Genomic DNA, 56,671 nt, shown 5'->3' with positions numbered 1-56,671 from the left:
GCAGGCCGAGGGGGAATTCAGCCTCCAGCCGCGCAACGGCATAATAATTGCCACCGAGAGCCTCGTCGCCATCAGCCTCAGACGTCCGCGGACCGATCCCGCCGGGTTCGAAGCCGCGCATGACCCGGCTGCCCAGGAAGTAGCGGTCGGTGATGCGGCTCTGGCCGTCGTTGTAAGCCAGCGCCCCGCCCTCGATGGTGGCGCGCAGTGTGACCTCTTCGTTGAGCACAAGCGCCTGCGCCGTCGCCCGCGCCGAGGTCTTGACGAAGGTGTTGTCGCCAAAGCCGACCTGCTGGCCAAAGCGCAGCAGCACACCGGCCGTCGGGTTAAGCCCGGTGCGGCGGGTGTCGAAGCTGTAGGTATAGCCCACGCTGTTGGTGCCAACCGCGCCCTCGTCGCTGGTGATGAGCGTCGAGGTCGAGTCGATATTGAACAGGTCGGTGTAGTCGTACTCGTAATAGACCGTCAGGCGGCCGTTCTCACTGACCGGGAAGTTCAGCGAGGGACGCAGGCCAAAATTCCGGGTGTCATAGAGCGTCGAGCCCTCGTTGTCGCTCTGGCGGTAGTTCACCGCGAAACCGAACCGCAGGTCACGGCCCAGCAGGCGCGGCTCCGTGAAATCGAGGCTCAGGTTCTGGGCATCCTGCGACCACTGGATGTCGAAGGCGAGGGCCTGTCCCCGGCCCAGCAGGTTGCGCTGGTTGTAGGAGGCCAGCAGCGAGAAGCCATTGTCGGTCGAGTAGTTGCCCCCGAACGACAGCGACCCGGTGGGGCCCTCGTCCACGTCCACGTCCACAACGACCTGGTCGGGCGCCGACCCTTCCCGCGCGTTCACGTCCACGTTGGAAAAGAAGCCCATGGCGCGGATACGCTCGGCACTCTGGCGGATCTGGCGGGGGTTGAAGGGATCGCCCTCCACCACCTCGAACTGCGACCGGATCACCCGGTCCAGCGTGGTGCTGTTGCCCTCGATGTCGATCCGTTCCACGAAAATCCGTTCGCCTCGCACCAGGACGAAATTCACGTCCAGCGTAAGGTCCCGGTCATTGCGCGAAATGCGCGGGTCCGCCCGGACAAGGGTCAATCCCTCGCGGATGGCCAGGCGTTCCAGCCGTGCGATGTCACGCTCGATCAGCGTGGGCGAATAAACGGCACCGCTGCGAAGGCGCAGGGCCTGTTCGAACATCCGCGGATCGGCCTCGGCCACCTCCGAGGTCACCTGAACGTCGCCCATGCGGAACTTCTGGCCTTCCTGCACGTTGAAGGTGATCAAGTAGGCATCGCGGGCCCGGGTCAGCGCCACGTCGACGTTGAGCACCTCGAAATCGACGTAACCGCGCGACCGGTAGAAATCGGTCAGGACCTGACGGTCGAACTCGATTCGGTCGGCAATGAAGGTATCGTTCTGGATGATCGCGCGCAGCAGGCCCGCCTGCTTGGTTTCCAGGACCCGACGCAGGCGCCGGTCGGAGTAGGTGCGGTTGCCCACGAAGCTGATGCGTTCCACCTCGCTGACGCCGCCCTCGAATATCTCGAACACCAGATCGACACGGTTGTCGCTGCGTTCGATGATGCGGGGCGTGACGCTGGCGTTGATACGCCCCTGCTCTACATAGGCCTGGACGAGCCTCGCCGTGTCCGCCTCGGCCTGCGCGGGCGAATACACCCGGCGCGGCTGGCTGCGCACCCTCGGCCCCAGTTCGTCGTCGCTGAGCCGCGAATTACCCTCGAAACTGATGCGGTTGACGGTGGGATTCTCGTCGACGGAGATAACGAGGGTCCCGCCGCGCGGGGTGACCGAGACGGTCTCGAAAAGGCCGGTTTCGCGAATGCGCTGCGCTGCGGCGTTCACCGCGCCGGCCGAGACGGTCTCGCCCTGGTCAAAGCCGAGGTAACTGAGGATCGTGGCCGTCTCGATGCGCTGGTTACCCTGCACCTGCACGTTGGAAAAGCTGTAGCTCTGGGCCCGGGCCATGCCCGCTGGCAGCGCCAGGATCACCACGAGGAAAAGAAAGGCGAAAGCCCGGATCGGTCCTCGGCAAGACCCGAGGACACGGTTGGGCGCGGGCGCGGCAATACTGCTCATTCAACTAGCTCGTTCAGACATCCCAGATACCAACGGTCTATCCCCCGGCATCGGCCTTGTCAAAGCAACGATGTCAAAGCGACGGTGTGCCCTGCCCCGATAACGCCGCGAGGGCCGTGCCCGTGGGCACGACCCGGTTGTAAAGGTTGCAGTCGGTCTGTCGGACGGGCGTTGCCGGGCCGGGCCTCGCAGGACGCGCGCGGTCCAGGCTAAAGCGTGCTGCCCAGCCACGCCCCGAAGAGCAGCGCCGCAAAGAGCGTGCCGAGATAGAGCAACCGATCCCAGTTGAGATCGAGCAGCAGGAAAACCCCGCGATATCCGGCTGTGAGCGTCTGCATGGGTTACCTCCTTTCGGATCAGGTCCCCGGCAGGCTCTACGCCAAATGTGTCCGAATGAGGGCAGGCCGGTGGAATGTCAGGGGCACAGGAACAGGTCGTTGGCGATCGCGAAGAGCATCAGGGTGCCAATCAAGGACAACCCGATCGCCATGAGAATGCGCAACGCCCCGTCGCTGGGCGGCTTGCCGGTCACGGCTTCCCAGGCATGGAACACCAGGTGGCCGCCATCCAGCACCGGGATCGGGAACAGGTTCAGAAGCCCGATCGCGGTGGACATCACCGCGATGAAGGTAATGAAGGATTCCGCCCCCTGGCTGGCCATGGAACCGGCCGTCTCGGCGATGCCCACCGGGCCCGACAGGTTACAGGTGGAAATCGCCCCCGACAGGATGTGCCACAGCCCGTTCAGCGACTGCACGATGATGAACCAGACCTGCTGCGCGCCAAGTTTCATGGCTTCCCACAGGCCCACGGTCATGGTTTGCGGTTCGAAGAAGAGCCCGCCGTTGCCGATGCCCATCTTGGGCTCGTCGCGCATCGAGCCGTCCTCCTGCGGGATGGCGACCATGCGCGGGGTCAGGATCTCCTCGCGAACCGCGCCGTCGCGCCAGACCGACAGGGTGATCGGCTCGGCCCCGATGGCGTTCACCACATCGACCATGTCCATGAAGCTGTAGACCGGGGTCCCGTTCATCGACAGGATCAGGTCGCCGATGCGCAGCCCGGAATCGTCGGCAGCCGAACGCGGCGTGATCGACTGCACTCGCGAGGGGGCCGGGTGCGGGCCGCGCAGGGTCATGCGGGTGCCATCCCGCACGACCTCGTAGTCCAGCACCGGGGCCGAGGGCAGCGCGTCGAGCGCGGCGCCGAAGCCCTCGGGATAGTTGAGCGGCTCGCCTTCGATCCGCAAGATGGTGTCGCCGGTTTCCAGTTCCATGGCGCGGCTTTCAGGCCAGTCGGGCACGCTGGACACGGTCAGCGGGGTCATCGGCTGGCCCAGCGAGACCAGCAGCCCCGCGAAGATGACGAAGGACAGGATGAAGTTGAAGATCGGCCCCGCGGCCACCGTGACCGCGCGTGCCCAGAGTGGCGCACCCAGCATGGTGTTGCGGGCCATTTCGGTCTCGCCGTCGCCGCCCACGCTCGCGGCGTTGCCATCGCCCAGGAACTTGACGTAACCGCCCAGCGGCAGGGCGGCCAGTTGCCAACGGGTGCCGCGCCGGTCCGTGCGCGACCAGATCACCGGGCCGAAGCCGATGGAAAAGACCTCGGCCTCGATCCCCGACCAGCGGCCGACGATGTAGTGGCCGTATTCATGGATCGCGACGATGACCGAAAGGGCCAGCACGAAGGCCAGGATGGTCAGGACAGGGCCGCCGAAATTCGGAATGAAATTGATGAAGTCCACGTGTCAGGCTCTTTTCTGCTCGATCCAGTCGCGGGCGCTGCGGCGGGCCAGCGCGTCCGCCTGCTGTACGCTATCTAAGCTAATCGTGACATTTTGCAGCCCCTCGCGGGACAAAGTATCGTCAAGCACCGCCTCGACAACGCGCGCCATGTCGAGAAACCCGATCTCGCCCGCCATGAACCCGTCCAGTGCGGCTTCCTTGGCCGCGTTGAAAAGCGCTCCGGCCAGCCCGCCCTGCTTCATCACCCGGTGGGCCAGCGACAGCGCCGGATAACGCGCCGGATCGGCCGCGCGAAAATTCAGCTGGCCGATGCGGGCAAGGTCCAGCCGCTCGACCGGGACCGGGCCGCGCCGGGGCCAGTGCAGTGCATAGCCAATGGCATGGCGCATGTCCGGCGGGCCGACGTGGGCCATCAGCCCCCCGTCCGTGAAGCCAACCAGCGCATGAACCAGGCTTTCGGGATGGACAATGGCCTCGATACGATCAGGCGCGATGCCAAAGAATTCATGTGTTTCAATAAGCTCCATTGCCTTGTTGAACATCGATGCGCTGTCGATGGTGATCCGCTGGCCCATGTCCCAGTTCGGGTGGCTGGAGGCCTCGGCCACGGTGACATGGGCAAGATCCGTCAGCGGACGGTCCCGGAAGGCGCCGCCGCTGGCGGTGATGATGACCCGTTCGACCGTGGCGATGTCCTCGCCCACCAGCGCCTGGAAAATGGCGGAATGCTCGCTGTCCACGGGCAGGACAGTCGCGCCGTGGCGCGCCGCCTGCCCCAACAGCAGAGGCCCCGCCGTGACCAGCGATTCCTTGTTAGCGAGCGCCAGCGTGCCGCCCTGTTTCAGCGCCTCCAGCCCCGGCGGCAGGCCAGCGGCCCCGACGATGGCCGACATGATCCAGTCGGCGGGCCGTGCGGCGGCCTCGGAAATGGCCCCTGCCCCGGCGGCGGCCGCGACCCCTGTTCCGGCCAGCGCGGCCCGCAGGTCCGTCAGTCGCGCGGGATCTGCCGTTACCGCGATCTCGGCGCCGAATTCCAGCGCGTCGGCGGCCAGCAGGGCGATGTTCTGCCCGCCGGTCAGCGCCACGACCCGGTAGGCCCCGGGCGCGCGGCGCACAAGGTCGAGCGTCGATTGCCCGATCGACCCGGTCGCGCCCAGGATGCTGATCCGCCTCATGGCGCAGTCCCTGGCAGGCCCGTCAGCCCGGCCACCAGCAACAGCGCCAGGGCGGCCCCCAGAAGCGCATCGAACCGATCGAAGAGCCCGCCATGGCCGGGAATCAGGGCCGAGCTGTCCTTGACCCCCTGCCGCCGCTTGAAGGCGCTTTCGGCGATGTCGCCCATCTGCCCCGCCAGGCTGAGCAGTACCGACAACAGAACGATCCAAGGCCCCGCAGCGGTGAGCACCGCGAAAAATGCCCCGATTCCCCCGGCGGCGGCCCAGCCCGCCACGGTGCCCGCCCAGGTCTTCTTGGGGCTGACCGCGGGCCAGAATTTTGGTCCGCCAAGCGCCTTGCCCGCGAAATAGCCCGCGACGTCGGTGACCACCACGAGCCCCACCAGCCAGAGCAGCCATGTCACCCCGTAGTCCAGACGGACATGGGCCAGCCCCCATCCTGCCACCTGGATCGAAAGGGCAAAGACGGCAAATGTAAGCCTCTCGCGCGGCAGGACCAGAATCCCGACCAGCGGCGCCACGAGGAAAAGCGGCAGGAACTCGCGCGTTTCCGGCCCGCCGAAAACCTGCGCGGCCATCACCGAGGCAACCCCCGCGGCCAGCAGCATCCCGGAAACGGGTGATGAGCCGCGGATCATGATCCAGCATTCCCAGACCATCACGGCTGTGACGAAGATCACCAGCATCTGGAACCAGACCCCGCCCAGCAGGATAGCACCAATACCGACGACGCCCATGGCGAGCCCGGACCAGACCCGCGCGGAGAGGTCCCCCCATTTTCCGGGCATCTCGGGCGGCGGAACCTTCACCGGGTCAGGCCCTGACCGCCCCGAAGCGTCGGTCGCGCGTCTTGTAACCGGCCAAGACGCGCGTGAACTCGGCCGGGGTGAAATCGGGCCAGAGCGTGTCGATGAACTCGTATTCCGAATAGGCCGACTGCCAGAGCAGGAAGTTCGAGATGCGCGCCTCGCCGCTGGTTCGGATCACCAGGTCGGGATCTGGCAGGAAACAGGTGTCGAGGTAACGCGGCAGGGTCTCGTCGCCCACATCCTTGGGCGACAGCCGCCCGGCGGCCACGTCATGGGCCAGGCGGCGGGTGGCCCGGGCCACCTCGTCGCGGCCGCCGTAGTTGATTGCCACGGTCAGATGAACCCGGTCGTTGGTCGCGGTCAGCAACTCCAGCTCGTCCATCAGCGCGACGAGCTTGTCGTCCAGCCGGACCCGGTCGCCGATGAAGCGCACGCGCACGCCGTTGCGCAGCAGGTCCATCGCCTCGCGCTCGATGTAGCGGCGGAACAGCTTCATCAGCCCGGCGACTTCGGCCTGGGTGCGTTTCCAGTTCTCCGTGGAGAAGGCGAAGATCGTCAGATACTTGACGTTGTTGTCCGGGCAGGCCTCGACGATCTCGCGCACGCGCCGGGCACCCGCCTGGTGACCGAAGAGCCGCGGCCGGCCCCGCATCTGTGCCCAGCGGCCATTGCCGTCCATGATGATGGCCACGTGGCGCGGTCCGTTGGTTTCTATCTGCCTGCCCATCCGGGGCCTCCGTTCATTGCACTGGAAATGCACCGCGGGGCGGGCATCGCGGCCCGCGTTCACCCGGCATTCCGCCGGAGGGCGCTGTCAGCTGGCACCGCCCCTGCCATGGCGGGGCAAGCCCCATGGATATCATTGGGTCCGCCCCATGCGTCGGCAAGATGATCCGGCGGCCCATTTCCCCGGCATCCGGATCAAACCTGCATGATCTCCGACTGCTTGTGCTCCAGCGCCTCGTCCACCTGCTTGATGTATTTGTCCGTCATCTCCTGTACTTCCTGTTCCCAGAACTTCTGATCGTCCTCGGACAGGCCATCGGCCTTGGCCTTCTTGATCCGATCCATGCCGTCGCGTCGCACGTTGCGGATCGAGACGCGGGCATTCTCGGCATAGGTCCCCGCGACCTTGCCCAACTCGCGGCGGCGTTCCTCGTTCAGTTCGGGGATGGGCAGCATGATGATCGTGCCGTTCATCTGGGGATTGATGCCCAGCCCGCTTTCGCGGATGGCCTTGTCGACCTTGTTGACAAGCGACTTGTCCCAGACGTTGACGGTGACCATGCGCGCCTCGGGCACGTTCACGGTGCCCACCTGGTTGATCGGGGTCATCTGGCCATAGGCTTCGACCTGGACAGGCTCCAGCATCGAGGCGGAGGCCCGGCCCGTGCGCAGCGACGCGAACTCCGTGCGCAGGTTGGCGATCGCCCCTTCCATGCGGCGGGTGAGATCGTCGGTATCGAGGATGAAATCGTCTGACATGAAGCTGCTCTCGGTCTTGAATTTGCCCCCGCTATACAGGCATTGGCGGGGCTTTGTATAGTCAAAGGGGCGGCGAAATCCCGGCCGCGCCGGGCCGTTTCACGGCACCGCGCCTAGCCGCCGACCCTGGTGCACTTGCCTTCGCCCGCCAGGATTCCCCTGAAGCCGCCAGGTTCGTCGAGCGAGAAGACGATGATGGGCAGGTTGTTGTCGCGCGCAAGCGCGATGGCGCTGGCATCCATCACGCCCAGGTGCTTTTGCAGCACCTCGTCATAGGACACATGGGCATAGCGCACCGCGTCATCGTATTTCACCGGGTCCTTGTCGTAGACCCCGTCGACCTTGGTGCCCTTGAAGATCGCTTCGCAATTCATCTCGTTGGCACGCAGGGTCGCGGCGGTATCAGTGGTGAAATAGGGGTTTCCGGTCCCGGCCGCGAAGATGCAGACGCGTTTCTTCTCCAGGTGGCGCACGGCGCGACGGCGGATGTAGGGCTCGGCCACCTCGTCCATCCGGATGGCCGAGATCACCCGGGTGAAGACCCCCAGCCCCTCGAGCGCGGACTGCATGGCAAGGGCATTCATCACCGTGGCCAGCATCCCCATGTAGTCGGCGGTTGTGCGTTCCATGCCCTGGGCGCTGCCCTGCAATCCGCGAAAGACGTTGCCGCCCCCGATCACCATGCAGATCTCGACGCCCATGTCGTGGACCGACTGCACCTCGCGGGCAATGCGCTCGACCGTGGGCGGATGCAGGCCGTAGGCCTGATCGCCCATCAGGGCCTCTCCCGAGATCTTCAGAAGGACCCTCTTGAACGTCGTCTCCTGGGTGTCTGACATCGGGGTCCCCTGCAATTGCTTTTCGTCGGCGCCAAAATGTCGGAAAACCCCGACCTGTGCAATGGCAGGGCCGGCGGAAAGTGATGCTTGACCTCTCGACCATAGACCCGGCACGCCCGGTGCTGATCCATGGCCCGACGGCCAGCGGCAAGTCCGCGCTGGCGCTGCGCATCGCAAAGGCGCAGGGCGGGGTGATCGTCAATGCTGACGCGCTGCAGGTCTACCGGGGCTGGCCGCTGCTTTCGGCGCAACCGGGCGCGGCCGAGCGCGCCCGCGCGCGGCATGCGCTTTACGGTCACCTGCCCCATGACGCCACCTATTCGGCGGGTGACTGGTTGCGCGATGTCGCGCCCTTGCTCGATGGGCCGGACCGCCCGATCATCGTTGGCGGCACCGGGCTCTACTTTATGGCGCTGACCGAGGGGCTGGCCGAAATCCCCCCGACTCCGCCCGAGGTGCGGCAGGTCGGCGATGCGCTGCCGCTGGATGCCCTTGTTGCAGCGCTGGATGACGCGACCCGCGCCGGGCTGGACCTGCGCAACCGCGCCCGGGTCCAGCGCGCCTGGGAAGTGCAGCAGGCCACGGGCCAGTCGATCCGGGCCTGGCAGGCCGCGACCCCGCCGCCGCTGCTGTCCGTCGGGCAGGCGACGCCGCTGGTGCTCGCTCCGCAAACCGACTGGCTCAACGCGCGCATCGAGGCGCGGTTCGACCGGATGCTCGCCACCGGCGCGCTGGATGAGGCCCGCGCCATGCAAGCGCACTGGGACCCGGCACTGCAATCGGCGCGCACCATCGGCGCGGCCGAACTGATCGCGCACCTGCAAGGCGAGATCACGCTGCAGGAGGCGCAGGCGCGCGCCGTGATCGCCTCGCGTCGCTATGCAAAGCGCCAGCGCACTTGGGCCCGTTCGCGGCTGGGACACTGGCGCTGGGTGCCCCAGCCTGGGCCCGAGTAACCCACAGGTTGTCCACCTGGTTATCCACAGGTCTTCCAGTTTTTCTACAAATCTTTCGTTGATCGCTTCAGATTCACCGCCCATACTTGCCCAAATCGAACGATTTCGGGAAACAGCCATGTCGCTTGACGGCTCGAACCGGCTGGCGCTGACCGCCTTTGGCCACGCAAGCGCCCGCAGCAGGTGGCGCACAGAGGCCATGCGCAGCCATGACAGCGCCCGCCTGATCTTCGTTGCCAGGGGACAGGGGCGGATCACCGTTGCCGGGCTGACCAGCGGCTATGGACCCAACAACCTTATCTTCGTGCCCGCCCGGACCATGTACGGTTTCGAGGTGGGCGCCTCGGTTTTCGGTCAGATCGTCACGATCCCGCGGGCCATGATGACGGACTGGCCCGAAGAAAGCCGCCACCTGCGGCTGCGCGACGTCGCAGCCCAAAAGGCCCTGGCCACCCATCTGGACCACCTGGAACGAGAACTGCAGTCCGCCCTGCCCGGTGCGGAACGGGCCGCGCATCATCACCTGGGCCTGATATCGGTTTTCTTCGAACGCCAGCTGGCCGCCCAGGCCGATGACCTTGTCGACCGCCGCCACCAGAGCGCCGCCGCCCGCCTGGTTGCCGCCTATACCGACCTGGTCGAGCGCGACTTTCACGACCACAAGGGGGTTGCCGATTATGCCGCCGGTCTGGGCGTGACGCCAACCCACCTGACACGCTGCTGCAAGCAGACCTGCGGCAAGTCGGCACTCGACTTGCTGAATGACCGCATCCTCTACGAGGCCCGCGTGCTGCTGCGAGACAGCGACAGCCCCATTCGCGAAATCGCCAGGAGCCTGGGTTTCGGCTCGGCCGCCTATTTCACCCGCGCCTTCCAGGGCCGCACTGGCGAGACGCCTTCGGCCTTTCGCAAGGGCGGCGGCACGGGGGGCGGATCCGGCGCCGTAGCGGCCAACCCCGCGGCATCCGTCGGGCGCTTTGTGACTTGATGTCGCTTTCGGAACATGGGAACGTCGCAAATGGACATCGAAATGACGATTGCGGCAATTGACACACCCGAACGAAACCGTGCCGAATAAGGCCGGGAGGGACGAGGCCCGCCAATATAAAGCAATTACCCGGGCAGCGGCGCCAATGGCCGCGGCCCGGCACAAAAGAACATGAACGTGTCACAGGGAGACAAAGCATGACCAAAAAGACCCTTACCGGTGCACCGCTGCACCCGGCGGTGGCGACCTATGTCAAGGACGCCAAGGCCGGCAAGCTGTCGCGCCGCGAATTCATGGCGCGCACCACGGCACTCGGCGTCACCTCGGCCGCGGCCTACGGGCTGCTGGGCCTCGAACAACCGGCGCTGGCCGCCGGCCATGCCCAGCAGGGCGGCACGCTGCGCATGCAGATGGAGGTTCGCGCACTCAAGGATCCAAAGACCTTCGACTGGTCGCAGATCGCCTTTTTCGCCTCGGGCTGGCTGGAATACCTTGTCGAATACAACAATGACGGCTCGTTCCAGCCCATGCTTCTGGAAAGCTGGGAGATCAACGAGGACGCCACCGTCTACACGCTGAATGTCCGCCAGGGCGTCAAGTGGAACAACGGCGACGACTTCACCGCCGAGGACGTGGCGCGCAACATCGAAGGCTGGTGCGACCAGAACGTCGAGGGCAACTCCATGGCCGGGCGCTTCGCATCGCTGATCGACCCTGACACCGGCACCGCCCTCGATGGCGCCATCGAGGTCGTTGACAGCCACACTGTGCGCCTGAATTCGCCGGTTTCCGACATCACCCTGATCGCGGGCATGTCCGACTACCCCGCTGCCATCGTCCATTCGAGCCACAACCCCGACGACCTGTTGTCGAACCCCGTGGGCACCGGCTACATGCTGCCCGAGAGCCACGACGTCGGCATCAAGGGCGTGCTGGTGCGCAACGAAGACCACGAGTGGTGGGGATACGCGGCCGGCAAGGGCGGCTTTCTCGACCGGATCGAGTTCATCGACTACGGCACGGACCCCTCGGCCTGGGTGGCCGCGGCGGCCGCCGACGAGGTCGACATGTTCTATGAGACCGTCGGCGATTTCGTCGACGTGATGGACGGACTGGGCTGGGCCAAGTCCGAGGTCGCCTCGGGGGCCACCATCGTGATCCGCCCCAACCAGCAGGCCGAGGTCGACGGCACGACGCCCTACGCGGACAAGCGCGTGCGCCAGGCCATCGTAAAGGCCGTGGACAACGCCATCTGCCTCGAACTGGGCTATGCCAATCGCGGTCTCGAGGCGCGCAACCAGCACGTTGGCCCGATGCACCCGGAATTCGCCGACGTGCCCCGGCTCGAATACGACCCCGACGGCGCCAAGGCCCTGCTGGACGAGGCCGGGATGGCCGATTTCGAGATGGAGATCATCTCGATCGACGACGACTGGCGCCGCAACACCACCGATGCCGTCGCCGCGCAGCTGCGCGACGCGGGCTTCAACGTGAAGCGGACGATCATCCCCGGCTCGACCTTCTGGAACGACTGGACCAAGTATCCGTTCAGCTCGACCAACTGGAACCACCGCCCGCTGGGCACCCAGATCCTGGGCCTGGCCTACCGCTCGGGCGAGGCCTGGAACGAGTTCGGCTGGTCCAACGATGAGTTCGACAGCCTGCTGGCCGAGGCCAATGCGATCGCCGACGCGGACGCGCGCAGCGAGGTCATGGCCCGGCTGCAGGGGATCATTGCCGAGGAAGCGGTGACGATCCAGCCCTACTGGCGCTCGCTCTATCGCCACGCCAAGCCCGACGTCGTGGGGGCCGAGATGCACATCGGCTACCTGCCGCACATCTACAAGTGGGGCTTCGCGGCCTGAACACGATCCGAGGGGGCCGTCCGCGACAAGCAGGCGGCCCTTTCCAACTGAAAAGCAATAAACGCGGCACTACGCGCACCACATAGCAGACAGGGGCGACCATGGGACTATTCATCCTGCGCCGGTTGGGGGTCATGATCCTCACCGCGCTCTGCCTGACCTTCATCGTCTTCTGGCTGACCAATCTGCAGCCGAACCTTGAAAAGCTGGCCAAGACGCAGGGCAACGCCCGAATGTCAGACACGGCTGTGGAAACCTGGCTGGGCAATCGCGGCTACAGCCGCAACGTCTTTGTCAAATACGGTGAATGGCTCGGCGTCCTGCCCGGCTACGTGATCGAGGGCAGCGACGGCGACACCCGCGCGCGCTGCGCCGACGGCTCGACGGTGACGCCGGACACGGCGCGCTTCTGCGGCGTGCTCCAGGGGGACTGGGGATATTCCACGGTCTTCCGGGACGAGGTCGCCACGATCCTGGGCGAACGGGGCTGGCAGACCGCCAAGCTGATGTTCTTCGTGATGCTGGTGATGGTGCCCGGCGCGCTGATCATCGGCGTTCTGGCCGGGATGAAGGAAGGCTCGCGCACGGACAGGTCGCTGTCGACCGTCTCGATCCTGTCCACCGCGACACCGGAATACGTCTCTGGCGTCGTCTTCATCGCCGTCTTCGCCACCGCGACCTTCAACATGCAGTGGTTCAAGGGCACGGCGACCTCGGCCATGGACAACATCACCTTCGAGAACTTCACCCTGCCGGTGCTGACCGTGGCCCTTTACGGCATGGGCTACATCGCGCGCATGACGCGCGCCTCGATGACCGAGGTCATGACCGCCCAGTATATCCGGACTGCTCGCCTCAAGGGGGTCAGCTTCCGCAACATCGTGTTGCGCCACGCGCTGCGCAACGCGCTGATCGCGCCCTTCACGGTGATCATGCTACAGTTTCCCTGGCTGCTCAACGGCGTCGTCATCGTCGAGACCCTGTTCAACTACAAGGGCTTCGGCTGGACGCTGGTGCAGGCCGCCGGCAACAACGACATCGAGATGCTGCTGGGGGTCTCGGTGGTCTCGGTCTTCGTGGTTCTGGCGACGCAGCTGATATCCGACATCGGCTATGTCTTCCTGAACCCGCGCATCCGCATTTCCTGAGGGAGAGAGAGCATGGAAACCCTTACCTGGACCGGTTCCCTCGGGGCGACGCTGGGCCCTGTTTTGATCATCGCCGTGACCTTGCTGGGGCTCGCCCTGATCGGCAATTTCGTGGCCGCCTATGCCCGCTCGACCCAGGCGGTGACCGCCGCCGGCGGCGCCGTCGTGGTGCCCTGGCGCTGGAGCGACCGGACCTCCTTTTTCGAACTCGCGATCCCTGCGGTGGCTGTCGGTCTGGTGCTCTACGCGGTCGAGGCCTTCGGCTCGGACCCCACCCTCTCGGACTGGCTGACCGAGGCCGGGCTGCCCGGTTGGCTCAACACGACGATCACCGCGCTGGTCTTCCTGCTGCTGGGGGCCTTCTTCGCCTACCTTCTCCAGCGGGCGCCGGCCGCGCTTTATGAATGGCTGATCCGCTGGTCCTTCCTGGTGATCGTCGGCGTGATCCTTGCCTTTGCCGTCTTCAGCCAGTTCACCGCCTATGGCGGCGCCGGGATCTTCGGCGAGATGTCCAGGCAGTTCCTGCCGGTCTGGCTCGCGCTGGCGCTGACCTTCGGGCTCTCGTCCATCTTCAAGCGGCGGCTGGGGCTCTATGGCAAACTCTTCGACAGCGTGATCGGCATGATCGGTTTCGGACTGGTGATGTTCTGGGTCTTTACCGCCATCTTCGTGGGGGGCTTCGACCTGATCGGCACCCATGATCCGCTGGCCCAGGTCTCGGGGCTCAAGAACGCGCCGCCGGGCGTACCGATGCCCGAGGGTGAAACCGCCTTCCCGCATTACCTTCTGGGCGGCGACAACCTGGCCCGCGACATTTTCAGCCGGATGGTGGAAGGGTCGGTCGTGGTGATGATGATCGCCCCGCTGGCCACGCTCTTTGCCTTCATGGTGGGGATCACGCTGGGTCTGCCGGCGGGCTACTACGGCGGCAGGCTGGACACTGTCCTGTCCTTCCTGGCGAACCTGATCCTGGCCTTCCCGGTGATCCTGCTGTTCTACCTGCTGGTCACGCCCGAAATCATCGCCACCGGCCTGCCCAACTACATGGCAATGGTACTGTTCATCTTCCCGCTGCTGTTCTGCGGCGTGCTGATCCACGCGCGCTACCGCAACCAACCCGGCAAGGACTACACGATCCTGGCCATCGTCCTTGCGCCTCTGGTGCTTCTGTACCTTTCGGTCATCAACCAGGATGGCAGCCCGGTGAACTTCTGGCCGCTGGACTTCTTCGACATTCCCGGCGGCATCCTGGTGGTCTTCGTCTCGGTCGTCTTCGTCAACAGCCCCACGGTGTTCCGTATCGTGCGGGGCCTCGCGCTGGACATCAAGACGCGTGACTACGTCGCCGCGGCGCAGACCCGTGGCGAACGACCCTGGTATATCATGCTGTGGGAAATCCTTCCCAACGCGCGCGGGCCGCTTATCGTCGATTTCTGCCTGCGTATCGGCTACACCACGATCCTGCTGGGCACGCTGGGCTTCTTCGGGCTGGGCCTTCCGCCGGAAAGCCCCGACTGGGGCTCGACCATCAACGAGGGGCGCAAGCTGCTGCTGATCTACGCCCACCCTGCCCTGCCGCCCGCGCTGGCGCTGCTGAGCCTCGTGCTGGGCCTGAACCTGCTGGCCGACGGCCTGCGTGAAGAGAGCCTGAGGGATTGAGGAGAGCACCATGAAGAAATGGGATTACGACGGACCGATCCTGGAGATCGACAAGCTTTCCATCAGCTTCTTCACGCGGCTGAGGGAGATCCCGGCGGTGATGGATTTCTCCGCGATGGTGATGCCGGGCGAGGCCCTGGGCCTCGTTGGCGAATCCGGTTGCGGCAAATCCACCGTCGCCCTCGGCGTCATGCAGGATCTTGGCGTGAACGGCCGCATCGTGGGCGGGTCAATCAAGTTCAAGGGGCGCGACCTGGGCGAGATGACCCCGGACGAGCTGCGCGGCATTCGCGGCAGCCAGATCGCCATGATCTACCAGGAGCCCATGGCCAGCCTAAACCCCGCCATGCGCGTCGGTCGGCAGCTGATGGAGGTGCCCATGATCCACGAGGGCATTTCCGAAATCGAGGCCTACGAGCGTGCGCTGGAAGTGGTCTCGGACGTGAAACTTCCCGACCCCGAACGCATCCTGCAGGCCTATCCGCATCAATTGTCCGGCGGGCAGCAACAGCGCATCGTCATCGCCATGGCGCTGATGTCCAAGCCCTCGCTGCTGATCCTGGACGAACCCACGACCGCATTGGACGTGACTGTCGAGGCCGCCGTGGTCGAACTGGTCAAGGACCTTGGCAAGAAATACGGCACCTCGATGCTGTTCATTTCCCACAACCTCGGGCTGGTGCTGGAAACCTGCGATCGGATTTGCGTGATGTATTCCGGCGAAGCGGTCGAGCGCGGCAGCATCGAGGACGTCTTCGACAAGATGCGCCATCCCTACACGCAGGCGCTGTTCCGCTCGATCCCGCTGCCGGGGGCCGACAAGAACGCCCGCCCGCTGGTGGCGATCCCGGGCAACTTCCCCCTGCCCCACGAACGCCCACCGGGCTGCAATTTCGGCCCGCGCTGCGACTATTTCGAGGCCGGACGCTGCGACGCCGGGCACATCTTCATGACCGAGGTCCCCGGCGACGACCGGCACGAAAGCCGCTGCCTGCGGTTCCAGGACATTGACTGGGACGCGCCGCTGGTGGCCTCTCAATCCGTCGCGAAGACCGAACCCGGCAATGTTGTCCTCAAGATGGACAACCTCAAGAAATACTACGAGGTCGCGGCCAATGCCCTGTTCGGCGGTGGCGAGAAGCGCGTGGTCAAGGCCAACGAAACCCTGTCCTTCGAGGCCCGCGAAAGCGAGACCCTGGCGATCGTGGGCGAATCCGGCTGCGGCAAATCCACATTCGCAAAGGTGCTGATGGGGCTGGAAACCGCGACCGAGGGCGAGATTCTGCTCGACAACAAGTCCATCGGATCGACCCCCATCCAGAACCGCGACACCAAGACCGTGGCCGATGTGCAGATGGTCTTCCAGAATCCCTTCGACACGCTCAATCCCTCGATGACCGTCGGCCGCCAGATCATTCGCGCGCTGGAGATCTTCAAGATTGGCAAGAACGACGATGAGCGGCGTGAAAAGATGCTCTCGCTGCTCGACCTCGTGAAGCTGCCGCGTGCCTTTGCCGACCGGATGCCGCGCCAGCTTTCGGGCGGGCAGAAACAGCGGGTCGGCATCGCCCGGGCCTTTGCCGGGGGCGCCAGGATCGTGGTGGCCGACGAACCCGTCTCGGCGCTGGACGTCTCGGTGCAGGCCGCCGTGACCGACCTGTTGATGGAAATCCAGCGCGAGGAAAAGACCACGCTGCTGTTCATCAGCCACGACCTGTCCATCGTGCGCTACCTCAGCGATCGGGTCATGGTCATGTACCTCGGTCACGTGGTGGAGCTGGGCACGACCGAGCAGGTCTTCTCACCACCCTATCACCCCTATACCGAGGCCCTTCTGTCGGCGGTGCCCATCGCCGACACCCGCGTGGAAAAACAGCACATCGTGCTTGAGGGCGATATCCCCTCGGCCATGGATCCGCCCTCGGGGTGCCCCTTCCAGACGCGCTGCCGCTGGAAGGACAGGGCCGGCAAATCCCTGTGCGAAAGCGAGGTGCCGCCCGTGCGAATCCTGTCAGATGGCCACCAGGTGAAATGTCACCTCAGCGATGCCGATCTGGCCTCGATGGAGCCGGTCATCAAGATCGCGGCGGAATGAGACGCCACCCGTTTGTTTCAGGCGCAAAAGATCGGGGGCGGCGCTATTCGGCGGCGACCTTTTTCTTTTGCGCCAGCATGGGCTTGAGGTAACGGCCCGTGTGGCTTCCGACCACCTCGGCCACCCGTTCCGGCGTGCCGGTCGCCACCACCTGCCCGCCGCCGTCGCCCCCCTCGGGGCCGATGTCGATGATGTGATCGGCGGTCTTGATGACGTCGAGGTTGTGCTCGATCACCACAACCGTATTGCCCTGCTCGACCAGTTCGTGCAGCACCTCCAGCAGCTTCTTGACGTCGGCGAAATGCAGGCCGGTGGTCGGCTCATCCAGGATGTAGAGCGTCCGGCCCGTGGATCGTTTGCTCAGTTCCTTGGACAGTTTGACACGCTGGGCCTCGCCGCCCGATAGCGTCGTGGCCTGCTGGCCCACCTTGATGTAACCCAGCCCGACGCGCATCAGTGCGTCCATCTTTTCACGGATCGACGGCACGGCCTTGAAAAACGCCTGCGCCTCTTCAACCGTCATATCAAGAACATCTGCTATGCTCTTGCCTTTGAAGCGAATTTCAAGGGTTTCCCGGTTGTAGCGCGCACCCTTGCAGGTCTCGCATTCGACGTAGACATCCGGCAGGAAGTGCATCTCGATCTTGATGACGCCGTCGCCCTGGCACGCCTCGCAGCGCCCGCCCTTGACGTTGAAGCTGAAGCGCCCCGGCTTGTAGCCGCGCGCCTTGGCCTCGGGCAGGCCGGCGAACCAGTCGCGAATCGGGGTGAAGGCCCCGGTGTAAGTGGCTGGATTCGAACGCGGAGTTCGCCCGATGGGCCGTTGGTCGATGTCGATGACCTTGTCCAGGTGTTCCAGACCCTTGATCGTCTCGCAGGGCGCGGGGGTCTGGCGCGCGCCGTTCAGCCGCATCGAAGCGGTCTTGAACAGGGTTTCGATGGTCAGGGTCGACTTGCCGCCGCCGGACACGCCCGTCACGCAGACGAACTTGCCCAGCGGAAAGTCCACGTCGATGGCCTGCAGGTTGTTGCCGGTGGCCTTCTTGACCGTCACCTTCTTCTTGTTGCCTTTGCGCCGGTCGGCGGGGATGGCGATTTCGCGCCGACCGGCCAGGTAGTCGCCGGTGACGCTCTCGGGCGTGTCCATGACCTGTTGCGGCGTACCCTGGGCGATGATCTCGCCCCCGTGCACCCCGGCGCCCGGGCCGATATCGAGCACGAAGTCCGCCTCGCGGATCGCCTCCTCGTCGTGTTCCACGACGATCACCGTGTTGCCCTGGTCGCGCAGGTTCTTGAGCGTGGTCAGCAACCGGTCATTGTCGCGCTGGTGCAACCCGATCGAGGGTTCATCCAGCACGTAGAGCACCCCGGTCAGGCCGGACCCGATCTGGCTGGCCAGGCGAATCCGCTGGCTTTCCCCGCCTGACAACGTGCCGGCATTGCGGCTGAGCGTCAGGTAATCGAGGCCCACATTGTTCAGGAATCCCAGCCGCTCGCGGATTTCCTTGAGAATCGCGCGGGCGATCTCGTTTTTCTGCCGCGTCAGGCTTTCGGGGACGCTGTCTATCCAGTCCAGCGCCTCCTTGATGGACATCTCGACCACCTGGCCCACGTGCAACCCGGCGATCTTGACCGCCAGGGCTTCGTCGCGCAGCCGGTAGCCGCCGCAGGTGCCGCAGGGGCGATTGTTCTGGTAGCGCTCGAATTCCTCGCGGATCCACGCGCTGTCCGTCTCGCGGTAGCGACGCTCCATGTTGGGGATCACCCCTTCGAAGCTGCGCGTGACCTCGTAGACACGGCCGCCCTCGTCGTACCGGAACTTTATCTCCTCGTCGCCCGACCCGTAGAGAAAAACCTGCTGCACCTTTTCGGGCAGGTCCTTCCAGCGCGTGCCCCGATCGAATTCGTAATGGCGGGCGATGGCCTCGATGGTCTGCAGGAAATAGGGCGACTTGCCCTTGCGCCAGGGCGCGATGGCCCCGTTGCCAAGGGTGAGCGTCGCGTCGGGCACCATCAGCGCGGGATCGAAGAACAGCTCGACCCCGAGCCCGTCGCAGGACGGGCAGGCCCCGAAGGGCGCATTGAAGGAAAACAGGCGCGGTTCGATCTCGGGGATGGTGAAGCCGCTGACCGGGCAGGCGAAATTCTCGGAAAAGGTGATCCGCTCGGGGTCGCCGTCGCGCGGGGCGGTCTCCAGCACCGCGATTCCGTCGGCAAGATCCAGCGCGGTGCGGAAACTGTCGGCCAGCCGCGTCTCAAGCCCCTCGCGCACCACGATGCGATCCACCACCACGTCGATGTCATGGCGAAACTTCTTGTCCAGCGTGGGCGGTTCGTCCAGTTCGTGGAAGTCCCCGTCCACCTTGACGCGCTGAAAGCCCTGCTTGCGCAGTTCGAGGAATTCCTTGCGATACTCGCCCTTGCGGTCGCGGATGATCGGGGCCAGCAAGTAGCCGCGCGTGCCCTCTTCCATCGCCATGACGCGATCGACCATGTCCTGCACCTGCTGGGCCTCGATGGGCTGGCCGGTGGCCGGGGAATAGGGCGTGCCGACGCGGGCGAACAGGAGCCGCATGTAATCGTAGATTTCCGTCACCGTGCCGACGGTCGAGCGGGGATTCTTGCTGGTGGTCTTCTGTTCGATGGAAATCGCCGGGGACAGGCCGTTGATATGGTCCATGTCCGGCTTTTCCATCATGTCGAGGAACTGCCGCGCATAGGCGCTCAGGCTTTCGACATAGCGGCGCTGCCCCTCGGCATAAACCGTGTCGAAGGCCAGCGAGGACTTTCCGGACCCCGACAGGCCGGTGATGACGACCAGTTCGTCGCGCGGAATATCGACATCGATATTCTTCAGATTGTGTTCGCGCGCGCCGCGCACCTCGATGTATTTCAACTCGGCCATGCTCGCCCCCGGTCATCCCCTCAACAGATAGTGGAGCGTCGGAGAGTCTCCAACCAAAAAATGAGAACGTTTTGCGAACACGCGCCAATGCGTCGCCGCACCCCTTTACATTACGCTTTTATAATATATCTGCTTGTCACAACAGCGATCAGGAGATACCCCGATGATGAACATGTTCCAATCCGGCCCGAGTGTGGGCCGCATCGCCCCCGCAGAGGCCATCGCCCAGGTGGCCGACGGCACCCTGACCCTTGTCGATATCCGCGATCCGGCCGAACGCAGCATGACCGGCGTGGCCAGGGGCGCCGTGGCGATCCCGCTGTCGACCTTCCAGATGAAGGCCGATCCGCGCAGCCCCGAGCATCACGCCGACCTGAAGGCGGACAAGCCGGTGGCGCTTTATTGTGCCTCTGGCGCACGTAGCCAGATGGCCGCGCAGGCCATGCTCCGGATGGGGTATTCCGAGGTCTACAACCTTGGCGGGCTGCACGACTGGACCCGTGCGGGGGGCGCGCTGGACTGACCGCCGGTCGGGTCTATCGCGCCCAGACAGGACTTGGCCGAAACGCCCCGCGCGTGCTTAACTCCGCCTGAATGGATTTTCAGGCGGAGTTTTATCATGATGCGCGTCCTTGCCCTTTGTATTGCGAGCCTGTTGCCGGTGGCGGCCCTCGCCCAGGACCGGCCAAACACGATCCTCGTCCTGGACGGGTCCGGGTCGATGTGGGGACAGATTGACGGGGTTAACAAGATCGTCATCGCGCGCGAGGTCGTGGGCACGATCCTCGATGACTTCCCGCAAGAGGAAAACCTTGGCCTGACGGTCTATGGCCACCGCACCCGCGGCGACTGTTCGGATATCGAGACCATCGTCGCCCCCGGTCCGGGCACGGCCGGGGCGATCCGCGAGGCGGTGAACAGGATCAACCCGCGCGGCAAGACGCCGATGACCGACGCCGTGATCGCCGCCGCCGAGGCCCTGCGCTATACCGAGGAAGAAGCGACGGTGATCCTTGTCTCCGACGGGATCGAGACCTGCAACCCTGACCCCTGCGCCGCGGCACGCGCCCTCGCGCAGGCCGGGATCGGCTTTACCGCCCATGTTGTCGGCTTTGACGTGACCGACCCGGAGGCGCTGTCGCAGATGCAATGCCTGGCCGAGGAAACCGGCGGCAGCTTCACCACGGCCGCCAACGCCGAGGAACTGACCAGTGCACTAAAAACCGTGGCCGTGGCTCCCGAACCGGAGCCGGAGCCTTTGGTCGTCCCGGTGACGTTCTCCGCCCTTCTGGACGATGACAGCCTGATCGAAGAGCCGGTGATCTGGGACGTGACCGGCGAGTCCGGCCCAGAGGCCGAGGGCGAGGTGGCCAACCCGCTTGACCTGGACCTGCGCGAAGGCGCCTACACCGCCACGGCCTACTGGACCGCGCAGGAAATCGAGCAGAGCACGCAGTTCGTCGTCGTTGGCGAAGGCCGCGAGGTCACGCTTGCCTTCGAGGCTCCGGCCCCCTCGGCCCGCGTCATTGCCCCGGCCAGCGCAGCGCAAGGCGACACCATCGAGATCGGCTGGGACGGCCCCAACGAGGATCGCGATTACATCACCGTCTCGGAGCCCGGCGCCGACGGCTACGTCAACTATACCTACACCCGCGAGGGCAACCCGTTGATGCTGCAGCTGCCCTCCGAGCCGGGCAACTACGAGGTGCGCTACGTCCGACGCGACGGGCGCGAGGTGCTCGCACGCGCCGACATCGCCGTGACCCCGGTGGCGGCTTCGGTCAGCGGCCCCGCCGAGGCCGGGATCGCCGCGGAGGTGCCGATCGAATGGTCGGGGCCGGACTATGACAGCGATTATGTGACCGTCTCGGAGCCGGGCGCCGACGGCTACATCAACTACGTCTATACCCGCGAGGGCACCCCCGCGACGCTCAAGATGCCCTCGCGGCCGGGGGATTACGAAATCCGCTACATCATGCGCCAGGACCGGCGGGTCATGGCAACCGCGCCGATCACCGTAACCGATGAGGTCGCCACCCTGGACGCGCCCGACCAGGCCGAGCGCGGCGCCGAGATTGCCGTGGACTGGCAGGGGCCCGACCGCGACAGGGATTACCTGACCGTCTCGGTGCCGGGCGAGGACGGCTACGTAAACTTCGTCTATACTCGCGACGGTGCGCCGGCGACGCTCACCATGCCCTCCGAGCCGGGCGACTACGAAATCCGTTACGTCCTTCGGCAGGACCGCGAAGTCCTCGCCAGCCGCCCCATCACGGTCACGGATGTGGAGGTGGTGCTGGACGGGCCCGAAAACGCGGTTGCGGGCGACACGATCCCTGTGGACTGGGTCGGGCCGGACTACGAGGGCGATTACCTGACGGTCTCGCGGCCGGACGACGACGGATACGAGAATTTCGTCTATACCGAGGGCGGCAATCCGGCGATGCTGCAGATGCCGGTCGCCCCGGGCGACTATGAACTGCGCTACGTCCTGCGGCAGGACCGGCAGGTCCTGGCCAGCCAGCCCATCAGCGTGACCCCGCTCAAGGCCACGCTGGATGCCCAGGAAAGCGCCTCGATGGGGGCCACGATTCCCGTCACCTGGGAAGGGCCGGACTACGAGGGCGATTACCTGACGGTCTCGCGGCCGGACGATGATGGATACGAGAATTTCGTCTATACCGAGGGCGGCAATCCCGGCCAGCTGACCATGCCGGTGGAGCCGGGCGACTACGAGATCCGATATGTCGTGCGCCAGGACCGGACCGTGGCCGCGCGCCGGCCCATCACGGTCAATTCGATCGACGTGCTGCTGACCCATGACGCGACCGCCGAGGCCGGTGGCACGCTGACCGTAGGCTGGGTTGGGCCGGATTACTCGAACGACTATATCTCGATCTCGCGGGTGGGAGACGACGGCTACGAAACCTACAGCTACAGCCGCAGCGGCAATCCGGTCGAAATCACGGTGCCCGAGGCGCCCGGCGACTACGAGGTACGCTATATCCTGAGGCAGGATCGTACCATCGCGGCCCGCTCGGCCCTGACGGTGGAATAGGCAGCACAAAAAAGGGCGGCCCCTCGAGGCCGCCCCGCCGGAGCCGTCCTGCGCGACGCGCCGCCGGCCCCGAAGGGTCGCGGACTACTCTGCCGCCTTGGTCGTGTCGCCGTTGCCGCCCGACCCATCAGAGTCGTCACGGTCCTTGCCGTCCGACCCCGTGGACCCGTTGCCACCCTGCGGCGGCTTGGGCTTGCGCGGCTTGCGCTTTGGTTTGGGCTTGGGCTCGGGTTTGGATTCCGGCGTCTCGACAAGGCCGCTGTCCTCGCCTTGCGGCTCGGGTTGCTGCTCGGCCTCTCCCGCCGCCGCGGCCTCTTGCGCCCTGAGCCGATCTGCCCGCTCGCGGTCGCGCTCGGCCTGGCGTTCGCGGTTCTGGCGCTCTTGTTCTTCGCGCTTGGAGTCGACTTCGCGTTGGGCCTCGGCCAGCAGACGCAGGTAGTGTTCTGCGTGCTGCGCGAAGTTCTCGGCATTCACGCGGTCACCCGAGAGCACCGCGTCACGGTGCAGCTGCTGATACTTGTCGATGATCTGCTGCGGCGTGCCACGCACCTTGCCCTCGGGCCCCGAGCTATCGAACACCCGGTTGATGACATTGCCGCCCGAAGGCCTGTTGTTGCGGTTTTTCCGCGACCTGGATCGTGAGGATTTCATGAATGTAAGGTTCCGGCCTGTTTTTTTCTCGCGGCCCGACCCCGCCTCGTGCGGGGGTCTTTATTGCAAATACTGGCCTGCGATGTCTTGGCGATCATCGAAGAGCGGGTCTGGCCCACGTCCATTCGATAAACCTGACTAAGCATTGAGAGAGGCACTCCGCAAGGGGATTCGGAAAAAAAGACCGTTCCGGAGGCCCGATCAGGGGCCTGTAGGTGCCAGTGTGCCGATGACGACACGGTCACGTCCGTCAAGATCAGGGGCGATCCGCACCCGTTCCAAGCCTGCCGCCTGCATCAGAGCGCGCACCGCAGGCCCCTGGGTCGGGCCGATTTCCAGCATCAGCCGTCCGCCGGGGGCCAGGCGGGCGGGCGCCCCGGCAACGATCGCGCGGTAGGCCGTCAGCCCGTCGGCACCGTCAGTCAGGGCCATTCGGGGCTCGAAAGCCAATTCGCGTTGCAGCCCTGCCATTTCGTCCGCCGCGATGTAGGGCGGGTTCGACACGATCAGGTCGAACGGCCCATCGACCGCGTTCCACCAGTCCGAGAGGACCAGCGCCACCCTTTCGGCCACCCCCAGCCGTTCGGCATTGCGCGCGGCCACCGCCAGCGCCGCCTGCGACAGGTCGGTGCCCGTGCCCCGCGCCGCCGGGCGCGCGGCCAGCAGGCTCAGCAGGATGCAGCCGGTGCCTGTCCCCAGGTCGAGCACCCGCTCGAAGCCGTCCTCCAGCGCCGCGGCCACCAGGGTTTCGGTCTCGGGCCGGGGGTCCAGCACATCCGCCGTCACCTCGAAGCGGTGCTCCCAGAAATCGCGGTAGCCCAGGATATGGGACATCGGCTCGCCCCGGCAGCGCCGCGCCACCATGTCGGCCAGACTCTGCCCTGCCGCTTCCCGGGCCAGCTTGCGCGCCTCGCGCCGGGAATCGGGGATGCCGACCTCGGCAAGCCGGACCGCGGCCTCGGCCTCGGTCACGCACCCATCTCGGCGAGTTGCCTGGCCTGGGCATCCTGGACCAGGGCGTCGATGATCTCGTCGAGATCGCCACCCATCACCTTGTCCAGCGCATATAGCGTCAGGTTGATGCGATGGTCGGTCATGCGCCCCTGGGGAAAGTTGTAGGTGCGGATGCGTTCGGACCGGTCGCCGCTGCCGACCTGCGTGGCGCGGGCCTGTGCGCGGTCGTCGTCCACCTTTTGCCGTTCCATGTCGAACAAACGGGTCTTGAGCACCTTCATCGCGATCTCGCGGTTGCGGTGCTGGGACTTCTCGGAACTCGTGACGACGATCCCGGTGGGTAAATGCGTGATCCGCACTGCCGAGTCGGTGGTGTTCACGTGCTGTCCACCAGACCCGGAGCTGCGCATCGTGTCGATCCGCAGGTCATTGGGGTCGATGCGGATGTCCACGTCCTCGGCCTCGGGGAGAACGGCAACCGTGGCCGCCGAGGTATGGATTCGCCCGCCGCTTTCGGTTTCCGGCACGCGTTGCACGCGGTGCACGCCGGATTCGAACTTCAACCGGGCAAAGACGCTGTCACCGCTGATCCGGGCCGTGACGTCCTTGATGCCGCCCAGTTCCGTCTGGGCCTCTTCGAGAACCTCGAATTTCCAGCCGCGCGCTTCGGCGTAGCGCTGGTACATGCGCAGCAGGTCGCCCGCGAACAGCGCCGCCTCCTCGCCACCTGTTCCGGGGCGTATCTCCACGATGGCCGGCCGACTGTCGGCTGCATCGCGCGGCAGCAGGGCAAGTTTGACCGCCTGTTCCATCTGCGGAAGCCTCTCGCGCAACTCCCCGAGTTCCGCCTCTGCCATTTCCTTCATTTCGGGGTCGCTCAGCATGGTCTCGGCGCCGGCGATCTCGTCCACAAGGGCCTGGTAGGCGCGCAGAGTCTCGACCACCGGGCGCAATTCGGCGTATTCGCGGCTGACGGCCACGAAATCGTCGCCGGACAACCCCTCGGCCATGCGGGCCTCAAGGTATTCGAAACGGTCGATGATCTGGTGCAGCCGGTCCCGGGGTATCATGGCGCAGGCTCTTGCCTATTCGGCGGGGCTTTGCAAGACCCCGGCGGGCAGCGCGTCCATCCAGCCACGCACCCGCGCACCGTTCACGCCCATGTCCGATTGACCAAAACGCAGCCGTGCATGGATCGTCAGGGTCGTGGCCCCGCCCGCCTGGGGGTCGTTCCGCGTCAGGTAGACCGTGGTGTAGTCGGGAAATCCCCAGAACGCCGATCGGGTGACATAGGTCACGAATCCATCCTCCGCGGACCCCGCCAGAACGCGCGTGCGCGGCGTGTCCTGCGCAACCGCATCAAGCGTGGTCATGACGGTTTGCGGGTCGCCCTCGACGACGCGCCGAGCGGTAAAGCCCCCCTGCGTCGGACTGTCTCCGGGCGGGCCCGGCGTGACAAAGCGGTGCCAGCGGTCGGCGTCGCTCGGGGCGAGACGGACGTACCCGGCCATCGCCACGAGGGCAACGCCGAGGACGACAACAAAGACGGCAATCCAGCGCATGTCCGCAACATAGGGCACCTGCCCCCGGTTTGACAGGCCCCCTGCCCCGATCCGGCCTTGGCGTCCGGACTGACAGTGTTAGGCTTGCTCCAGACGCCGGGAGACCGCCATGAGCAAAGATCTGATCCGCGACACAAGGCCCGGGGTCCAGATGGACCGGCTTCTGGAAATCATGCGCCGCCTGCGCGACCCGGAAACTGGCTGCCCCTGGGACGTGGAACAGACCTTCGAGACCATCGCCCCCTATACCATCGAAGAAGCCCACGAGGTCGCCGACGCCATTGCGCGCGAGGACATGGCCGACCTGAAGGGCGAGTTGGGCGACCTGCTGTTCCAAGCGGTCTTTCACGCGCAGATGGCCGAAGAGGCCGGGCATTTCAGCTTTGCCGAGGTCGCGGGTGCCATGTCCGACAAGATGGTCGCGCGGCACCCGCATGTCTTCGGGGCCGACAACCGCGAGAAATCCGCCGAACAGCAGACCCGCGACTGGGAGGCGGTAAAGGCCGCCGAACGCGCCCACCGCGGCGAAACCCGCACGCTGGACGGGGTCGCCATGGGCCTGCCAGCCCTGCTGCGCGCCCTGAAACTGCAAAAACGCGCGGCACGGGTCGGCTTCGACTGGCCCGACGTGAGCCTGGTGATCGACAAGATCGCCGAGGAATCGCGCGAACTCGCCGAAGCGCGCGAGACGCTGGGCACCGACGAAATCGAGGAGGAAATGGGAGATCTGCTTTTCGTGATGGCCAACCTTGCACGACATCTGCAGGTCGATCCCGAGGCCGCGCTGCGCCGCGCCAATGCCAAGTTCCAGCGCCGCTTCGAGGCCATCGAGGATGCCCTGGCCCGCACCGGCAAGACGCCGGGCGACAGCACGCTGGAGGAGATGGACGCGCTCTGGGACGCGGCCAAGATGATGGAAAAAGGCTGATCAGAGGCAAACTGCGGCAGCGTGGCACATAGCGCCACGCGACGCGGTGCTTATCTGGACGGCATGAGCATTCTGACCCCCATTCCCCCCGCCCAGCCCTGGTATGCCAGGACCTTCTACAACCTGCCTGTGATAGGCTGGCTGGCCCGCGACCTCGCTTTCGGTGACAGCGACAACATCTGGTATTTCCTGGTGATCCTGCTGACCGTTCTGGTGCTGTCTGTGGCCACGTGGGGGCTGCCCGCGCTGGTCATGATCGCCCTGACCTATGTGCCGGTCCACATGGCCCTGATGGTGATCCTCGCCCGGCCTTGAGCGATTGCGCCCCTACCCGACATCTTTGCGCTCCGGCGACTTCGGTCCGCGGCGCGGCCATCGCGTTTTGTCCGTCCGTCCGCTGCGCGACAGGTCACTGTCCTGGACTGCACTGACGGACGGGCGCGCTTCTTCGTTGCGTTCGACGTGATCACAGGCACCGCGATCGGGCTGGCCGGCGCCCTGCGCATGGCCCCTTGGCTCAGGTCGCGCCCTCGGTCTCGATCTTCAGTTCCTCGCCGCAATGCTTGCAATGGATCGCGTCGGTGTCGTGCTTTGTCAGCCCGCAGGTCGGACACTTGTGCTTGACCTTGGCGGGCGAAAAGATCGCGCGCACAAGCTGCAGGAACAGACCCACGCCCACCACCATGATTCCCACCGACAGCAGGCGCCCCATGGGGGTCGTCATGGTGATGTCGCCGAACCCGGTGGTCGTCAGGGTCGCCACCGTGAAATAAAGCGCGTCGACGTAGCTGCCGATTCCCGGTTCCTCGGCGCCGCGCAACACGAAGACCAGCGCGGTCATGGCGAAGATGAAGACCAGCAGGTTGAGCGCCGCGACGAACGTGTCCTCGTGGCGCCGGAAGAGCAGCGAATCACGCCGCAGATCACGCATCAGGTGGTAGGAATGCACCAGCCGCAGCACCCGAAGCACGCGCAGCACCACCAGCCCCTGCCCGATGAACGGTGCCATGACCAGGGCGGCCAGGACGATGACATCGACGATCACGTAAAACCGCCGCACGAAACGCAGTTTTCGCTCCGCGATCCAGAACCGCAGCCCCAGGTCCAGCGCGATCAATCCGCCGATAACGGCATCCGCGATCAGCAACTGCCGCGTGATCGGCATGGCCGCCGTGCCCAGGAAGAAGACGATGGTCACGAAGTCGAAGACCAGCAACCCGTAGCGGAACCGCGAAGCGCGCCTGCTGCGCCCCTCGTAAAGCAGCCTGACCCTGTCGCGAAGCGGACGATCCTCAGCCATGCGTGCCCTTTCGATTTGCCGCGATCCCGGGCAGGCTAGCCCGGCCGCGCCGCTCAGTCAGCACCTTCCGCCTTGTCGGCCAGGTGCAGCCATTCCTCCTCGGCCGCGGACAGCCTGCCCTGCCGGTCCTCCAGCGCCTCGGTGGCCTTGCGGAACTTGACCGGATCGCGGGTGAACAACTCGGGATCGGACAGCAGTTCTTCCAGCTTGGTGATCTCGGCTTCCAACCGGTCGATCACCCCGGGCAGCTCCTCCAGCCGATGCTTCTGGGTAAAGGAGAGGCCAGATTGTGCCTTGGGCGCGGGGGCTGACTTGTCCGCCTTGGGTTTCGCTTTCTCGGCGGCCTCCGGCGCCACGGCCTCGCCCCGCTGACCACGGTAATCCGTCCAGCCCCCGGCATAGAGCGTCGCGCGCCCGTCCCCCTCCATCGCCACGGTAGTCGTCGCCACGCGGTCAATGAAATCCCGGTCGTGGCTGACCAACAACACGGTGCCCGCGTAATCGCCCAGGAGGTCCTGCAACAGGTCCAGCGTCTCGATGTCCAGATCGTTGGTCGGCTCGTCCAGCACCAGCAGGTTCGATTCGCGCGCCATCAGCTTGGCCAGCAGCAGCCGCGCCTTTTCCCCGCCCGATAGCGAACGCACCGGCGCGCGGGCCTGGCGTTCGTCGAAAAGGAACTCCTTGAGGTAGCCAACCACATGCTTGGGCTGGCCGCGCACCATGACCTGGTCGGCCTGGCCGCTGACCCGCATCCCGGCATCGCCGGTCAGGCTCTCCCAGAGCGTCATGTCCGGGTCAAGCTGCGCGCGGGCCTGATCGAAGACCGCGACCGCGAGGTTCGTGCCATGCTTGACCCATCCGTCATCTGGGTCAACTTCACCCACCAAAATCTTGATAAGCGTCGTTTTTCCAACCCCGTTAGGGCCAACGAAGGCGACCCGGTCGCCGCGCTGTACCGTCAGGTCCAACCCCGTCACGATGGGCTTGCCGTCGTAGGATTTGACCAGCCCTTCGGCCTCGATCACCTTCTTGCCGCTCTTGGGTCCCTCGTCCAACGCCATGGCGGCCGTGCCCTGGCGACGGATCATCGCCGCGCGCTCGGCCCGCAGGTCCTGAAGCGCCCGCACCCGCCCCTGGTTGCGCTTGCGACGTGCGGAAATCCCCTCGACGGCCCAGCGGGCCTCGGCCTTGATGCGCCGGTCCATCTTGTGGCGCTGCTGGTCCTCTTCTTCCCAGACCTTGTCGCGCCATTCCTCGAAACGGGCAAAGCCGCGCTCCTGCCGGCGCACCTGGCCCCGGTCGATCCAGAGCGTCGCGCGCGTCAGGGCCGACAGAAAGGCCCGGTCGTGGGAAATCAGGACAAATCCGGCTCTTGTCTGCGAAAGTTCGTGTTCCAGCCAGCGGATCGCCTGGATGTCCATGTGGTTGGTCGGCTCGTCCAGCAGCATCAAGTCGGGCGCCTCGGCCATGAGCCGTGCCAGCGCCGCGCGACGCCGTTCCCCGCCCGAGGCAAGGTCCGGGTCCTGGTCCAACTGCACCTTGAGCCCCTCGGCCACGGCTTCGACGCGCCAGGCCTCGCCCGGGTCCAGCGCGGCCGAGGCGAAATCGCCCAGCGTCGCGAAGCCTTCCATCGTCGGGTCCTGTTCCATGTAGCCCACCGAAAGGCCCGGCGGCACCACGCGCGTGCCTTTATCAGGTTCAACAAGGCCGGCCATCACCTTGAGAAGGGTTGATTTTCCCGATCCGTTTCGCCCAACCAAGGCGACCCGGTCCCCGGGCTGCACGACCAATGACAAGTCATCAAAGACCGGGTCACCGCCGAAGGTGAGCGAAATGTCGGAGAGTTGCAGAAGCGGAGCACGAGCCATGGCTGCCTGCTACGCCGAGGCGTTGCCGCCTGCAAGGGCCTGCGCATCTGCGCCGATGCCATCCGGCCATCCGACGCACCGCTCACCCGAGCTTCCGGCCATGAGGCGGAGCGCGCGTGCTCGGGCGGGCGGGATCGCGGCGATCTCAAGCCCTGTGAAGACATGCAGCGTGCCCAGATCCGCGTCGATCACCGCGTGATCGCTGACCCGTCCGCCCATCCCGAGATAACTGCGCAGCAGGGATGGCAGCGCCCCCGCTGCCCCCGGCCCCGGTGCGCCCCTGCCCATCAGCGGCACGGTGCGCGCCGCGCACAGGCCCGGTCGCCAAGTTTCCGGCGCAAGGTGCCGATCGGCCAGCAGGGCAAAGCCCTCGGCATAGGGGGCCGGATCGGTGCCCGGAAAAGACGAGCAACCAAAGAGCATCGACGCCCCGGCACGGTCCACAAGGGCCGTGAGCGCCGCCCAGGCCAGCCGCAGCACGTCCGGGTCGGCGATACCGGGCCGGATACAGAAACGCCCCAACTCGATCAGCGGGCCGGAACGCGCGGCCAGCGGTGCAAGGTCGTAGAACCTGGCGGCATAGCTTTCCGAGACCCCCGCGCCTGTCTCGAAGCGGCGCAACCGAAAGCTGCAGGCGACCGCGCCGTCCCGGTCGCGGACCAGCACGTGACGACAAAGGGAATCGACCGGGTCCGGCGCGCCGCCCGTCCCGGCCCGTTCACCCGGCCCGAAGCAGGTCCGGCGCAGGGCAAGCGCCGCGTCGAGATCCGCGCCGGTCTCGGCAATCCGCGCCGTGTAGCGCCCACGTTCCAGGAGGGGGGGCTGGCTCACCTTCGGGTCCCTGTTCTGCCGGGTCAGCCCATCGCGCGCCGATGCGATCCCGGGCGTCAGCCCCCCGGCGCTTCGAGCAGGCTGCCCGCGTCGAAATTTCCGATCGCACCCAGAAGCTGGCCAAGGAAGCTGGTGTCCTGGATGCCGTCGTCGGTGACACGGCGCGACAGGCGCACCACGCGGCCCTCCTCCAGGCCGAAGCGTTCGATGTTGCGCACCACGCCGCGAGAGTCGAAGCTGACGGCCAGAACCTCGCGCTCGACCTCGGAGGGTTCGGTGAAAGCGAAATGCCGGAACCGGCTCTGGACATAGTAGAAGTTACCGTCGCCCAAGGCGCTGCCCGTGGTGGGCGGACCGGCGATATCTTCGACCGACGCGCGGGTGTCTTCGCCGGGGGTGACCTGCGACAGGATCTCTTGCGGGGGGATGTAACCGTGGGTGCGGTAGATGGCCGTGCATCCGACCGCGGCGCCAAGGGCCACCACGAGGAGCGTCGTCCTGATCCGTTTTCCGGTGCTGCTCATGCTGGCTCCCCTTCAGGTTTCGGCCCGCCCGTCCGGCGGTCACGGTCTTGCGTCCCGCGGCCTTGGCTTTTAACGCAGTTACACTACACCGTCTGCCCTGTTCAAGGCTTAGCCCGCCATGCCCGATCCCGCCACCCTGCCCGAACAGATCATCCGACTGTCCGAACTTCCCGCGCGCAAGCCGCACCGCTTCGCACTGGACATCGACCCGGCGGCCTGCGCGGCCGTGGCCGCGGCCCTGGGGATTCGGGGGGTGCGCAAGCTGCGCTTCGCGGGCGCGCTCTACCCCAAGGGCGGCCGCGACTGGCTGTTGCAGGCCGAGCTGGGCGCAACCGTCATGCAGGACTGCGTGGTCACGCTCGATCCCGTGACCACCCGGATCGACGAAGAGCTTACCCGAGCCTACCTCGCCGATCTCGACCCGCCCGAGGGAACCGAGGTGGAAATTCCGGAAGACGAAAGCGCCGAGCCGCTGCCAGCCGCGCTGGATCTCGGGCAGGTCATGATCGAGGCGCTGGCCCTGGCCTTGCCGCCCTATCCCCGCGCGGCGGGGGCCGAAACCGGTGAAGCCGTCTTCACCGAGCCCGGCAAGGCTCCGCTGCGCGACGCGGACTTGCGGCCCTTCGCCGGACTGGCGGGGCTGCGCGATGCGCTCGATGCGGGCCGCGACAGCGATCCCGACGACCCCCCCGGCGACGCTGACTGAGCCCTGCCCCGCGGTGCGGCGCCAGAAAGGGCTTGCCAAAGCTGGCGATCGAAGTATTTTCGCGGCCTCTTCGGGATCGTGGCTCGACAGGCTGGGGCGTTTGCACTAGACCCCGCTCGAGTCTCCGTATCGGAACAGAATTCACGCCGGCCCCGCGTCACGCGGGCCCAAGCCAAGCAAAGGTCGAGACATGGCTGTCCATCAGAACAAGGTGTCCAAGTCGCGCCGGAACAATCGCCGTTCCCATCATGCGCTGGACGGGGCCAACCCCAACGAATGTCCCTCGTGCGGTGAACTCAAGCGCCCGCATCACGTCTGCCCCGCCTGTGGCCACTACGCCGACCGCGAAGTGATCGCCCAGGCCGACGAGATCGATCTGGACGACGACGCGGCCTGAGCCGCGGTCCGGATCGGTTGACATGACCACGGCAGAACCGTCGAAATTGACCGGCGCTGCGGGCAACCCGTCCGGGGACATCGTTCTATCCATCGACGCCATGGGGGGGGACAAGGGTCCCGCGCCGATCGTCGCGGGCCTTGCGAGGTTCCTCAAGAAGCGCGCCGATGCGCGAATCATCTTGCACGGCGACGAGGCGCAGTTGCGCGACCTGGTGCGCAAGCGCCGGATCGAGGATCGCGTGACTCTCCGCCACGCCCCCGACGTGGTGGCGATGTCCGACAAGCCAAGCCATGTCATGCGACAGGGCCGCAGCAGTTCCATGTGGTCGGCGATCGAGGCGGTGCGCGCGGGCGAAGCGCAGGTCTGCGTCAGCTGCGGCAACACCGGCGCGCTCATGGCGATCTCGATGGTGCGGCTTCGCAAGGTCGACGGGGTCAACCGTCCGGCGATCGCCTGCCTCTGGCCCTCGCGCAACGAAAGCGGCTTCAACATCATGCTGGACGCCGGCGCCGACATTCGCGCCGACCAGGACGACCTGCTGATGTATGCCCTCATGGGGGCGTCCTACGCGCGCAATTCGATGGGGCTGACGCGACCGCGGGTCGGGCTGCTCAACGTGGGCGTCGAGGAACACAAGGGCCGGGCCGAGCTCAAGGTCGCCCAGGACCTGATCGCAAAGGCCGCCGAGCGCGGGGAATACGACTATGTCGGCTTCGTCGAGGGCGGCGACCTGCCCTCGGACCGGGTGGACGTGATCGTGACCGACGGCTTTACCGGAAATGTCGCGCTCAAGACCGGCGAAGGCACCGCCAACATGATCTCGCAGCGCCTGCGCGAGGCTTTCCGAAAGACACCGCTGTCGCGCATTGCCGCGCTGCTGGCGGCAACCTCGCTGCGCCGTCTGAGCAAGCGCATCGATCCGCGCCGGGTCAACGGCGGGGTTTTTCTGGGCCTCAACGGCACCGTCATCAAGAGCCACGGGTCGGCCGACTCGACCGGCGTTCAGGCGGCGGTGGACATGGCCTATCAATTGGCCGCCTCGGGTTTCTCGCACCGGCTGGCCGCGCGGGTTGCATCCGCCGCGGCCCTTGCGCAGGATGGTGCGGAAGTTGGCGCACCCCATGCGGTGGATTTGTCCCCCGCATCACCCGGCGCGCCGAGGGCAAAGGACCGATACAGCACATGACACGCCGGGCTGTCGTACGGGGCATCGGGCACTATCTGCCCGAGCGCGTCGTCGCTAATGCGGAATTCGAAAAAACACTGGACACCACGGATGCGTGGATCCGCAGCCGCTCGGGCATCGAGCGGCGCCATTTCGCCGCCCCGGGCGAGAATACCTCGGACCTGGCCACCCGCGCCGCGCTGGCCGCGCTGGCCAACGCGGGAATGGAGGGCGCCGAGATCGACGCGGTCATCCTGGCCACCTCGACCGCCGACCTGACGTTCCCCTCGGCCGCGACCATGGTGCAAGAGGCAATCGGCAACACGAGCGGCTTTGCCTTCGACGTGCAAGCGGTCTGTGCCGGCTTCGTCTATGCGCTGGCAAATGCCAACGCGCTGATCACCTCGGGCCAGGCCGACAGGGTGCTGGTCATCGGGGCCGAAACCTTCAGCCGGATCATGGACTGGACCGATCGCGGCACCTGCGTGCTGTTCGGCGACGGCGCGGGCGCGCTGGTGCTGGAAGGCGTCGAGGGCACGGGCACCCCCGCCGACAGCGGCATCCTGGCCACGGACCTGAATTCCGACGGGCGCTTCCGCGATCTTCTCTATGTCGACGGCGGCGTCTCCACGGGCAGCGCGGGTGTCCTGCGCATGCAGGGCAAGGAGGTTTTCCGCCACGCGGTCGAGAAACTGGCAACCACGGCCGAAACGGCGCTGGCGCGCGCGGGGCTGACACATGACGACGTGGATTGGGTGGTGCCGCACCAGGCCAACATCCGCATCATCGAGGCCACGGCCAAGAAACTGGCCCTGCCCATGGAGCGCGTGGTGGTGACAGTGCAGGATCACGGCAACACTTCCGCGGCCTCGATCCCGCTGGCGCTTTCTGTCGGCGTGCAGCGCGGCCAGATCAAGCCCGGCGACCTGATCGTCACCGAGGCCATCGGCGGCGGCCTGGCCTGGGGCGCGGTGGTGCTGCGCTGGTAGCGCGAAGCCCCTCTCAATTGCATCGACCAAGTACCTGTTATTGACTCTCTTTTTGCCCTGGGCCTAAAGTATTTCAAAACAGGGGGACGGTATGTCAGAGAAGACGCTTACCAGGATGGATCTTGCCGAGGCCGTCCACGAGGAAGTCGGCCTGTCGCGCAACGAAAGCGCCGAGTTGGTGGAAACCGTTCTGCAGCACATGTCCGATGCCCTGGTAGAGGGCGAGAACGTCAAGATATCGTCCTTCGGCACCTTCTCGATCCGGGACAAGGCCGCGCGCATGGGGCGAAATCCCAAGACCGGAGAAGAGGTGCCGATCTCGCCCCGCCGGGTGCTGAGCTTCCGGCCCAGCCACCTGATGAAGGACCGCGTCGCCCATGGCAACAAGCGCTAGGAACGCAAGGGGATGACCAAGTCCCGCGACGCGTTCCGCACCATTTCGGAGGTGGCCGACTGGCTGGATACCCCGGCCCACGTCCTGCGGTTCTGGGAAAGCAAGTTCACCCAGGTGAAGCCCGTAAAGCGCGCCGGCGGGCGCCGCTACTATCGCCCGCAGGACATGGAATTGCTGGGTGGAATCAAGGCCTTGTTGCATGATGACGGGATGACCATAAAGGGGGTCCAGAAGCTGCTGCGCGAAAAGGGCATCAAGCATGTCGCGGCCATGGGCCGGTCGCTGGACAGGGAAGAAATACCGGACGCCACGGGCGCGCTCGAAGCGGGGCCTGCAAACGCGCCCGACCCGGCGCCAGCCGCGCCCGAACGGCGTCCGGCCCGCGCCACACCGGCGCCCGAGGCCACGCCGCCGCATGTCCACCCTGCCTCTGCCGCCGCCCCGCCCGGAGCGGACAACGTGGTGCCGCTTGCCCCCGGCCCGGACGTTGAAGAGGCCGGCCACGACCGACCCGGGCAGGCCCCTGCCCCGGACTCGCCGGATCGGGACACGCCCGAGACCGGCACGCCCGCCGCCGCCCTGTTGGCCGCGATTCCCGACGATCCGGCCGATTCCGACTCGCGCGCGCGGCCCCGCGTCATGAACGTGCTGCGGCGCATCCCGGACCCCGAGCGCCAGTTGCAGGCCCGCGCCGGCGAGATCGCCCCCCTGCTGGACCGGATGCAGGCCCTGCGCGATCGCATCTCTCAGCGTTGATCGGGGCAATGGGCCTGCAAATCGCCAATTCGCCCTTGCGGTACGGGTCGGATTTAGTATGTAACACGCCTAGTCGGGCTATGGCGCAGCCTGGTAGCGCGTCCGTCTGGGGGACGGAAGGTCGCAGGTTCGAGTCCTGCTAGCCCGACCAACAAAACCGCCCGTCGGCGCACACGCGCGGCGGGCGCTTTTGCATCCGGCACAGGTCTGTCAGGGGGAAGATCAGCATGATAGCGGGGATGGATGCCGGCGTCCTGGCCGACCACCAGATCAAGGCGATGATCGCTGACGCGCGCATCGGCGCCGCCTCGCCCATCCTCAACGACCAGGTGCAGCCGGCCTCGCTCGACCTGCGACTGGGCGACGTGGCCTACAGGGTGCGGGCCTCTTTCCTGCCAGGCAGGGACCGAACGGTGATGCAGCGCCTGGAGGACCTGACCATGCACCGCATCACCCTCACGGGCGGTGCGGTCCTGGAAAAGGGCTGTGTCTATGTCATCCCGCTGATGGAGCACCTCAGGCTGCCCGAGGGCATGACAGCCGCTGCGAGCGCCAAGAGTTCCACCGGCCGGCTGGACCTGATGACCCGCGTCATCACCGACGACGGCGTGGAGTTCGACCGCGTCCCCGAAGGCTACGACGGCCCCCTCTATGCCGAGATCTGCCCGCAGAGCTTCTCGGTGCTGGCCCAGCCGGGCCAGTCGCTCAACCAGGTCATATTCCGGCAGGGCCACACCTTTCTCAGCGATGCCGAACTGGCCGCTGTTCACGCCGAAACCCCCGTGGTCACCGGCGACCCGGTGATTTCCGAGGGGCTCGGGTTCTCGGTGGACCTGCGCCCTGAAAGCGGCGACCTCGTGGGCTATCGCGCCAAGCATCACAGCGGGTTGGTGGACCTGGCACGGGTGAACCACCACGCGCCCGAGGACTACTGGGAAGAGGTGCGCACCTCGCAGGGCCGCATCATCCTGGACCCCGGCGCCTTCTATATCCTGGTCAGCCGCGAAGCGATCAGCATCCCCCCCGGGTACGCTGCCGAGATGGCCCCCTACCTGGCCATGGTGGGCGAGTTCCGGGTTCATTACGCGGGCTTTTTCGACCCCGGCTTCGGCTGGGACGGCGCGGGCGGCGCGGGGTCACGCGGCGTGCTGGAGGTCCGCTGCCACGAGGCGCCCTTCGTGCTGGAACACGGCCAGATCGTCGGGCGGCTGGTCTACGAGCGCATGTCGGCCCGGCCCGCCGCGCTCTACGGCCGGGCGATCAAGTCGAACTACCAGGGCCAGGGGCTGAAACTGTCCAAGCACTTCCGCAGCTGACGGTTTCCGCTCGGCTAAAGGCTCGATCGGTGGCGTTTGTCAGAAGGGCGGATTGCGGAAATCTGCCGCGGTGGCAATCCGATCTCCCAACAACGATTAAGGCCGACATTCAGGGCGGACAAAAGTCGAGTTTCCTTACCCGCTGCCGCACGACCCCTCCGAGCCCTTCGCGGTCAGTCCCGCAAAGGCGCCTGTATCCGGCTTCGTTTGATTACGGACGGCAGGATACCAAGCCAAAGGCCCGGCGGGTCGCCCTCATTCTCGCGAAGCGCTGGCGGAGCGGCTGCGCGATGGTTCGCTCTGAGAATGGCAGGCCAACTGCTGAGGAACTGAAGAGCCTTTCGAAAAGTCTTCAAAGCTTCAGAGTTTTTTGAGGCTGCCGCGACTAACGCGACAGCCCCTTGAGCCGAGCACTGCAGCATTCTGTTCAATGTGCTGGACGATGTCTTGTAGTCACTCGGCCAGCGCGACGTCGCGGGGGCCCGTGAAGTCGAGCAGGCCGATGCAGGGGACGTCGCTGTCGCAGCGGTCGGCATGTACGACGCCGCCTTCGACCAGGGAATAGTCGCCTGGCACGGTCGCAACCTCGGTACCGTCAGCCTCGATATGCACCCATGTTCCCGCGATGCTGAGCCCCCAGTAATCGTGGGTATGAGTGTGCATCGGCAGCGCGACGCCCGGGTCCATCTTGAACAGCCAGGCCGCGCCGGTGGCGTCGTCGCCCCAGGCCAGCGCCAGTTGCACGCCGGGGATGGGCGCATCGACCCACTCCACGTTCGCCAGGGCGACATGGTGTTCGCCGTGGGCGTGGTTCTCGGCAAATGCGGCCGTTGTCAGCAAGGCCGCCGTGGCGGCAGCGATCAGTGTCTTGAACATTGGATAGGTCCTTTCGGGTTTGGAAGTCTTTGAGGGTTAGGGATCAGGCGTCGGCACCGCCGAGCACGCCGTCGAGCTGCATCTCCTTGAGGAGCGCGTCCTGCCGGGGCTGGGTGAAGGCGTTCACCTCGTCGACGCCCCAGGTGATGCCGACGACGGTGCGTGTGGGGCGTTTGCCGGGTGCTGCGTCGGCGAGCCCGAGATAGGCGTCGACGACAAGCTGCGGGTCGGGGGCCTGATCGCTGGCCAGCATGTCGGCGAAGCCCGACACCATGGCCGTGGGGACGTTCTTGAGCTCCCCGTAAGCGTCCAGAACCTCGGACCGCGCCGGAGGTTTGCCCGCCGCCAGCAGGTTCGACGGAAACGGCCCCGGCTCGACCAGCGCGATGTCGACGCCGAACGGCGCTACCTCGTAGCGCAGGCTTTGGCTGTAGGCCTCAAGCGCATGCTTGGTCGCGCAATAGGTTCCGAAGAAGGGCACCGACACCCGCCCTGCGATCGAACTCGTGTTGACGATCAGGCCGCTGCCTGCGGCGCGCATCGACGGCAGCACCGCCTGCATCGCGCGGATGGCGCCGAAATAGTTGGTGTCCATCTGTTCCGCGGCCTGCGCGACGCTGTAGGCCTCGGTCATGCCGATATACATGATGCCGGCATTGTTGATCAGGATGTCGACGGGGCCCTCGGCGAGGATGCGAGCAAAGCCATCAGTCACCGAGGCGTCGCTGGTGACGTCCATCCCGGCGATGGCGATGCGGGGGGAGTATGCCTCCAGTTCCGCCTTCTTCACCGCGTTCCGTCCGTCGGCATCGCGCATCGTGCCCCAGACGCGATCACCCCGGTCGGCGAAGGCACGCACCGCCGCCGCGCCAAAGCCGCTGCTGGCCCCGGTGATGACGACCGTTCTTCCGGTGTCTGTCATGGATCGTTCTCCTGCTTGCCTGTGGCGTTACCAACTGGTACGAATATCAACGACTATCTGTCAAGAAATAAATACCGATCGGTATCAAATGAATGACGACGATCCGAAACCCGCGCGCGGCCGCCCGCGGACTATGAACGCCGACAAGGTGCTCGACGTTGCCATGACCGCCTATTGGCAGAGCGACCCCGCCGATGTGTCGGTCAATGCGATCTGTCAGCTGGCGGGAATCTCGAAGCCCTCGCTCTATCGCGAGTTCGGCAGCGAGGACGGGCTGTCACGCGCGGCGCTGGATCGATATGCCGAACAGGTGCTGTCGGAGATGTTCGTGCTCCTGCACAGCGGGACGGGGTTACGCGAGACGCTTGCCGCACTGATCGACTTCGCCAGCGACGATCCGCGAATGGAGACCGGCTGCCTGTTCTACAAGATGCGCGCGGGCAAGCACCGGCTCGGGCCGGAAACGCGCGCGCGGGTTGAGGAGATCGACGCGGCCGCGCAGGGGGCCTATGCGGCGTTCCTGCAAGCGGCCCGCGATGCCGGGGAGTGGCCCGCCGGGCTGTCGGTCGAGGCCGGGGCAAACTACCTGGGCGAGCAGATCGCGCTGGCCATCACCCAGCGCGCCTCTGGCGAAGACCCGGCCCGCATCCGCGAAATGCTGACGCTGGCGCTGTCGGCGTTAACGCGATCATGACCGCGTCGCCGCGTGCCCTCATGCCGGATTACCTGCGCCTTTTCGCGCTGTTCGGCATCGTCGTGGTCAACGTCCAGTACATCGCGTTCTCGGCGCTCGGCAGCTTCGCCGACCCGGGCGGCGAGACGGCACCGGACGCCATCACCCTTTGGCTGGTCAACGGGCTGGCGCTCCTGAAGACGTACGGGCTGTTCTCCTTCATGTTCGGCGTGGGGCTGGGGTTCCTGATGCGCTCGGCGGCGCGGCGCGGGCTGCCCTTCGGGCTCCTCTACCGCAACCGGATGATAGGCCTTCTGATCCTCGGCGGCGCCCATGGCTGCCTGTTCTTCCCGGGCGACATACTGACGATTTACGCGGTTACCGGATCGATCCTCTACCTGTTCCGGGACTGGCCGGTGCGGCGCCTGGTGCGGGTCGGCGCGGCGTTGCTGGTTGCACAAGCCCTGATCGCGCCGCCGCTCCTGCTCGCCGCGCCGGAGACGCCGCCGGACATCGTCGCGATGGAGCGCGCGATCCTGACCGAGGGCGGCTTCCTCGAAGCCGTCCTGTTCCGCAGCATCGGCTTCGCCTTCATCATGCCGTCTTTCCTGATCATCCAGGGGATATCGGCGCTCGGCTGGTTTTGCCTCGGGCTCGCGGCGGTGAAATGCGGCATGATCGACGACGCGCTGCACCCGCTCTGGCGTCGCGCGCGGCACTGGTGCCTTGGACCGGGGGTCTTGCTGGGTCTGGCTGGGGCCGCGATCTGGCAATGGGGGCCGCCGGTCCCCGGTGGCGTTCTGACCGTCGTCGCGGCACCGGTCGCGACGCTCGGGTATCTCGGGCTGATCGCGGCAGTCTCACGCCCGCCGGGGCCGATCATGGCGCAGGCGTTGGCCGCCGGCGGGTCGAGCCTGAGCATATATCTCGGCCAGTCGATCATTCTGTCGACGATCTTCTCGGGCTACGGGTTGGGGTTGTGGAGCGCGGTGGACCGGCTCACCGCCGTGTTCATCGCCCTCGCGGTGACGGTCGGTTTGATTGGAAGCCTGCTGATGTGGCGGGCCTATTTCGCGGTTGGCCCTTTCGAGTGGCTTCTGCGACGGATCACGTATGCTCGTCCCGGAACCTGACACCTGACGTTCGGCCGGCGAAGTCACCATGGCGCGAGTGAAAAAGTGGCTTCATATCAATTTCTCGAGGTGGAAAACGGTCGATCTCCGTACAGACCCCTCCGGCGAACGCCCGCATTCGCCCGATAAGCCGACGCAGCGCTCTATTCGCCAGACGGCTGTTCGGTCCGCTCCGCCGACCTCGGGCTGGACGACGATGCTGCACGTTGCCACGAAGGGCCGGTTCGGGGAAGCTGCGGCGCAGCCATGGCAAGCCTCGTGAATGTCCGGAGAGGGCCGGTCGCGACCGTATCAGCCAGTTCCACCAATCGTCGCGGTGGCGAGAGGTTGAATGTCAGGACGCCACCAACGGGGTGCTGGCCGCGACGGCCCATGCAAGGATGACACCCATAACGAGCCCCGTTGACCATGGATCGCTGCGGGCTCTGACCCAGCGCGACGCGAGCCCGTAGACAAGCCAGAACAGAACCATCACAGGAAGCACGGTGAACGCGATCCCGAGCCTGGGGGAGATCAACATCGCGCAGAGCAGGATCGCCGGCGGCAGGAGCCTTTGGACCATTGCCGCAATCCGGCAGGATCGCGCGACCTGCAACGCATCCGCCAAACAGAACGGGATGGTCCCGAACATCAGGCCGCCCATGAGCCAAAGGCGCGGGCCGGTGGGGACGAACGCCGCCCCGTAGCGGTCCAGGGCGGGCGCAAAGACACACAGGCCCCAGATCAGAAGAAGCAGGCCCGCCAGTGAGCGGATGCTTTGCGGGCGAACTCCGGACCGCCACCAAAGCGCAATCTGGATCACCCCCCAGGTTCCGAAGAATGCGGTCAAGGCGCCGAACGCGACGAGCCCCCCTGCGCCCGGCGGGATGATCGTCACGGCCAGAAGGGCTGGTGCAATGGGCGCTGCGAGGATCACCCATGCCCGACGGCCCTGCCGCGCCGGACCAGGCACGGTTGGTCCCAGCACCGTGCTGAGCGGCCACATCAGCGCGACGAGCGCCGCCAGTAGCGCCATAAGCCACGGACCAATGTGGGGCAGCGACCCGTGAGACGCATGTCCGGTCGCCCCGGCCATCCAGTCGCGCAACTCGGTCAAGGTGAACGGGCTGTAGAGCACACCGACATGGCCGACCCACCGGGCGGACACGGCGCGACGCGCGACAGGGCCGAGCGCGACCGTCTCTCCCTCGGTCGCGTCCGGATCGAGCTGGCGAAGGCGGTCGAGTGCGACCTTGCGCAGCCGGTCTTCCCGCGCACCTGACACGATCAGCAAACGTTCGGGCGCCTCGGGGGTGACGGCATCGGAATACATTGAAATCGCCACGACTGCAGCGGTACCTTCAAGCCGCTCCGCCGCGCGGATCACGACGTCGGTTGCCATCGAATGTCCGACCAGAGACACCGCACCCGTCACGCCCGGCAATCCAGCCGCCGCACGCGACACGGCGATGGTCTGGGTCACCAGTTGTTCCGTCGTGCCCTCCAGTGAGGTGACATTGGCCGACATCGGCTCCGAATTGCGACCGTGGCCGTAAAAATCGAATGCGGCAACGACGAAACCTGATCGCGCCAAGGCGATCGAGATCGGTTGCATCATCTGCCGCGATCCGGCGTAGCCGTGCGCCACGACCACGAGCGGGCCGCCATCGGCGTTATCTGATCGCCAGATCGTCACAGGGGTCTCTGCGAGGGTCAGCGTCTCGGACGCGACGCCCGTGCGCTGCCGTTCGAGCATCGTGACGGAAAGCACGGCAACAAGAATTGCTGCCGTCGCGAAGATCATATGCACCATTCGATTCATCTGCATTGGTGCGATGATAGCGCGACAGCGGAGGATAGTCGCGAAGCCAACTTCAAGTGCTCGAACAATGGTGCGTGCCTAAGCCGATGGCCGCGTCGGGGTAGCCGCGCCGCAGCGGTGGGGATCTCGTCGAAAGTTCCGAATGGGCCGAAAGGCCCTTTCCGTCACCTGGTGAGCTGGTCTGTGGTCCTGCCACTGGCCCGTCGTTGCCTACTCAAAGGGACCGGAAAACTGCAGATCATATTCCTCTGCGCGTGGTCGCGTTGGGTTTCCGGGCGCAACGGACAGGTGGCAATCCGCTACGTCTCAATTCATCGCGTGTGGTCTGAGTGCGTTGGCGCCCTGGCAACGACCTAAACCCGGCTAGCGGCAGTCATAGGCGATCCTGAACCCGGTATGGCTCGCCGCGGTATCCGGGGCGCGTCCTGATCTTGCGGCGATGCGGTAGCGCCAGCAATAGCTGGAATGACATAGGAATGACCCGCCTTTCATAACCCTGTCGCCGTCCCGTTTCGCTTGGGCATTGCGGGTCTTGGCCTTCGATTTGAGCGAGTTGATCCGGTAGCGATCTGCGGTCCACTCCCAGACATTCCCTGAAAAATTGAACAGGCCCGCCGGGTTCGGGACGAAGGCATCGACCGGGGCGGTGCCGTAATACCCGTCGGCGCATGTGTTCGTGTCGGGAAATCGGCCCTGCCAGATGTTGCAAAGAATCGTGTCGTCGCCAGGCTCTTCTTCGCCCCATGGATAACGCCGATCCTCCAACCCGTTGCGCGCGGCGTGCTCCCATTCGATCTCGCTCGGCAGACGGCCGCCCGCCCATGCCGCAAAGGCCAACGCGTCGTTCCAGGAGATCTGGGTGACGGGATGATCCGGTGCGGCCTCGGGCTCAGCCTTGCCGGATGGGTATTTCCAATAGGCCCCCGAGACGGCCCACCACCAGCCAGCCTTGTTGTATCCGCCAACGACGTCGGCGCTGCCAGGGCGCGACAGCAGGCCCCGGAATACGAACGACCATCCGATCTTTTCTGCCTCGGTCAAATACCCGGTCTCGGCCACGAATTCGGCGAAGCGGCCGACGGAGACGCAATGGGCTTCGATGGCGAAGGTCCGCAGCGATGCGCGGCGAATGGTGCCTTCTCCATCATCGGGAATGACCGGAGTCCTGGTGCCGGCCCAGGATTTGACGGCGGAAAAACGTGCAACGGGTGGTTTGGTATCGGCCATGCGCTTTACCTTTGTCAGGTGCCGTGTGCCCTGAAGACCGGGATCGAACGAACAAGGTCCCGGGCATGGCGGACAAGCGCCTCGGCAATTGGATGGTCGCCGTTGGCCTTCAGCATGGCGATCCCTGAATCCAGCTGCCATAGAGGCTCGCTTGTGGCGTGTAACCGGTAACCACGCTCTTGCAGCCAATCGCGCAACAGGGTCGGTACGGACATCACCATGCCTTCGGATTTCAGCAGTTCAAGCCCAAGCTGCAAAGAGGAGGTTGTCAGCGCGATCCGAGGCGGCGCAAGACCAAGCTGGTAGAACGTCTTTTCCATGCTTGTCTTGAGTTGCGGCTCGGTCTGGAACAAGACCCAGGACAGATCCTCCAGAGCTTCCATCGGCATCTTCTGATCCTCGGGCAAATCCGGCAAGACGCCGGGCCAATACGCCACGCCATGTTCAATCCGGCATAGGCGCGTGACCTCGATCAGCGGATCTTCGACCTTTTCGATCGCAGCCGTGATGACGAAATCCAGCTCTCCGTCGCGCAGGGCGCGGGCATGATCGTCGGCGGACCCGGTCAGGACCTGGAACGAGGATTGCGGAAAGTCGTGCCAAAGCCTGCGCAGGATGTCCGGCATGAGAAGCAGTTGATAGGTCAGACCGCAACCGATGCTGACCGCATCATGGTACCCCCGTTTGATTGCGTGCACATCGCGGCAGGCGCGTTGATATACGGCCTCCATATCCTTGAGGTGGCGAAAGAGGACCCGGCCTTCTTCCGTCAGCTCCATGCCGCGCGGTTGCCGGAGGAACAGCTTGGCGCCAAAGGTTTGTTCCAGCGAGGCGATGGTCCGCGTCAGACTCGGCTGGGCAATGTTCAGGTCATTCGCCGCCGCCGTCACATTTCCCAGCTCGGCAACCTTCAGAAAGACAATGTGCTTTCGGTCCATGATGTGCCCCGGTTCATTCGGCCTGTGCTGGAACCATACGTCCCAGGCATTGATATGCAAGAACGCGATAGCGCATCACTGATTAGGGGCTAGCCGTCCGTCGGTTCCACGCTCCGTGCTGCAATGGTCGCGGGTTGGGACAGTATTTGCGGCCCGGCATCGCGGGGTATCGGCAATCCGAGCCGGGCATAGAGTTCTGCCGGGGCATCGTGCCTGCGCATGTGTGCGCGCATGGTCACGGTGAGTTCCAACTCGATATCGGCGTCGCGGAACGGGCGCTGCTGTTCCGGGTCGGTGGCAAGATCATAGAGCACCGTTTCCGTGTCGAAGAAAACGAGCGGCCCGAAATAGGGGTTGAAGGGCGACTTTTCCAATGCCGGTGTACGCAAAAGCCGGGCGCCCTTGGTAAAGTCAAAGGGGGCCACAAGATCGGCCTGCGCCAATTCGTCCACCTCGAACAGGAAATTCAGGGTCGTTGGCATGATGGTGTACTGAAACAGCCCCTCGGTCGTGACGTGTTCGGGGTAGAGCATGAAGACATGCCGCCCGTCGCAGACATTCACCGCGCTTCCGAAGGTTCCGAAGATGACCGCATCGCGAATGGACTGGTCACCGGCCAGCAAAGGCAGGATCGAGTGTCCGGTGACCTCGGGCGGGACCGCGCAATCGTGAAGCCCGAGGAAAGTGGGCATCAGGTCGGTCGTCTGGGTCAGAGACTTGCACCGGCTGCCCCCCTGATCCGCGTAATCGGGATGATAGGCGAATAGAGGGATATGGGCGATCTCTTCGTAGATGGGCATCCGGTTCTTTGCCCACCAGTCATGTTCGCCCAGCAGGAATCCGTGATCGGTCGAAACGATCAGGGCGGTGTCCTCCCACAGCCCGTGTTCATCGAAATAGTCAAGAAGACGGCCCAGTTGTTCGTCGCAGAAGGCAAGGTTGGCGCGGTAATGGGCGTTCAGTTCGCTGCATTCCTCCGGGCTTTCCTGCACCCGGCCATAGGGTGGCCAATCAAGGGTCGGCCCGTTGTAATCCGTCGGAAACTCCTCCTTGAACCGTTCCGGCGCGTTGAAGGGTTCGTGCGGATCAAAGGTCTCGATTTGCAGGAACCAATCGTCCGCGGCCCCGTTCTGATCTAGGAACTTGATCGCCGAGTCGAAGCATTGAGTCAGCGGATAGTCGCTTTCCTCATGCAGGTGTTGGCGGTTGATGATGTGATGATACTGATCGACGCCGCGGGTCTCGCTGTATTGTAGCGGGTGATATTGCTGCTTCAGCTTGGGCCAGTCGGGCGCGACTTCGGCCTGCCATGCATCGCCATGCTGACCGCGCAGGTATTCCCATGTTGTATAGCGCGTGTGATAGGTGGCCCCGCCGTCGCGGAAATACTGCAAATGATCGGTGATCAAATGTGAATAGACGCCCGATGCGCCGAGGATCTCGGGGAACGCGTTGTCAAAGGGTTCCATCGGTCCCCAGGACCGGTGCATGAAACTCAGTCTGCCGGTCTGCATGTCCCGACGGGCCGGGATGCAGGGCATGGAGCCGACATAGTGATTGTCAAAGGTGACGGATCGCGCCGCCAGGCGGTCGAAATTCGGTGTCTTGATCGTTTTCGCGCCATAGGGACCAAGCGAAAGGCGGTTCAGCGAGTCGAATAGAACAAAGACGGTGCGCATGAGACCCTTTCCATTGAGTGCAGAGGCCACGTACCGGCCCATGTCGAGCCTAACAAGCAGGGAAATGCTTCTAAAATATTGTTTTTGAATGAGCTGATAGCAAAATGTTATACGTAGAAATGGGCTGTAGCTTCCCCTTTCCCATGCCTAAAAGCTATCAGTTGAGCACAAAGTGATATTTGAAATAGAGGATTTCGGCTGACTATAGTCGATCCATCGGCGCCTGGAAGAGGAGAGCGGGCCTGCCGAAATCCGCAACAATGCCCGCTAGGGGCGCCCGAATGGGAGGAATATAATGCCTATCTTCAACTTCAAACCGGCCCTGGCAGGTCTTGCACTTGCCGCTGCCGCCACCACCGCGCAGGCGGAGTTCCCCGAACGGGACATCGAAGTGATTTTCCCGTGGCCGCCCGGTGTCACAATGACCTCCAGCCAAGTCATGGCGGAAGCCATGAGCGAGGAGCTGGGCGTGAATGTCACCGTGATTTCGACACCAGGGGGAACCGGCGTCAAGGCGATGGAAACCGCGATGAATCGGCCCGCCGATGGCTACACGATTTTCGACGGTTGGGTCGCGCCGATGGTCGTGCAGTCCCTGCTCGGCAATATAGATGCCGACCACACCGCCTTCACGCCGCTCTATGCATTGGGGGCCGTGCCGAATTCGGTGATCGTGCGTGCCGATGACGACCGCTTCCCGGACTTTGAGTCTCTCGTCCAATACATGAAGGACAACCCTGGCGATCTTCGCTACACCTCCGGTGCCTACGGGAACCTGCCCCATGTTGGCCTGGCGAATATGTTCAAGGCGACGGACACGGTGGCGCAGCATGTGCCCTATGCCGGGCTCGAAGAGGCGCTCAAGGATATGCGTGGCGGTATTCTGGACTTCATGGCCGGCAACCCGGGGTTCGTTCGCGCCAATGGCGAGCATGTCCGGGTCCTGACGGCGCTGAGTGACCTGCAGTCGGTTCAGGACATCTTTGGCGGCGTTCCGTTGATCGCTGAATCCGAGGCGCTGGATTACCCGCTGACGGGCCTCGCACCGATGGGCTGGAGTTGGTATGTTGTGCCGAATGGGACCCCGGAAGAGCATGTGGAGGTTCTGCGTGAAGCAATGGCTGCAGCGCTGAAGCGGCCCGAGGTCAAGGAGTACTTCGACAGCATCGGCCGTCCACTGCTGGGCTATCCGCCCGAGGACTACATCGACACCGTGGACGCCGTTCGCGAGCAGCTCTCCACCGCGACCGATGCGATCGAGTGGGAAGCAGAAAAGCTGGACTCGATCCAGTAAGCACGGCCACCTCTCAGCCGTGAAAAGCGTGGCCCGGTCGTCCTCCCGCCCGGGCCACGAGCGTATCCATCACCACCGGAAACAGGAGCCCTGTTGCCATGACCCGTTCGAAGCCCCAGCCTGACGCAACGCAATTGGGTAGTGGTCTGCCGACGCATCCCATGTGGCGGCACATGCCCGCGGTCTTCCTGACTGTGCCCTGCGGTCTGGTGTTCTACGAAGCGGCAACCACGTTGACCGAGCAGGGTTATGCCTCGGGGACCCCCATTAGCAATGCGGCCCTGTATCCGCGTTTGCTCGCGGGGTTGTTGCTGGCCCTGTTGGCCCTGCAGGTCGTGTCGGATGTTCGGTCAGGTCCTGAGGCTGCGGGGTCTGAACCGGCGGCTGCGCCGGACAGGCCGGGCCAGCTTCTATTTGCCGCGCTCGGCATGGTTGCCTATGTCTTGCTGCTGCCGGTTCTGGGCTTCCTGCTGGCTACGCCGATTTTCGTTCTGGCGATGTTGCTGGCGCTTGGCGACCGTGATCCGGTGACGCTGTCCGCGTTGCCGTTGGGTCTCACACTTGGGTGTCTGGCCGTGTTCCAAGGCCTTTTCAGCGTCAACCTTCCCCGGGGCCTCCTGGGGATCGCTGTGAACCTCTGAGCCGGAGGTTGCCATGGGCGTCGACGCACTGATCGCAGGATGGGAGCTGTTCGGGACACCGCTCGCCATTGCGATGACCATTTTCGGATGTTTCCTCGGGCTCATCATCGGGGTCATGCCGGGGCTGGGGCCACTGATGGGGATCATATTGCTGCTACCGGCAGTGTTTCACCTGCCCCCCGTCGCTGCGATGGGCGCACTGATTGCGATCTTTGTCGGGGGCTCCTGTGGCGGCGCGGTGTCGGCCATCGTCCTGCGCATCCCGGGCACGCCCATCGCGGCTGCCACCCTGTTGGACGGCTACCCAATGGCACAGAAGGGCCGGGCGGGCGAAGCCATTGGTCTGGCGATCTCGGCGTCTGCGGTCGGCGGCATCATCGGCGGCATCATCCTGATCGCATTGGCGCCTGTGCTGGCGGATTTCGCCCTGCGGTTCGGGCCGCCCGAATATTTCGCGCTGACCCTGATGGGTCTGATCGCCATCGCTGTGGTCGGCCGCGAAGCGCCGCTCAAGGGGTTCATCACCGGCGTCTTGGGCCTGCTGATCGCCACCATCGGAACAGACGCGATTTCCAACGCGCAACGGTTCACTTTCGGCTATTTCGAACTGTCGAGCGGCTTTCACATCGTCGCCATCGTCGTTGGCCTTTTCGCCGTATCCGAAGTGCTGTTCCAGATCCGTGGCGGAGGCTTGCTGGAGGCGCCAAAGGTGCCGCGCGTGCGCATTTCCCTTTTCTCGCTCGTCCTGCTCTTGAAGCATCCGGTCAACCTCGTGCGCTCCAGCGCCATTGGCACGTTCTTCGGGTCGCTGCCGGGCGCGGGCGGGGTGATCAGCGCCTTCAGCTCCTACGCTGTCGCCAAGGCGCAGGCCCGTCCGGAAGACGGCTACGGAGAGGGCGCCGAAGGTGGTGTGGTGGCGACCGAAGCCGCCAACAACGCGTCTGCCGGGGGAACGCTGATCCCCACCATGGCGCTGGGCGTGCCGGGCGATGCCTCGGCGGCGGTCCTGATGAGCGCGCTGATCCTGTTCGGCTATTTCCCCGGGCCAGAGCTTTTCGAACAGAACCTCGACGTCGCGGGCGGCATGTTCCTGGCCTATATCTTTGCCAATGTCGCGTTGGCGGGTCTCGGTTTTCTCATGACCCCGGTGTTTCTGTCGGTGCTGCGCCTGCGCAAGGTGCACCTGCTGCCCGTTGTGGTGATGCTGAGCGTGATGGGCACCTTTGCGCTGCAATCTTCGATCTTCGATTTGTGGAGCATGCTGGGCTTTGGCGCCTTGGGATATTTCCTGCGCCTGCATGGTTATCCGCTGGCGCCCATCGTCATCGGTGTGGTGCTGGGGCCGATATGTGAAGCCAACTTCCGCCGTTCTCTGCTGATCTCGCGCGATGGGCTCTCGATCTTCTGGGAACGCGAGATCACCTTCACCATACTTCTCGTCACGGCACTCCTTGTGCTTTGGGGCTTGGTTGGAAAGGGTGTGTCCCGTTGGTTGAAGCGGCAGTTCCAGCGAGTAATCTAGTTTGCGCAAGCAGCCAGTTTGCGCGTCGAACGGTCAGACGCAGGCACAACTGTGACCCTCTTTGCGTCGATAGAGCCCAGGCTGGCATAGGGAGCCGGGGACCGGCAAAACCAGATTTCTTTCGGGGCGAGTCAGCCTCAAGCCCTAATGCTATTTATCTGCAGTTTTTGAACGACCAACCTCTCATGGGGGGTGAGTTGGCCAATATTGGGGTTGGCACTCGTAGCGAACGACCTCAACCAGGGGCCGCAAAGCGGCAAGGTGCTTTGTTCGCCAATCTCGGCTTTGGGCCGTGTGCAGCCGGAGTTCCAGTCGTGGGCGGACAGGGAGTTAGCACTGCTTCTGGAGGTATCCGGGATTGCGGTGATGCCAAGTAACCACTCTGTGATGCGGCGGCAGACGCGGACGCACCGTTGATCGCGCGCGCCTCGACTCCTTCGCATGTCACCGCTTTGTTGGGTCAAGATTTTCAATGAGAAACTCGACCACCACACGGTTGAATCGCTGCTGGAATGCCTCCCGGTCGAATCCCGCGGCGTCGGTGCAGGCCATTTCCCAGACGCGCGGGTTGGCCTGTTCGAGAGCGGGGTTGCAGGGCGGGCGGAAGGCGAAATGCCCCGCCGACTCCACGACATGCGCCTCCGACGGCGCCTCCAACACGGCGGCGAGCGGGGCGACGTTGGTGGCCTGCGGCACGCGTTCATCGTCCGCCGCGCCCCACAGCTGGATGGTTGCATCGAGCTCTGTGACCTCGGCCGGATCGAAGCCGAAACCGAAACCGGGCGCGGCGGCGACCACGGCTTGCAGGCCCGGGACAGGAGCGGGGAAGGCCTCGGCGGCATTGACCACGTCCGCGGCCATGCCGGCGCGGCAGACGAATTCGTCCGGTGTCGTGTCGCAGTGCGCTGAGATGCGATCCAGCGACGTCTCCCCACCGGCGGCGGCCAGCACACTGTGGCCACCGGCGGAGAAACCAAAGGCGCCGATCCGGGTGGCATCGACAAGGTCGGCGTCCGGCCAGTCGCTGCTCATGTACTCCACGACCCGGGCGAGGTGGCGCGGGCGCTCCGTGATCCAGCGCGACGGTGGCGCGGTCTCGTCCCCGTCGGAATTGCCGGGATGGTTGAGCGCCACGGCGATCATCCCCGCCTCGGCCAACGCGCGGGCCAGGGCCGCGTGCCCGCCGAACCATCCGCCATCGCCGTGCGAGATCACCACAAGCGGCAGGTCCCTGCCGTCGACGGGCGCCTGCATCGCGACGGCCTGTCCGAAGGGCGTGTTCGGTTCGTCGGGAACGGTGGCGTCGCCGGGGTACCAGACCGCGGCTTCGATGTGTGGGACCTCGGCGGTGGCCGGGATTTCCACGAACTGGAAGCCGGTGGCCAGTGCCGGTCCGGCTGCGAAGGTGAGAAGTGAGGCAAGACGAAGGGGCATGGGCCGTCCTTTCCGGTTGGTTGCGACGGGAAGCGGGCCGGCTCAGTCGCCCGCGACGGCCTGCGCGATGGCGCGGAAGGCGGCGACGCTCTCGTGGTCGTTGTCGTCGAAGAGCGGATCGGCACTGGTCTTGACGATGACCACCTCGCGGGCGGGGTCGACGTAGATGTACTGCCCCCAGACGCCGATGGCGAGGAAGTCGCCCTGCGGGTCCTCGGGAATCCACCACTGGTAGCCGTAGCCGAAGGTCCAGTGGCTGGCCGGGTTATCGCCCGGTTGCAGGTGTGGCGCGGTCGGCGCGACCGAGGCCGCGACCCAGTCCGCCGGCACGATCTTCCGCCCCTCGCGCACGCCCCCTTCGAGGTAGAGGCGGCCGAAGCGGGCCCAGTCGCGCAGGGTCGCGTTCAGGCAGCACAGCGCGAATTCGCGGCCCGCGCGGTCGGTGCTCCATGTGGCGTCGGCCTCGGCGCCCATCGGGCCCCAGAGGCGGCTCGAAAGATAGGCGGCCGGGGCCATGCCCGTTGCCGCCTCCAGCACCAGCCCCAGCGCCATGGAGTCGGAGCTGACGTAATCGTTGTAGGTGCCGGGGGCGCGCACCCGCTCCAGCCCGGCCAGCGTTTCCTCAGCCGGCACGCCCATCGCCATGGCGCGGATGAACAGCATGTTTATGTCGGACGTCGGGTTCCCGTAATCCTCATCGAAGGCCACGCCCGACGACATGGTGAGCGCGTCCTCGATCGGCACGTCGCCGTAGCCCGAGCCCGCGAGTGCCGGGACATAGGCACCGATGGGGTCGCGGATGCTGGCGATATGCCCTTCCTCAACGGCGATGCCGATCAGCGCCGACAGCACCGATTTCGCCATCGACCAAGAGGTGAAGGGCGAGGTCTCGTCAGCGCCCTGCCGATACGCCTCGTGGGTGATCGCGCCCCGGTGGACGACCAGCAGGCCGGTGGTCTCGGTCCGGTCGAGGAAGGCGTCGAGGTGGCGGGTCGCGCCATCGAAGGCATAGGTCTCGGGCAGCGGTGCCGGCGCACGGTCGAAGGCCCAAACATCCGCACCACGGGGCACGGAACGGTCGGGAAAGACTTGATCCATGGCGCGGAAGTTCTCCACCCGGTGACTTTCCCAGAACAGGGTGATCCCGGCCCAGGCCGGGGTCTGCCGGAGCCAGAGGAAGGCGGCGAGGATCAGGACGGCGAACGCGGCGAGCGTCCAGAGGGCGATGCGGGTCAGGCGGCGTGCAAGCATGGTTATGTCTCCTCTCGACGGATCAGGCGCGGACGGCGCCGCGCGTCACGCGGGCGGTCCACCAGAAAATGACGGGGGTGATGAGTGCGGTCGGACCGAGCCAAACCACCAGGTCCGGCAGGAAGCCGAGGTTCACGACGCCCGCGGCGGTGATGGTGGCGATTGTGCCGCCCAACATCCGGCCGAGGTGCCGCGCGATGCGCGCCTTGCCGGCGACGGGTCCGCGCGCCCAGTCGCGCCAGTCAGACAGCGCGAGGGTGAGGCCGATGGAGCCGAAGACCACCAGGATCACCGGCTGCGCGCCCCCGCCCGCCAGCACGCCCTGCCCGCCCCATCCGAGCATTCCCAGCCCCGAGAGCGCCATCACCGCGCCGCCCGCATGGTCAAGGTGCCGGGGCCGCCCGTCGCGCACCTTCGCCGAGCGCCATCCGGTAAAGACGAGGTAGAGGCTGAATATCCCGACCGCGAAGAGGAACGGGTTCGGGTGCACCACAGCCAGCGCCAGCGCGCTGATCCCGACGAAGGCCATGGCGAGCGTGTAGATGTTGCCCGAGCGCCGGTGCAGCCGGCCGCCCTTGGCGCTGCCGACGGCGATGCCGGCCGCGGCCAGCGCCGCGACGCCGGCCAGGATGTGCAGGAAAAGGATCGTCTGGATCATGGGTCGATACCTCCGATGCGGGGATGTGCGGTGTTGGTGATGCGACGGGGGTAGCGGCGCCGCGCCGGACCGGGCCAGCGAAGTTGCGGAAACGGTTGGGAAATTGCGCAAACGGCATGCTAGGATCCGTTCACGATGCGTGAACGACTTGCCCGCCTGTCCCTCCGCCTTGGCCCGCCGATCGGCGTGGGCCTCGTGCTCGGGCTGATCGGGCCGTTCGGCACGTATCATACGCTGCCCATGGCGCCGCGGCTGGCCTACTGGCTCGCGGTCATCTCCGTGAACTGGCTGCTGGCCGATGCCGTTTTGCGCCGACTGGATGCGTTGGCGGGCGACCGGATGCCGATGCCGAGACTGACTGTGCCGCTTTTTGGCGCCTGCCTCGCCGCCGTGCCCGCGACCGGCGTGGTGGCGTTGGCGAACGGGCTTTCGGGGATCGGCTGGCCCGATGATGTCGCGGTCCTGTTCGGGCGGGTGCTGCTGCTGCTCGCCGCGATCTCCCTGCCCGTCTACGCGTGGGAAGACATGCAGGAGCGGATGGCGGCCATGCCCGATCCCGCACAGCCCGAAGGCGCGTCGTCAGGGAGCCAGCCTGAGGAGATCGAGCCTCGGCAGTCGGGCGCGGACGGCCTGTCGCTCTTTACAGCGCGCCTGTCCGCGCCGCTTGGCGGGCAGCTCCTCTGCCTCGAGATGCAGGACCACTACCTCAAGGTGCATCATTCGACCGGATCCGAGATGATCCTGTGCCGCATGGAAGACGCCGCGCGCGAACTCGGCGGCCTCGGCCGGCGCGTGCATCGCTCGTGGTGGGTTGCCTCCGATGCCGTGGATGGCGTCGAGCGCCAGGGCCAGCGAACCTTCCTGCGCCTGACCGATGGCCGCCACGTTCCGGTGGGTCGGTCCTTCCGACCGGACCTCAAGGCGGCAGGTTGGATAAGATTACTGTAATTCTGAAGGTCTAGAAGAAACCGATGTCTCAGCGGCCCATCCTCGGACTGCTCAGGTGGTCGCGTGCGGAGTCTGAACTCCATTCATCACGACGGAAGACGCCCACGATTCGAAGTCGCAGGCTCGCAATTCGACGGGCTGAAGACAGATTGCACAGCATGCCTTCGTGTTTTGCAGCCGAACGACGCTGTCGTCCCGCTCTGCCGACCTTCGCGCTCCAAGCATGCTGCAAGATGCACGAATGGCCCAGACATGTTTCGGCAGAAGCGGCCTTTTCTGGCCGACGATGCGGCCTCTGTTCCCGGCTGGTCTGGTTGGCCGGATGGCGGGAAGGTTTATGGCAGGCATGGTGGATCCTCCGGTCCGCCCCATACCCCCTCATGCCGGCTGCGCTATCCCACCACGGTAGTGCCGCCCAATGGCGGCTTGGAGCCCTTCTTACCAGTTCGTCCGAGTGCAGCGAACGGCCGCTCGCGCGAACAGCCACAAACGTGCCAGAACCACTTTGGTTTTGCCCCGGGGTTCTGTCTGGGCTAACCTACTGCTGTAGTGGCGGCACGAGAGGTTGGTGAGAAACGACCGTTTTTGATATCCCAGTTTTGGCAGAGGGTTTTTGTCCATAATGTCGAACAAGAATGTGCCTTCACGCGTGCAGCGACTTTACCAAGAAACGAACACCACTGGCGGTTAGTGAATAGCCCGTATGCGAAAGAGGCTCTGCTCAAGCTTGAGCCAAAGCTTATTAGATCAATCTAAAAAGAACTTGATCTGAGTGCCGCCGCCGCCTATGTCTTGATCATATCAAGACATGATAGGGAATTATCACATGGCCGATCTAAGCAAGTCCGCCGATAGCGTACAACGGAACATCGACACTTACTGGGAAACCGCGTGCACGCATCAAGACCTCATCAAAGATGCCGCGCGGGTAAAGCAATGGAAGGTCTACCGTACCGAAAATGGCGAATGGCGCTTTGGGCCGTCGCGCTTCGTAGGCTACGAAGGCATGACGCCCAAGAAATACCTCAAGAGAAAGAAGATGGGTGCCGAAGGCGGTCTGAACGGGACGGAGACAGAGAAGCACCTTAAACAGTGGACCGAGGATGTGCGGCGAAACTCGAAGCTGCACCACCAGCTACTCGATGCCTTGGCCGACTTTCTGGCCGAAGCAGGTGCTAGAGTCGGCAATGGTGCGAGTTTCAGCGTCATGATGGTTGACGGCACCTCCGAGTTTCTAAACACGCCTGATCCCAACCAGGACGATATCGAAGTAGAAGCTCTTGTTACGCTTTCGAAACGTCTGACGTCGGCGCAGCTGGAGAAGCTGACCCGGCGTTTAGAAGCACTTAGTTCATAAGCTGCGGTTTAGCCGCTCATATGCTCGGCCTAGCCGAGCGTAGGTTCGCTTTGTCTGAACGAAAGGAACAAGCTTTGAGCCGTGATATTATCAATGCCCCTGCGCTCCAGGAGGCAATCGAAGAAGCGTTGTCTGATACTCCTCCAGCCCTTCGGGACTACCTGCCCGGCCTTCGCGCATATCTGCGTCGGGCGGCAGAGAGCCACGAAAGCATACGCACAGCGCATCGTCGAAAGAGCGATCCTTCCTGGGCTCAGACAAAATTCGATGAGGGGCGGGTCCTTTACCGGTTGTACGCAAGGGACCGTGACGATTTGGTCGAGGACATCCGGAACCAGTTCGACGAGCTTGTGCAGGTGGCAGTATTGGCGCGAGATAAACGCGCGCGCGTCCAGCGCAATGCCGCTTCTTTTTTGAAGAGTCTGCCTCACCGTCGTGGCGACATCCGTGACCTTGGTCGAGAGGCTTGGCGCTTGATCGAGCAGGCCGAGACCGCTGCACTCCGGGCGCGGCGTCACGAAATTATCCGCCGTCCTGCGCATATTTCGGCAGGCCCTCTTCATGGAACGCGCTGTGTCTCGATCGATGAAGTCGCCCGGTTGGGTCGCACGGCCCGGAACTGCCTCTCTGACAATGAGGATTACTGGAAGCAGTTTGCCTCCGGCGACATCGATATCTGGTCGCTTCACGATGGCAACCGGTTAGTTGCCGCGCTTGAGGTAAAGCGGGCCTCGAACGAGGTTGCCGAGGCTTTCGGACCATCAAACGCGACTATCAGCCTTCACGACATCAGGGAAGTCACGCAGTTCTGCATGGTCGCCGGGTTCGGCATCGGTCGTGGATGCGACGGTCTTCTGGCCGAGTTTGCGACGCCATATCTGGTAGAGCCGAGGGTCGTCGAGGATGGCAAACGGATCGCGATCTACGCTGAGTGGCCGACTGCGGTGAGGATCGATTTGAGCGACAGCAGCAGTCGCATGACAATATTTAGCGGCTTAACGGAAACCTTGGCACTGTCTTTCGACCCAGAAAGGCGATGCGGCGAGAGCGCGCTTGAACAGGGCGACCCCCGCCAGTCAATCGTGCGCTTCGGTCGGAAACGCCTGAGAAGGATCGTTCGAGCGATAGCTCTGGACCAGACGGCTCCGACGCTGGTG

51 protein-coding genes and 1 tRNA gene (1 of these 52 cut by a window edge) are annotated in these 56,671 nt (G+C 65.1%); 26 read left to right on the top strand and 26 right to left on the bottom strand.

The annotated features are described in order from the left end of the window. From bamA to pyrH, 8 genes are all read right to left on the bottom strand, one after another. Positions 1-2,086, bottom strand: the 5' portion of a protein-coding gene (bamA, locus tag VJ897_RS12605; protein WP_414706744.1) for an outer membrane protein assembly factor BamA. Its footprint begins 239 nt before the window's first position; only the first 2,086 of its 2,325 coding nucleotides appear in the window; the start codon lies at positions 2,084-2,086; its stop codon lies off the left edge, out of view. 209 nt (positions 2,087-2,295) lie between these two features. After that, positions 2,296-2,424, bottom strand: a complete 129-nt coding sequence (locus VJ897_RS12600) for a hypothetical protein (protein ID WP_324056042.1) — start codon at positions 2,422-2,424, stop codon at positions 2,296-2,298. 77 nt (positions 2,425-2,501) lie between these two features. Beyond that, on the bottom strand, positions 2,502-3,833 hold the full coding sequence (gene rseP / locus VJ897_RS12595; RefSeq protein WP_324056041.1) for an RIP metalloprotease RseP: 1,332 nt from the start codon (positions 3,831-3,833) through the stop codon (positions 2,502-2,504). Between the two features lie 3 nt (positions 3,834-3,836). Beyond that, a complete protein-coding gene (gene dxr, locus VJ897_RS12590; protein ID WP_324056040.1) occupies positions 3,837-5,009 on the bottom strand; it encodes a 1-deoxy-D-xylulose-5-phosphate reductoisomerase in 1,173 nt (390 codons plus the stop codon). Continuing rightward, positions 5,006-5,797, bottom strand: coding sequence for a phosphatidate cytidylyltransferase (locus VJ897_RS12585; RefSeq protein ID WP_324056134.1), 792 nt, complete (start codon positions 5,795-5,797; stop codon positions 5,006-5,008). The genes dxr and VJ897_RS12585 overlap by 4 nt, the downstream gene beginning before the upstream one ends. Positions 5,798-5,822: 25 nt before the next feature. Then, positions 5,823-6,545 carry a polyprenyl diphosphate synthase gene (uppS, locus tag VJ897_RS12580; RefSeq protein WP_324056039.1) on the bottom strand — a complete coding sequence of 241 codons (723 nt, stop codon included), beginning with the start codon at positions 6,543-6,545 and terminating at the stop codon, positions 5,823-5,825. 194 nt (positions 6,546-6,739) lie between these two features. Continuing rightward, positions 6,740-7,303 (bottom strand): ribosome recycling factor, encoded by a 564-nt coding sequence (gene frr, locus VJ897_RS12575; RefSeq protein ID WP_324056038.1) that lies wholly within the window; start codon positions 7,301-7,303, stop codon positions 6,740-6,742. A gap of 113 nt (positions 7,304-7,416) precedes the next feature. Next, entirely contained in the window at positions 7,417-8,142 is a 726-nt protein-coding gene (gene pyrH, locus VJ897_RS12570) for a UMP kinase (RefSeq protein ID WP_324056037.1), read from the bottom strand. An 83-nt stretch (positions 8,143-8,225) separates the two neighbouring features. Here pyrH and miaA point away from each other — a divergent pair, with 83 nt between their 5' ends. The 6 genes from miaA (at position 8,226) to VJ897_RS12540 (ending at position 16,853) form a co-directional block, all read left to right on the top strand. After that, positions 8,226-9,098 carry a tRNA (adenosine(37)-N6)-dimethylallyltransferase MiaA gene (miaA, locus tag VJ897_RS12565; protein ID WP_324056036.1) on the top strand — a complete coding sequence of 291 codons (873 nt, stop codon included), beginning with the start codon at positions 8,226-8,228 and terminating at the stop codon, positions 9,096-9,098. Between the two features lie 118 nt (positions 9,099-9,216). Further along, the gene (locus tag VJ897_RS12560; protein WP_324056035.1) at positions 9,217-10,086 is read left to right on the top strand and encodes a helix-turn-helix transcriptional regulator; all 870 of its coding nucleotides are present in this window, start codon (positions 9,217-9,219) and stop codon (positions 10,084-10,086) included. Positions 10,087-10,283: 197 nt separating this feature from the next. Beyond that, the gene (locus tag VJ897_RS12555; RefSeq protein WP_324056034.1) at positions 10,284-11,951 is read left to right on the top strand and encodes an ABC transporter substrate-binding protein; all 1,668 of its coding nucleotides are present in this window, start codon (positions 10,284-10,286) and stop codon (positions 11,949-11,951) included. Between the two features lie 101 nt (positions 11,952-12,052). Continuing rightward, positions 12,053-13,099, top strand: coding sequence for an ABC transporter permease (locus VJ897_RS12550; RefSeq protein ID WP_324056033.1), 1,047 nt, complete (start codon positions 12,053-12,055; stop codon positions 13,097-13,099). Positions 13,100-13,111: 12 nt separating this feature from the next. Beyond that, on the top strand, positions 13,112-14,758 hold the full coding sequence (locus VJ897_RS12545) for an ABC transporter permease (protein ID WP_324056032.1): 1,647 nt from the start codon (positions 13,112-13,114) through the stop codon (positions 14,756-14,758). 10 nt (positions 14,759-14,768) lie between these two features. Beyond that, entirely contained in the window at positions 14,769-16,853 is a 2,085-nt protein-coding gene (locus VJ897_RS12540) for a dipeptide ABC transporter ATP-binding protein (protein WP_324056031.1), read from the top strand. Between the two features lie 43 nt (positions 16,854-16,896). On the opposite strand, the gene uvrA is transcribed toward VJ897_RS12540, so the two are convergent. Continuing rightward, entirely contained in the window at positions 16,897-19,758 is a 2,862-nt protein-coding gene (gene uvrA / locus VJ897_RS12535) for an excinuclease ABC subunit UvrA (protein ID WP_324056030.1), read from the bottom strand. A gap of 163 nt (positions 19,759-19,921) precedes the next feature. Here uvrA and VJ897_RS12530 point away from each other — a divergent pair, with 163 nt between their 5' ends. Both VJ897_RS12530 and VJ897_RS12525 read left to right on the top strand, forming a co-directional pair. Continuing rightward, positions 19,922-20,281: a rhodanese-like domain-containing protein gene (locus VJ897_RS12530; RefSeq protein WP_324056029.1), complete on the top strand. Its 360-nt coding sequence runs from the start codon at positions 19,922-19,924 to the stop codon at positions 20,279-20,281. Between the two features lie 96 nt (positions 20,282-20,377). Continuing rightward, entirely contained in the window at positions 20,378-22,816 is a 2,439-nt protein-coding gene (locus VJ897_RS12525; protein ID WP_324056028.1) for a VWA domain-containing protein, read from the top strand. A gap of 84 nt (positions 22,817-22,900) precedes the next feature. Here the strand turns inward: VJ897_RS12525 and VJ897_RS12520 are convergent, their stop codons facing one another. From VJ897_RS12520 to VJ897_RS12505, 4 genes are all read right to left on the bottom strand, one after another. Then, positions 22,901-23,467, bottom strand: a complete 567-nt coding sequence (locus VJ897_RS12520) for a DUF4167 domain-containing protein (RefSeq protein WP_324056027.1) — start codon at positions 23,465-23,467, stop codon at positions 22,901-22,903. A gap of 201 nt (positions 23,468-23,668) precedes the next feature. Further along, positions 23,669-24,439, bottom strand: coding sequence for a peptide chain release factor N(5)-glutamine methyltransferase (prmC, locus tag VJ897_RS12515; RefSeq protein ID WP_324056026.1), 771 nt, complete (start codon positions 24,437-24,439; stop codon positions 23,669-23,671). Continuing rightward, entirely contained in the window at positions 24,436-25,491 is a 1,056-nt protein-coding gene (gene prfA, locus VJ897_RS12510; RefSeq protein WP_324056025.1) for a peptide chain release factor 1, read from the bottom strand. The genes prmC and prfA overlap by 4 nt, the downstream gene beginning before the upstream one ends. 15 nt (positions 25,492-25,506) lie before the next feature. Then, complete coding sequence (locus VJ897_RS12505) at positions 25,507-25,983, bottom strand: DUF1499 domain-containing protein (protein WP_324056024.1); 477 nt, start codon at positions 25,981-25,983, stop codon at positions 25,507-25,509. Between the two features lie 109 nt (positions 25,984-26,092). Between VJ897_RS12505 and mazG the strand changes: the two genes are divergently transcribed. Continuing rightward, the gene (gene mazG / locus VJ897_RS12500) at positions 26,093-26,911 is read left to right on the top strand and encodes a nucleoside triphosphate pyrophosphohydrolase (RefSeq protein ID WP_324056023.1); all 819 of its coding nucleotides are present in this window, start codon (positions 26,093-26,095) and stop codon (positions 26,909-26,911) included. 63 nt (positions 26,912-26,974) lie between these two features. After that, entirely contained in the window at positions 26,975-27,226 is a 252-nt protein-coding gene (locus VJ897_RS12495) for a hypothetical protein (protein WP_324056022.1), read from the top strand. Positions 27,227-27,428: 202 nt separating this feature from the next. Here the strand turns inward: VJ897_RS12495 and VJ897_RS12490 are convergent, their stop codons facing one another. Genes VJ897_RS12490 through VJ897_RS12475 form a run of 4 tightly spaced genes read right to left on the bottom strand, consistent with a single transcriptional unit; the run spans position 27,429 to position 31,434 of the window. Beyond that, entirely contained in the window at positions 27,429-28,211 is a 783-nt protein-coding gene (locus tag VJ897_RS12490; protein ID WP_324056021.1) for an ion channel, read from the bottom strand. A gap of 53 nt (positions 28,212-28,264) precedes the next feature. Continuing rightward, a complete protein-coding gene (locus VJ897_RS12485) occupies positions 28,265-30,079 on the bottom strand; it encodes an ABC-F family ATP-binding cassette domain-containing protein (RefSeq protein ID WP_324056020.1) in 1,815 nt (604 codons plus the stop codon). A gap of 9 nt (positions 30,080-30,088) precedes the next feature. Then, positions 30,089-30,910, bottom strand: a complete 822-nt coding sequence (locus VJ897_RS12480; protein WP_324056019.1) for a GNAT family N-acetyltransferase — start codon at positions 30,908-30,910, stop codon at positions 30,089-30,091. Positions 30,911-30,966: 56 nt separating this feature from the next. Beyond that, on the bottom strand, positions 30,967-31,434 hold the full coding sequence (locus tag VJ897_RS12475; protein WP_324056018.1) for an outer membrane protein assembly factor BamE: 468 nt from the start codon (positions 31,432-31,434) through the stop codon (positions 30,967-30,969). Between the two features lie 118 nt (positions 31,435-31,552). Here VJ897_RS12475 and VJ897_RS12470 point away from each other — a divergent pair, with 118 nt between their 5' ends. The 8 genes from VJ897_RS12470 (at position 31,553) to VJ897_RS12435 (ending at position 37,160) form a co-directional block, all read left to right on the top strand. Continuing rightward, positions 31,553-32,140, top strand: coding sequence for a YceD family protein (locus VJ897_RS12470; RefSeq protein ID WP_324056017.1), 588 nt, complete (start codon positions 31,553-31,555; stop codon positions 32,138-32,140). A 190-nt stretch (positions 32,141-32,330) separates the two neighbouring features. Then, a complete protein-coding gene (gene rpmF, locus VJ897_RS12465) occupies positions 32,331-32,537 on the top strand; it encodes a 50S ribosomal protein L32 (protein ID WP_084862078.1) in 207 nt (68 codons plus the stop codon). Between the two features lie 22 nt (positions 32,538-32,559). After that, entirely contained in the window at positions 32,560-33,726 is a 1,167-nt protein-coding gene (plsX, locus tag VJ897_RS12460; RefSeq protein WP_324056016.1) for a phosphate acyltransferase PlsX, read from the top strand. After that, positions 33,723-34,694, top strand: coding sequence for a beta-ketoacyl-ACP synthase III (locus VJ897_RS12455; protein ID WP_324056015.1), 972 nt, complete (start codon positions 33,723-33,725; stop codon positions 34,692-34,694). Before plsX ends, VJ897_RS12455 begins: the two co-directional genes overlap by 4 nt. A 91-nt stretch (positions 34,695-34,785) precedes the next feature. Further along, a complete protein-coding gene (gene ihfA, locus VJ897_RS12450) occupies positions 34,786-35,088 on the top strand; it encodes an integration host factor subunit alpha (protein ID WP_324056014.1) in 303 nt (100 codons plus the stop codon). Positions 35,089-35,100: 12 nt separating this feature from the next. Then, positions 35,101-35,844, top strand: coding sequence for a MerR family transcriptional regulator (locus VJ897_RS12445; protein WP_324056013.1), 744 nt, complete (start codon positions 35,101-35,103; stop codon positions 35,842-35,844). Positions 35,845-35,918: 74 nt separating this feature from the next. Beyond that, positions 35,919-35,995: transfer RNA gene (locus VJ897_RS12440), tRNA-Pro, on the top strand. Between the two features lie 88 nt (positions 35,996-36,083). After that, positions 36,084-37,160: a 2'-deoxycytidine 5'-triphosphate deaminase gene (locus VJ897_RS12435; RefSeq protein ID WP_324056012.1), complete on the top strand. Its 1,077-nt coding sequence runs from the start codon at positions 36,084-36,086 to the stop codon at positions 37,158-37,160. A gap of 453 nt (positions 37,161-37,613) precedes the next feature. On the opposite strand, the gene VJ897_RS12430 is transcribed toward VJ897_RS12435, so the two are convergent. Together VJ897_RS12430 and VJ897_RS12425 are read right to left on the bottom strand one after the other, a co-directional pair. Further along, positions 37,614-38,036, bottom strand: a complete 423-nt coding sequence (locus VJ897_RS12430) for a cupin domain-containing protein (RefSeq protein WP_324056011.1) — start codon at positions 38,034-38,036, stop codon at positions 37,614-37,616. 43 nt (positions 38,037-38,079) lie between these two features. After that, positions 38,080-38,958, bottom strand: coding sequence for an SDR family oxidoreductase (locus VJ897_RS12425; RefSeq protein ID WP_324056010.1), 879 nt, complete (start codon positions 38,956-38,958; stop codon positions 38,080-38,082). Between the two features lie 88 nt (positions 38,959-39,046). Between VJ897_RS12425 and VJ897_RS12420 the strand changes: the two genes are divergently transcribed. Then, positions 39,047-39,652: a TetR/AcrR family transcriptional regulator gene (locus tag VJ897_RS12420; RefSeq protein ID WP_324056009.1), complete on the top strand. Its 606-nt coding sequence runs from the start codon at positions 39,047-39,049 to the stop codon at positions 39,650-39,652. Next, positions 39,649-40,764, top strand: coding sequence for a DUF418 domain-containing protein (locus VJ897_RS12415; RefSeq protein ID WP_324056008.1), 1,116 nt, complete (start codon positions 39,649-39,651; stop codon positions 40,762-40,764). Before VJ897_RS12420 ends, VJ897_RS12415 begins: the two co-directional genes overlap by 4 nt. A 334-nt stretch (positions 40,765-41,098) precedes the next feature. Here VJ897_RS12415 and VJ897_RS12410 read toward each other — a convergent pair whose 3' ends face one another. The 4 genes from VJ897_RS12410 to VJ897_RS12395 all read right to left on the bottom strand — a co-directional run bounded on the left by VJ897_RS12410 (position 41,099) and on the right by VJ897_RS12395 (position 46,439). Further along, complete coding sequence (locus VJ897_RS12410) at positions 41,099-42,547, bottom strand: alpha/beta fold hydrolase (protein ID WP_324056007.1); 1,449 nt, start codon at positions 42,545-42,547, stop codon at positions 41,099-41,101. 381 nt (positions 42,548-42,928) lie between these two features. Next, a complete protein-coding gene (locus tag VJ897_RS12405; RefSeq protein ID WP_324056005.1) occupies positions 42,929-43,792 on the bottom strand; it encodes an SUMF1/EgtB/PvdO family nonheme iron enzyme in 864 nt (287 codons plus the stop codon). A 14-nt stretch (positions 43,793-43,806) separates the two neighbouring features. Then, entirely contained in the window at positions 43,807-44,730 is a 924-nt protein-coding gene (locus tag VJ897_RS12400; protein WP_324056003.1) for a LysR family transcriptional regulator, read from the bottom strand. Between the two features lie 89 nt (positions 44,731-44,819). Continuing rightward, positions 44,820-46,439 (bottom strand): sulfatase, encoded by a 1,620-nt coding sequence (locus VJ897_RS12395; RefSeq protein ID WP_324056001.1) that lies wholly within the window; start codon positions 46,437-46,439, stop codon positions 44,820-44,822. Positions 46,440-46,704: 265 nt separating this feature from the next. On the opposite strand from VJ897_RS12395, the gene VJ897_RS12390 reads away from it, so the two are divergent. The 3 genes from VJ897_RS12390 to VJ897_RS12380 all read left to right on the top strand — a co-directional run bounded on the left by VJ897_RS12390 (position 46,705) and on the right by VJ897_RS12380 (position 49,866). Further along, positions 46,705-47,703: a tripartite tricarboxylate transporter substrate binding protein gene (locus tag VJ897_RS12390; RefSeq protein ID WP_324055999.1), complete on the top strand. Its 999-nt coding sequence runs from the start codon at positions 46,705-46,707 to the stop codon at positions 47,701-47,703. Positions 47,704-47,801: 98 nt separating this feature from the next. Beyond that, positions 47,802-48,344 (top strand): tripartite tricarboxylate transporter TctB family protein, encoded by a 543-nt coding sequence (locus VJ897_RS12385; protein WP_324055997.1) that lies wholly within the window; start codon positions 47,802-47,804, stop codon positions 48,342-48,344. A 13-nt stretch (positions 48,345-48,357) separates the two neighbouring features. Further along, on the top strand, positions 48,358-49,866 hold the full coding sequence (locus VJ897_RS12380; RefSeq protein WP_324055995.1) for a tripartite tricarboxylate transporter permease: 1,509 nt from the start codon (positions 48,358-48,360) through the stop codon (positions 49,864-49,866). Positions 49,867-50,310: 444 nt separating this feature from the next. Here VJ897_RS12380 and VJ897_RS12375 read toward each other — a convergent pair whose 3' ends face one another. Genes VJ897_RS12375 through VJ897_RS12365 form a run of 3 tightly spaced genes read right to left on the bottom strand, consistent with a single transcriptional unit; the run spans position 50,311 to position 53,209 of the window. Further along, positions 50,311-51,300: an alpha/beta hydrolase family protein gene (locus VJ897_RS12375; RefSeq protein ID WP_324055993.1), complete on the bottom strand. Its 990-nt coding sequence runs from the start codon at positions 51,298-51,300 to the stop codon at positions 50,311-50,313. Positions 51,301-51,342: 42 nt separating this feature from the next. Further along, positions 51,343-52,551, bottom strand: a complete 1,209-nt coding sequence (locus tag VJ897_RS12370) for a serine hydrolase domain-containing protein (protein ID WP_324055992.1) — start codon at positions 52,549-52,551, stop codon at positions 51,343-51,345. 22 nt (positions 52,552-52,573) lie between these two features. Then, positions 52,574-53,209: a hypothetical protein gene (locus VJ897_RS12365; RefSeq protein WP_324055990.1), complete on the bottom strand. Its 636-nt coding sequence runs from the start codon at positions 53,207-53,209 to the stop codon at positions 52,574-52,576. A gap of 135 nt (positions 53,210-53,344) precedes the next feature. Between VJ897_RS12365 and VJ897_RS12360 the strand changes: the two genes are divergently transcribed. The 3 genes from VJ897_RS12360 to VJ897_RS12345 form a co-directional block, all read left to right on the top strand. Further along, positions 53,345-54,157 (top strand): LytTR family DNA-binding domain-containing protein, encoded by an 813-nt coding sequence (locus tag VJ897_RS12360; RefSeq protein ID WP_324055989.1) that lies wholly within the window; start codon positions 53,345-53,347, stop codon positions 54,155-54,157. 826 nt (positions 54,158-54,983) lie between these two features. Continuing rightward, positions 54,984-55,514 carry a hypothetical protein gene (locus VJ897_RS12350; RefSeq protein WP_324055988.1) on the top strand — a complete coding sequence of 177 codons (531 nt, stop codon included), beginning with the start codon at positions 54,984-54,986 and terminating at the stop codon, positions 55,512-55,514. 74 nt (positions 55,515-55,588) lie between these two features. After that, the coding region (locus tag VJ897_RS12345; protein WP_324055986.1) for a hypothetical protein at positions 55,589-56,671 on the top strand (1,083 nt) is incomplete at its 3' end.

Source organism: Salibaculum sp. (genome assembly GCF_035270045.1).
Taxonomy (GTDB): domain Bacteria; phylum Pseudomonadota; class Alphaproteobacteria; order Rhodobacterales; family Rhodobacteraceae; genus Salibaculum.
The sequence above is the reverse complement of the archived record's forward strand: the minus strand, read 5'-3'. Positions and strand labels throughout refer to the sequence as shown.

What these genes read in the sequence shown, in the direction of transcription:
- VJ897_RS12525 (WP_324056028.1), top strand. Translation starts at nt 20,378, where the DNA reads ATGATGCGCGTCCTTGCCCTTTGTATTGCGAGCCTGTTGCCGGTGGCG.
- VJ897_RS12540 (WP_324056031.1), top strand. Translation starts at nt 14,769, where the DNA reads ATGAAGAAATGGGATTACGACGGACCGATCCTGGAGATCGACAAGCTT.
- VJ897_RS12400 (WP_324056003.1), bottom strand. Translation starts at nt 44,730, where the DNA reads ATGGACCGAAAGCACATTGTCTTTCTGAAGGTTGCCGAGCTGGGAAAT.
- VJ897_RS12550 (WP_324056033.1), top strand. Translation starts at nt 12,053, where the DNA reads ATGGGACTATTCATCCTGCGCCGGTTGGGGGTCATGATCCTCACCGCG.
- ihfA (WP_324056014.1), top strand. Translation starts at nt 34,786, where the DNA reads ATGTCAGAGAAGACGCTTACCAGGATGGATCTTGCCGAGGCCGTCCAC.
- VJ897_RS12370 (WP_324055992.1), bottom strand. Translation starts at nt 52,551, where the DNA reads ATGCTTGCACGCCGCCTGACCCGCATCGCCCTCTGGACGCTCGCCGCG.
- frr (WP_324056038.1), bottom strand. Translation starts at nt 7,303, where the DNA reads ATGTCAGACGATTTCATCCTCGATACCGACGATCTCACCCGCCGCATG.
- VJ897_RS12390 (WP_324055999.1), top strand. Translation starts at nt 46,705, where the DNA reads ATGCCTATCTTCAACTTCAAACCGGCCCTGGCAGGTCTTGCACTTGCC.
- VJ897_RS12420 (WP_324056009.1), top strand. Translation starts at nt 39,047, where the DNA reads ATGAATGACGACGATCCGAAACCCGCGCGCGGCCGCCCGCGGACTATG.
- VJ897_RS12415 (WP_324056008.1), top strand. Translation starts at nt 39,649, where the DNA reads ATGACCGCGTCGCCGCGTGCCCTCATGCCGGATTACCTGCGCCTTTTC.
- pyrH (WP_324056037.1), bottom strand. Translation starts at nt 8,142, where the DNA reads ATGTCAGACACCCAGGAGACGACGTTCAAGAGGGTCCTTCTGAAGATC.
- VJ897_RS12405 (WP_324056005.1), bottom strand. Translation starts at nt 43,792, where the DNA reads ATGGCCGATACCAAACCACCCGTTGCACGTTTTTCCGCCGTCAAATCC.
- plsX (WP_324056016.1), top strand. Translation starts at nt 32,560, where the DNA reads ATGACCACGGCAGAACCGTCGAAATTGACCGGCGCTGCGGGCAACCCG.
- VJ897_RS12495 (WP_324056022.1), top strand. Translation starts at nt 26,975, where the DNA reads ATGAGCATTCTGACCCCCATTCCCCCCGCCCAGCCCTGGTATGCCAGG.
- VJ897_RS12485 (WP_324056020.1), bottom strand. Translation starts at nt 30,079, where the DNA reads ATGGCTCGTGCTCCGCTTCTGCAACTCTCCGACATTTCGCTCACCTTC.
- rpmF (WP_084862078.1), top strand. Translation starts at nt 32,331, where the DNA reads ATGGCTGTCCATCAGAACAAGGTGTCCAAGTCGCGCCGGAACAATCGC.
- VJ897_RS12445 (WP_324056013.1), top strand. Translation starts at nt 35,101, where the DNA reads ATGACCAAGTCCCGCGACGCGTTCCGCACCATTTCGGAGGTGGCCGAC.
- dxr (WP_324056040.1), bottom strand. Translation starts at nt 5,009, where the DNA reads ATGAGGCGGATCAGCATCCTGGGCGCGACCGGGTCGATCGGGCAATCG.
- VJ897_RS12470 (WP_324056017.1), top strand. Translation starts at nt 31,553, where the DNA reads ATGCCCGATCCCGCCACCCTGCCCGAACAGATCATCCGACTGTCCGAA.
- VJ897_RS12375 (WP_324055993.1), bottom strand. Translation starts at nt 51,300, where the DNA reads ATGCCCCTTCGTCTTGCCTCACTTCTCACCTTCGCAGCCGGACCGGCA.
- mazG (WP_324056023.1), top strand. Translation starts at nt 26,093, where the DNA reads ATGAGCAAAGATCTGATCCGCGACACAAGGCCCGGGGTCCAGATGGAC.
- VJ897_RS12545 (WP_324056032.1), top strand. Translation starts at nt 13,112, where the DNA reads ATGGAAACCCTTACCTGGACCGGTTCCCTCGGGGCGACGCTGGGCCCT.
- VJ897_RS12585 (WP_324056134.1), bottom strand. Translation starts at nt 5,797, where the DNA reads ATGCCCGGAAAATGGGGGGACCTCTCCGCGCGGGTCTGGTCCGGGCTC.
- VJ897_RS12475 (WP_324056018.1), bottom strand. Translation starts at nt 31,434, where the DNA reads ATGAGCAGCACCGGAAAACGGATCAGGACGACGCTCCTCGTGGTGGCC.
- VJ897_RS12560 (WP_324056035.1), top strand. Translation starts at nt 9,217, where the DNA reads ATGTCGCTTGACGGCTCGAACCGGCTGGCGCTGACCGCCTTTGGCCAC.
- VJ897_RS12530 (WP_324056029.1), top strand. Translation starts at nt 19,922, where the DNA reads ATGATGAACATGTTCCAATCCGGCCCGAGTGTGGGCCGCATCGCCCCC.
- VJ897_RS12455 (WP_324056015.1), top strand. Translation starts at nt 33,723, where the DNA reads ATGACACGCCGGGCTGTCGTACGGGGCATCGGGCACTATCTGCCCGAG.
- VJ897_RS12435 (WP_324056012.1), top strand. Translation starts at nt 36,084, where the DNA reads ATGGATGCCGGCGTCCTGGCCGACCACCAGATCAAGGCGATGATCGCT.
- VJ897_RS12385 (WP_324055997.1), top strand. Translation starts at nt 47,802, where the DNA reads ATGACCCGTTCGAAGCCCCAGCCTGACGCAACGCAATTGGGTAGTGGT.
- VJ897_RS12380 (WP_324055995.1), top strand. Translation starts at nt 48,358, where the DNA reads ATGGGCGTCGACGCACTGATCGCAGGATGGGAGCTGTTCGGGACACCG.
- VJ897_RS12555 (WP_324056034.1), top strand. Translation starts at nt 10,284, where the DNA reads ATGACCAAAAAGACCCTTACCGGTGCACCGCTGCACCCGGCGGTGGCG.
- VJ897_RS12350 (WP_324055988.1), top strand. Translation starts at nt 54,984, where the DNA reads ATGGCCGATCTAAGCAAGTCCGCCGATAGCGTACAACGGAACATCGAC.
- VJ897_RS12490 (WP_324056021.1), bottom strand. Translation starts at nt 28,211, where the DNA reads ATGGCTGAGGATCGTCCGCTTCGCGACAGGGTCAGGCTGCTTTACGAG.
- VJ897_RS12430 (WP_324056011.1), bottom strand. Translation starts at nt 38,036, where the DNA reads ATGTTCAAGACACTGATCGCTGCCGCCACGGCGGCCTTGCTGACAACG.
- VJ897_RS12600 (WP_324056042.1), bottom strand. Translation starts at nt 2,424, where the DNA reads ATGCAGACGCTCACAGCCGGATATCGCGGGGTTTTCCTGCTGCTCGAT.
- uppS (WP_324056039.1), bottom strand. Translation starts at nt 6,545, where the DNA reads ATGGGCAGGCAGATAGAAACCAACGGACCGCGCCACGTGGCCATCATC.
- VJ897_RS12410 (WP_324056007.1), bottom strand. Translation starts at nt 42,547, where the DNA reads ATGATCTTCGCGACGGCAGCAATTCTTGTTGCCGTGCTTTCCGTCACG.
- VJ897_RS12365 (WP_324055990.1), bottom strand. Translation starts at nt 53,209, where the DNA reads ATGATCCAGACGATCCTTTTCCTGCACATCCTGGCCGGCGTCGCGGCG.
- VJ897_RS12520 (WP_324056027.1), bottom strand. Translation starts at nt 23,467, where the DNA reads ATGAAATCCTCACGATCCAGGTCGCGGAAAAACCGCAACAACAGGCCT.
- prfA (WP_324056025.1), bottom strand. Translation starts at nt 25,491, where the DNA reads ATGATACCCCGGGACCGGCTGCACCAGATCATCGACCGTTTCGAATAC.
- uvrA (WP_324056030.1), bottom strand. Translation starts at nt 19,758, where the DNA reads ATGGCCGAGTTGAAATACATCGAGGTGCGCGGCGCGCGCGAACACAAT.
- miaA (WP_324056036.1), top strand. Translation starts at nt 8,226, where the DNA reads ATGCTTGACCTCTCGACCATAGACCCGGCACGCCCGGTGCTGATCCAT.
- VJ897_RS12505 (WP_324056024.1), bottom strand. Translation starts at nt 25,983, where the DNA reads ATGCGCTGGATTGCCGTCTTTGTTGTCGTCCTCGGCGTTGCCCTCGTG.
- VJ897_RS12360 (WP_324055989.1), top strand. Translation starts at nt 53,345, where the DNA reads ATGCGTGAACGACTTGCCCGCCTGTCCCTCCGCCTTGGCCCGCCGATC.
- VJ897_RS12425 (WP_324056010.1), bottom strand. Translation starts at nt 38,958, where the DNA reads ATGACAGACACCGGAAGAACGGTCGTCATCACCGGGGCCAGCAGCGGC.